General features: G+C 70.6%; 52 protein-coding genes and 4 pseudogenes (2 of these 56 only partly in view). 26 read left to right on the top strand and 30 right to left on the bottom strand.

Annotated features, from left to right (window positions below; all coding sequences use genetic code 11):
• The 5 genes and pseudogenes from AAG689_RS21195 to AAG689_RS21175 all read left to right on the top strand — a co-directional run.
• A pseudogene (locus tag AAG689_RS21195) lies at window positions 1-48 on the top strand (ABC transporter substrate-binding protein) (it extends 1,151 nt beyond the left edge of the window).
• Window positions 48-1,943 (top strand): ABC transporter permease, encoded by a 1,896-nt coding sequence (locus tag AAG689_RS21190; protein WP_406623639.1) that lies wholly within the window; start codon window positions 48-50, stop codon window positions 1,941-1,943. Before AAG689_RS21195 ends, AAG689_RS21190 begins: the two are co-directional and overlap by 1 nt.
• On the top strand, window positions 1,940-3,448 hold the full coding sequence (locus AAG689_RS21185) for an ATP-binding cassette domain-containing protein (protein WP_406623638.1): 1,509 nt from the start codon (window positions 1,940-1,942) through the stop codon (window positions 3,446-3,448). The genes AAG689_RS21190 and AAG689_RS21185 overlap by 4 nt, the downstream gene beginning before the upstream one ends.
• Before the next feature lie 185 nt (window positions 3,449-3,633).
• Window positions 3,634-4,779, top strand: coding sequence for an alpha/beta fold hydrolase (locus AAG689_RS21180; RefSeq protein ID WP_406623637.1), 1,146 nt, complete (start codon window positions 3,634-3,636; stop codon window positions 4,777-4,779).
• Window positions 4,780-4,867: 88 nt separating this feature from the next.
• Window positions 4,868-5,023: a hypothetical protein gene (locus tag AAG689_RS21175; RefSeq protein ID WP_406623636.1), complete on the top strand. Its 156-nt coding sequence runs from the start codon at window positions 4,868-4,870 to the stop codon at window positions 5,021-5,023.
• Between the two features lie 19 nt (window positions 5,024-5,042).
• On the opposite strand, the gene AAG689_RS21170 is transcribed toward AAG689_RS21175, so the two are convergent.
• The 4 genes and pseudogenes from AAG689_RS21170 to AAG689_RS21155 all read right to left on the bottom strand — a co-directional run bounded on the left by AAG689_RS21170 (window position 5,043) and on the right by AAG689_RS21155 (window position 7,264).
• Window positions 5,043-6,755 carry a methyl-accepting chemotaxis protein gene (locus AAG689_RS21170; RefSeq protein ID WP_406623635.1) on the bottom strand — a complete coding sequence of 571 codons (1,713 nt, stop codon included), beginning with the start codon at window positions 6,753-6,755 and terminating at the stop codon, window positions 5,043-5,045.
• Window positions 6,752-6,964, bottom strand: a complete 213-nt coding sequence (locus AAG689_RS21165; RefSeq protein WP_406623634.1) for an IPTL-CTERM sorting domain-containing protein — start codon at window positions 6,962-6,964, stop codon at window positions 6,752-6,754. Before AAG689_RS21165 ends, AAG689_RS21170 begins: the two co-directional genes overlap by 4 nt.
• A gap of 15 nt (window positions 6,965-6,979) precedes the next feature.
• Window positions 6,980-7,090, bottom strand: a pseudogene (locus AAG689_RS21160) (hypothetical protein); the annotation flags it as partial.
• A gap of 21 nt (window positions 7,091-7,111) precedes the next feature.
• The gene (locus tag AAG689_RS21155) at window positions 7,112-7,264 is read right to left on the bottom strand and encodes a hypothetical protein (protein WP_406626407.1); all 153 of its coding nucleotides are present in this window, start codon (window positions 7,262-7,264) and stop codon (window positions 7,112-7,114) included.
• Between AAG689_RS21155 and AAG689_RS21150 the strand changes: the two genes are divergently transcribed.
• Entirely contained in the window at window positions 7,202-7,462 is a 261-nt protein-coding gene (locus tag AAG689_RS21150) for a helix-turn-helix domain-containing protein (RefSeq protein ID WP_406626384.1), read from the top strand. The genes AAG689_RS21155 and AAG689_RS21150 overlap by 63 nt on opposite strands.
• A gap of 6 nt (window positions 7,463-7,468) precedes the next feature.
• On the opposite strand, the gene AAG689_RS21145 is transcribed toward AAG689_RS21150, so the two are convergent.
• The 4 genes from AAG689_RS21145 to AAG689_RS21130 form a co-directional block, all read right to left on the bottom strand.
• Window positions 7,469-8,569 (bottom strand): glycerophosphodiester phosphodiesterase family protein, encoded by a 1,101-nt coding sequence (locus AAG689_RS21145; RefSeq protein ID WP_406623633.1) that lies wholly within the window; start codon window positions 8,567-8,569, stop codon window positions 7,469-7,471.
• An 81-nt stretch (window positions 8,570-8,650) separates the two neighbouring features.
• Window positions 8,651-9,625, bottom strand: a complete 975-nt coding sequence (locus AAG689_RS21140) for a tripartite tricarboxylate transporter substrate binding protein (RefSeq protein WP_406623632.1) — start codon at window positions 9,623-9,625, stop codon at window positions 8,651-8,653.
• A 50-nt stretch (window positions 9,626-9,675) separates the two neighbouring features.
• A complete protein-coding gene (locus tag AAG689_RS21135) occupies window positions 9,676-10,557 on the bottom strand; it encodes an alpha/beta fold hydrolase (protein WP_406623631.1) in 882 nt (293 codons plus the stop codon).
• An 11-nt stretch (window positions 10,558-10,568) separates the two neighbouring features.
• The gene (locus AAG689_RS21130) at window positions 10,569-11,414 is read right to left on the bottom strand and encodes a TauD/TfdA dioxygenase family protein (RefSeq protein WP_406623630.1); all 846 of its coding nucleotides are present in this window, start codon (window positions 11,412-11,414) and stop codon (window positions 10,569-10,571) included.
• 118 nt (window positions 11,415-11,532) lie between these two features.
• On the opposite strand from AAG689_RS21130, the gene AAG689_RS21125 reads away from it, so the two are divergent.
• Window positions 11,533-12,333, top strand: a complete 801-nt coding sequence (locus tag AAG689_RS21125; protein WP_406623629.1) for an IclR family transcriptional regulator C-terminal domain-containing protein — start codon at window positions 11,533-11,535, stop codon at window positions 12,331-12,333.
• 14 nt (window positions 12,334-12,347) lie between these two features.
• Here AAG689_RS21125 and AAG689_RS21120 read toward each other — a convergent pair whose 3' ends face one another.
• Complete coding sequence (locus tag AAG689_RS21120) at window positions 12,348-13,883, bottom strand: YifB family Mg chelatase-like AAA ATPase (protein WP_406623628.1); 1,536 nt, start codon at window positions 13,881-13,883, stop codon at window positions 12,348-12,350.
• Between the two features lie 137 nt (window positions 13,884-14,020).
• Here AAG689_RS21120 and AAG689_RS21115 point away from each other — a divergent pair, with 137 nt between their 5' ends.
• The 5 genes and pseudogenes from AAG689_RS21115 (at window position 14,021) to AAG689_RS21095 (ending at window position 18,392) form a co-directional block, all read left to right on the top strand.
• Window positions 14,021-14,752: a TorF family putative porin gene (locus AAG689_RS21115; RefSeq protein ID WP_020226722.1), complete on the top strand. Its 732-nt coding sequence runs from the start codon at window positions 14,021-14,023 to the stop codon at window positions 14,750-14,752.
• Between the two features lie 21 nt (window positions 14,753-14,773).
• Window positions 14,774-15,112 (top strand): P-II family nitrogen regulator, encoded by a 339-nt coding sequence (glnK, locus tag AAG689_RS21110; RefSeq protein ID WP_020226721.1) that lies wholly within the window; start codon window positions 14,774-14,776, stop codon window positions 15,110-15,112.
• Between the two features lie 22 nt (window positions 15,113-15,134).
• Window positions 15,135-16,541 (top strand): ammonium transporter, encoded by a 1,407-nt coding sequence (locus tag AAG689_RS21105; RefSeq protein WP_406623627.1) that lies wholly within the window; start codon window positions 15,135-15,137, stop codon window positions 16,539-16,541.
• Window positions 16,542-16,627: 86 nt separating this feature from the next.
• Window positions 16,628-17,380 (top strand): annotated as a pseudogene (locus AAG689_RS21100) (SMP-30/gluconolactonase/LRE family protein); the annotation flags it as partial.
• A 130-nt stretch (window positions 17,381-17,510) separates the two neighbouring features.
• Window positions 17,511-18,392, top strand: a complete 882-nt coding sequence (locus AAG689_RS21095) for a LysR substrate-binding domain-containing protein (protein WP_406623626.1) — start codon at window positions 17,511-17,513, stop codon at window positions 18,390-18,392.
• A 72-nt stretch (window positions 18,393-18,464) separates the two neighbouring features.
• Here the strand turns inward: AAG689_RS21095 and AAG689_RS21090 are convergent, their stop codons facing one another.
• The 10 genes from AAG689_RS21090 to AAG689_RS21045 all read right to left on the bottom strand — a co-directional run bounded on the left by AAG689_RS21090 (window position 18,465) and on the right by AAG689_RS21045 (window position 27,788).
• Window positions 18,465-18,758, bottom strand: a complete 294-nt coding sequence (locus tag AAG689_RS21090; RefSeq protein ID WP_406623625.1) for a HigA family addiction module antitoxin — start codon at window positions 18,756-18,758, stop codon at window positions 18,465-18,467.
• Between the two features lie 88 nt (window positions 18,759-18,846).
• Window positions 18,847-19,722, bottom strand: coding sequence for an NAD(P)-dependent oxidoreductase (locus tag AAG689_RS21085; RefSeq protein ID WP_406623624.1), 876 nt, complete (start codon window positions 19,720-19,722; stop codon window positions 18,847-18,849).
• The gene (locus AAG689_RS21080) at window positions 19,719-21,149 is read right to left on the bottom strand and encodes an NAD-dependent succinate-semialdehyde dehydrogenase (protein WP_406623623.1); all 1,431 of its coding nucleotides are present in this window, start codon (window positions 21,147-21,149) and stop codon (window positions 19,719-19,721) included. The genes AAG689_RS21085 and AAG689_RS21080 overlap by 4 nt, the downstream gene beginning before the upstream one ends.
• The gene (locus AAG689_RS21075; RefSeq protein ID WP_406623622.1) at window positions 21,149-22,126 is read right to left on the bottom strand and encodes a Bug family tripartite tricarboxylate transporter substrate binding protein; all 978 of its coding nucleotides are present in this window, start codon (window positions 22,124-22,126) and stop codon (window positions 21,149-21,151) included. The genes AAG689_RS21080 and AAG689_RS21075 overlap by 1 nt, the downstream gene beginning before the upstream one ends.
• 18 nt (window positions 22,127-22,144) lie before the next feature.
• The gene (locus AAG689_RS21070; protein ID WP_406626383.1) at window positions 22,145-22,924 is read right to left on the bottom strand and encodes an N-acyl homoserine lactonase family protein; all 780 of its coding nucleotides are present in this window, start codon (window positions 22,922-22,924) and stop codon (window positions 22,145-22,147) included.
• The gene (locus tag AAG689_RS21065; RefSeq protein ID WP_406623621.1) at window positions 22,921-24,147 is read right to left on the bottom strand and encodes an ABC transporter substrate-binding protein; all 1,227 of its coding nucleotides are present in this window, start codon (window positions 24,145-24,147) and stop codon (window positions 22,921-22,923) included. The genes AAG689_RS21070 and AAG689_RS21065 overlap by 4 nt, the downstream gene beginning before the upstream one ends.
• A 24-nt stretch (window positions 24,148-24,171) precedes the next feature.
• On the bottom strand, window positions 24,172-25,062 hold the full coding sequence (locus AAG689_RS21060) for an NAD(P)-dependent oxidoreductase (protein ID WP_406623620.1): 891 nt from the start codon (window positions 25,060-25,062) through the stop codon (window positions 24,172-24,174).
• Window positions 25,059-25,910 (bottom strand): alpha/beta fold hydrolase, encoded by an 852-nt coding sequence (locus AAG689_RS21055; protein ID WP_406623619.1) that lies wholly within the window; start codon window positions 25,908-25,910, stop codon window positions 25,059-25,061. The genes AAG689_RS21060 and AAG689_RS21055 overlap by 4 nt, the downstream gene beginning before the upstream one ends.
• A complete protein-coding gene (locus AAG689_RS21050; RefSeq protein WP_406623618.1) occupies window positions 25,900-26,247 on the bottom strand; it encodes a hypothetical protein in 348 nt (115 codons plus the stop codon). The genes AAG689_RS21055 and AAG689_RS21050 overlap by 11 nt, the downstream gene beginning before the upstream one ends.
• Before the next feature lie 188 nt (window positions 26,248-26,435).
• Entirely contained in the window at window positions 26,436-27,788 is a 1,353-nt protein-coding gene (locus AAG689_RS21045) for an MmgE/PrpD family protein (RefSeq protein WP_406623617.1), read from the bottom strand.
• A 152-nt stretch (window positions 27,789-27,940) separates the two neighbouring features.
• On the opposite strand from AAG689_RS21045, the gene AAG689_RS21040 reads away from it, so the two are divergent.
• Genes AAG689_RS21040 through AAG689_RS21030 form a run of 3 tightly spaced genes read left to right on the top strand, consistent with a single transcriptional unit; the run spans window position 27,941 to window position 32,132 of the window.
• Window positions 27,941-29,101 (top strand): acyl-CoA dehydrogenase family protein, encoded by a 1,161-nt coding sequence (locus tag AAG689_RS21040; protein WP_406623616.1) that lies wholly within the window; start codon window positions 27,941-27,943, stop codon window positions 29,099-29,101.
• Entirely contained in the window at window positions 29,098-30,063 is a 966-nt protein-coding gene (locus AAG689_RS21035; RefSeq protein ID WP_406623615.1) for a Bug family tripartite tricarboxylate transporter substrate binding protein, read from the top strand. Before AAG689_RS21040 ends, AAG689_RS21035 begins: the two co-directional genes overlap by 4 nt.
• The gene (locus AAG689_RS21030) at window positions 30,060-32,132 is read left to right on the top strand and encodes an acetate--CoA ligase family protein (protein WP_406623614.1); all 2,073 of its coding nucleotides are present in this window, start codon (window positions 30,060-30,062) and stop codon (window positions 32,130-32,132) included. The genes AAG689_RS21035 and AAG689_RS21030 overlap by 4 nt, the downstream gene beginning before the upstream one ends.
• On the opposite strand, the gene AAG689_RS21025 is transcribed toward AAG689_RS21030, so the two are convergent.
• The 3 genes from AAG689_RS21025 to AAG689_RS21015 form a co-directional block, all read right to left on the bottom strand.
• Window positions 32,129-32,851, bottom strand: a complete 723-nt coding sequence (locus AAG689_RS21025; RefSeq protein WP_406623613.1) for an IclR family transcriptional regulator — start codon at window positions 32,849-32,851, stop codon at window positions 32,129-32,131. The genes AAG689_RS21030 and AAG689_RS21025 overlap by 4 nt on opposite strands.
• Window positions 32,852-32,933: 82 nt before the next feature.
• Complete coding sequence (locus AAG689_RS21020) at window positions 32,934-33,914, bottom strand: aldo/keto reductase (protein ID WP_406623612.1); 981 nt, start codon at window positions 33,912-33,914, stop codon at window positions 32,934-32,936.
• Between the two features lie 14 nt (window positions 33,915-33,928).
• Window positions 33,929-34,921 (bottom strand): tripartite tricarboxylate transporter substrate binding protein, encoded by a 993-nt coding sequence (locus AAG689_RS21015; RefSeq protein WP_406623611.1) that lies wholly within the window; start codon window positions 34,919-34,921, stop codon window positions 33,929-33,931.
• 92 nt (window positions 34,922-35,013) lie between these two features.
• Here AAG689_RS21015 and AAG689_RS21010 point away from each other — a divergent pair, with 92 nt between their 5' ends.
• The 5 genes from AAG689_RS21010 (at window position 35,014) to AAG689_RS20990 (ending at window position 40,516) form a co-directional block, all read left to right on the top strand.
• A complete protein-coding gene (locus tag AAG689_RS21010; protein WP_406623610.1) occupies window positions 35,014-36,501 on the top strand; it encodes an aldehyde dehydrogenase in 1,488 nt (495 codons plus the stop codon).
• Between the two features lie 80 nt (window positions 36,502-36,581).
• The gene (gene glcE, locus AAG689_RS21005) at window positions 36,582-37,685 is read left to right on the top strand and encodes a glycolate oxidase subunit GlcE (RefSeq protein WP_406623609.1); all 1,104 of its coding nucleotides are present in this window, start codon (window positions 36,582-36,584) and stop codon (window positions 37,683-37,685) included.
• A gap of 2 nt (window positions 37,686-37,687) precedes the next feature.
• On the top strand, window positions 37,688-38,464 hold the full coding sequence (locus AAG689_RS21000) for a YoaK family protein (RefSeq protein ID WP_406623608.1): 777 nt from the start codon (window positions 37,688-37,690) through the stop codon (window positions 38,462-38,464).
• Window positions 38,465-38,476: 12 nt separating this feature from the next.
• Window positions 38,477-39,712, top strand: a complete 1,236-nt coding sequence (gene glcF / locus AAG689_RS20995; protein WP_406623607.1) for a glycolate oxidase subunit GlcF — start codon at window positions 38,477-38,479, stop codon at window positions 39,710-39,712.
• 48 nt (window positions 39,713-39,760) lie between these two features.
• The gene (locus AAG689_RS20990; RefSeq protein ID WP_406623605.1) at window positions 39,761-40,516 is read left to right on the top strand and encodes a ProQ/FINO family protein; all 756 of its coding nucleotides are present in this window, start codon (window positions 39,761-39,763) and stop codon (window positions 40,514-40,516) included.
• Here AAG689_RS20990 and AAG689_RS20985 read toward each other — a convergent pair whose 3' ends face one another.
• From AAG689_RS20985 to lplT, 3 genes and pseudogenes are all read right to left on the bottom strand, one after another.
• Window positions 40,517-41,005 (bottom strand): glutathione peroxidase, encoded by a 489-nt coding sequence (locus tag AAG689_RS20985; RefSeq protein ID WP_034689671.1) that lies wholly within the window; start codon window positions 41,003-41,005, stop codon window positions 40,517-40,519. It lies immediately after the preceding gene.
• A gap of 434 nt (window positions 41,006-41,439) precedes the next feature.
• Window positions 41,440-42,312 carry a DMT family transporter gene (locus AAG689_RS20980; RefSeq protein WP_406623604.1) on the bottom strand — a complete coding sequence of 291 codons (873 nt, stop codon included), beginning with the start codon at window positions 42,310-42,312 and terminating at the stop codon, window positions 41,440-41,442.
• 58 nt (window positions 42,313-42,370) lie between these two features.
• A pseudogene (gene lplT / locus AAG689_RS20975) lies at window positions 42,371-43,647 on the bottom strand (lysophospholipid transporter LplT).
• A 139-nt stretch (window positions 43,648-43,786) separates the two neighbouring features.
• Between lplT and alr the strand changes: the two are divergent.
• The 3 genes from alr (at window position 43,787) to AAG689_RS20960 (ending at window position 46,865) form a co-directional block, all read left to right on the top strand.
• Complete coding sequence (gene alr, locus AAG689_RS20970; protein ID WP_406623603.1) at window positions 43,787-44,884, top strand: alanine racemase; 1,098 nt, start codon at window positions 43,787-43,789, stop codon at window positions 44,882-44,884.
• A gap of 1 nt (window position 44,885) precedes the next feature.
• Window positions 44,886-45,686, top strand: a complete 801-nt coding sequence (locus AAG689_RS20965; RefSeq protein WP_406623602.1) for a hypothetical protein — start codon at window positions 44,886-44,888, stop codon at window positions 45,684-45,686.
• 159 nt (window positions 45,687-45,845) lie between these two features.
• On the top strand, window positions 45,846-46,865 hold the full coding sequence (locus AAG689_RS20960; protein WP_406623601.1) for a cytochrome-c peroxidase: 1,020 nt from the start codon (window positions 45,846-45,848) through the stop codon (window positions 46,863-46,865).
• Between the two features lie 84 nt (window positions 46,866-46,949).
• On the opposite strand, the gene fahA is transcribed toward AAG689_RS20960, so the two are convergent.
• Both fahA and AAG689_RS20950 read right to left on the bottom strand, forming a co-directional pair.
• Window positions 46,950-48,215 (bottom strand): fumarylacetoacetase, encoded by a 1,266-nt coding sequence (fahA, locus tag AAG689_RS20955; protein ID WP_406623600.1) that lies wholly within the window; start codon window positions 48,213-48,215, stop codon window positions 46,950-46,952.
• 10 nt (window positions 48,216-48,225) lie between these two features.
• The gene (locus AAG689_RS20950; protein WP_406623599.1) at window positions 48,226-49,221 is read right to left on the bottom strand and encodes a Bug family tripartite tricarboxylate transporter substrate binding protein; all 996 of its coding nucleotides are present in this window, start codon (window positions 49,219-49,221) and stop codon (window positions 48,226-48,228) included.
• Between the two features lie 115 nt (window positions 49,222-49,336).
• On the opposite strand from AAG689_RS20950, the gene AAG689_RS20945 reads away from it, so the two are divergent.
• Window positions 49,337-50,116, top strand: a complete 780-nt coding sequence (locus AAG689_RS20945) for an IclR family transcriptional regulator (protein WP_406623598.1) — start codon at window positions 49,337-49,339, stop codon at window positions 50,114-50,116.
• 9 nt (window positions 50,117-50,125) lie between these two features.
• Here AAG689_RS20945 and AAG689_RS20940 read toward each other — a convergent pair whose 3' ends face one another.
• The 3 genes from AAG689_RS20940 to AAG689_RS20930 all read right to left on the bottom strand — a co-directional run bounded on the left by AAG689_RS20940 (window position 50,126) and on the right by AAG689_RS20930 (window position 52,675).
• Window positions 50,126-51,016 (bottom strand): NAD(P)-dependent oxidoreductase, encoded by an 891-nt coding sequence (locus AAG689_RS20940; protein ID WP_406623597.1) that lies wholly within the window; start codon window positions 51,014-51,016, stop codon window positions 50,126-50,128.
• The gene (locus AAG689_RS20935; RefSeq protein ID WP_406623596.1) at window positions 51,013-51,636 is read right to left on the bottom strand and encodes a glutathione S-transferase family protein; all 624 of its coding nucleotides are present in this window, start codon (window positions 51,634-51,636) and stop codon (window positions 51,013-51,015) included. Before AAG689_RS20935 ends, AAG689_RS20940 begins: the two co-directional genes overlap by 4 nt.
• Window positions 51,637-51,697: 61 nt before the next feature.
• Entirely contained in the window at window positions 51,698-52,675 is a 978-nt protein-coding gene (locus tag AAG689_RS20930) for a 2-dehydropantoate 2-reductase (protein WP_406623595.1), read from the bottom strand.
• Between the two features lie 33 nt (window positions 52,676-52,708).
• Between AAG689_RS20930 and radA the strand changes: the two genes are divergently transcribed.
• Both radA and ccoG read left to right on the top strand, forming a co-directional pair.
• Entirely contained in the window at window positions 52,709-54,085 is a 1,377-nt protein-coding gene (radA, locus tag AAG689_RS20925; protein ID WP_406623594.1) for a DNA repair protein RadA, read from the top strand.
• A gap of 93 nt (window positions 54,086-54,178) precedes the next feature.
• Window positions 54,179-54,567, top strand: the 5' end (the start) of a protein-coding gene (ccoG, locus tag AAG689_RS20920; protein WP_406623593.1) for a cytochrome c oxidase accessory protein CcoG. Its footprint extends 1,039 nt past the window's final position; 389 of the gene's 1,428 nt are visible here — the first part of the coding sequence; the start codon lies at window positions 54,179-54,181; its stop codon lies beyond the right edge, outside the window.

Genomic DNA, 54,567 nt, shown 5'->3' with positions numbered 1-54,567 from the left:
CAGCCCAGCGATGAGGAAGTGAAAAAGCTCCGTCCCGCAGCTCCTTGATGGACTTCTCCGGCCTTCTCGCCCAGCTCCTGAACGGGCTGGCGGGCGCGTCCACGCTGTTCCTCGTGGCGGCGGGGCTGTCGCTGATCTTCGGCGTCACGCGCATCGTCAACTTCGCGCACGGTTCGTTCTACATGCTGGGGCTCTACGTGGCCTATTCGTGCGTGGAGCGGCTGGGCGGCGCGATCGGCTTCTGGCCCGCGCTGCTGCTCGCGCCCCTGGCCGTGGGGCTGCTGGGTGCGGCGGTGGAAGTGCTGCTGCTGCGCCGCCTGTACCGCGCGCCGGAGCTTTTGCAACTGCTGGCCACGTTCGCGCTGGCGCTCGTCATCAAGGACGCGGCGCTGTGGACGTGGGGGCCCGAGGAACTCTTCGGCCCGCGCGCGCCGGGGCTCGAAGGCGCGGTCGACCTGCTGGGCCGGCGCTTTCCCGCCTACGACCTGTTCCTGATCGCCGTCGGCCCTGTCGTGCTGCTGCTGCTCTGGCTGCTGCTCACGCGCACGCGCTGGGGCACGCTGGTGCGCGCGGCCACGCAGGACCGCGAGATGCTGGGCTCCCTCGGCGTGAACCAGGCGTGGCTGTTCACCGGCGTGTTCGCGCTGGGCGCGCTGCTGGCGGGCCTGGGCGGCGCGCTGCAACTGCCGCGCGAGCCCGCGAGCCTGGAGCTGGACATGCTCACCATCGGCGCGGCCTTTGTCGTGGTGGTGGTGGGCGGCATGGGCTCGCTGCCCGGCGCGTTCGTCGCCGCGCTGGTCATCGCGGAGCTGAAGGCCGTGTGCATCTGGCTCGGCCTCGTGCAGATCGGCGGCGTGGACATCTCGTTCTCCAAGCTCACGCTGGTCGTCGAATTCCTCGTGATGGCGTTTGTCCTCATCTGGCGCCCCTGGGGCCTGATGGGCCGCGCGCAGGCCGCCGCGCGCACGCCGGGCGAGCCCGAACGGCCCCTGCACCCGGCGGGCCGCGCCGCCACCTGGGCATGGTGCGCGCTGCTGGCCGCGCTGGCGCTGCTGCCGTTCGTAGCCGGGCAGGAGAGCTATGCCGCCGTGCTGCTCACCGATGTCTGCATCGCCGCGCTATTCGCCGCCAGCCTGCACTTCATCCTGGGGCCGGGCGGCATGCACTCCTTCGGCCACGCGGCGTACTTCGGCCTGGGGGCCTATGGCGCGGCGCTGCTGGTGCGCTGGGCGGATGCGCCGTTCGGCGTCGCGCTCCTGCTCGCGCCGCTGCTGGCGGCGGCGGGCGCGCTGCTCTACGGCTGGTTCTGCGTGCGCCTTTCGGGCGTGTACCTCACCATGCTCACGCTCGCCTTCGCGCAGATCACCTGGGCCGTCGCGTTCCAGTGGGACGGCCTCACGGGCGGCAGCAACGGCCTCACCGGCGTCTGGCCGCCCGAGGCCCTCGCACAGGGCGCGGGCTTCTACTGGCTGGCGCTGGCCGTGTGCGCCGCCGGCCTCTACGTGCTGCGGCGCATGCTGTTCGCGCCCTTCGGCTGGTCGCTGCGCGCCGCGCGCGACTCCGGCGCACGCGCGCAGGCCATCGGCGTCGACGTGCGCGGCACGCAGTGGGCGGCCTTCGTGGTGGCGGGCCTGTTCGCCGGGCTGGCGGGCGCGCTGGCCGCGTATTCCAAGGGCAGCATCGCGCCCGATGCGCTCTGGGTCACCAAGTCGGTCGATGCGCTGGTCATGGTGCTGCTGGGCGGCATGCAGACGCTCGCGGGCCCCATCGTGGGCGCGGGCGCGTTCACGTGGCTGCACGACAGCGTGGCGCGCGGCACGGAATACTGGCGCGCGCTGCTGGGCGGCGTGATGCTGCTGCTGGTGCTGCTGTTTCCACAGGGGATTTCGGGTTTCGCGCAATACTGGCAAGCGCGGACAGCTCTCAAAAAAGGAGCACCATGACCTTGCTGCGCGTGGAGGGCCTCTCCAAATCCTTCGGCGGCGTGCAGGCCGTGCAGGGCATCTCGTTCGAACTGGCCGAGGGCGAACTGCTCGCCCTCATCGGCCCCAACGGCGCGGGCAAGACCACCACCTTCAACATGGCTGGCGGCCAGCTCGCCCCGGATGGCGGGCGCGTGGTGCTGGATGGCCGCGACATCACAGGCCTGCCGCCGCGCGCCATCTGGCGCCTAGGCGTGGGCCGCACCTTCCAGATCGCGCAGACGCTGATGAGCTTCACCGTGCTGGAGAACGTGCAGATGGCGCTGCTCTCGCACGACGGCCACGCCTGGCGCTGGTGGCGCCGCGCCAGCGCGCACCGTCCGCAGGATGCGCTGGCGCTGCTCGCGCAGGTAGGCATGCAGGAGCAGGCCGGGCGCCCGTGCAGCGAACTGGCCTACGGCGACGTGAAGCGCGTGGAGCTGGCGATCGCCCTCGCGCACGCGCCGCGCCTGCTGCTCATGGACGAGCCCACGGCGGGCATGGCGCCCGCCGAGCGCGTGGCCCTCATGCAGCTCGTGCGCCGCATCGCGCGCGAGCGGCGCATGGGCGTGCTGTTCACCGAGCACAGCATGGACGTGGTCTTCGGCCAGGCCGACCGCGTGGCCGTGCTGGTGCGCGGCCAGCTGCTGGCCGAAGGCACGCCCGAGGCCATCCGCCAGGACGCGCGCGTGCAGGCCGCGTACCTGGGCAGCTCTCAAAATGAGAGCTGCCCGCGCTTGCCGGATAAGGCTGAAGCGCCAAAAACACCCTTACTCAGCGTGGAAGGGCTGCATGCCTGGTACGGCGCGGCGCACATCCTGCACGGCGTCTCGCTCACCGTGGGGCGCGGCGAGGTCGTGGCCCTCATGGGCCGCAACGGCGCGGGCAAGTCCACCACGCTGAAAAGCATCGCCGGGCTGCTGGCGCGCACCGAAGGCCGCGTGGACTTCATGGGCCAGCCCCTGCGCGGCAAGGCCCCGCACCAGATCGCGCGCGCGGGGCTGGGCTACGTGCCGGAAGACCGGCGCATCTTCACCGACCTCACCGTGCTGGAAAACCTCGAAGCCGGCCGCCAGCCGCCGCGCGCGTGGCCCGATGGCGAACCAGCACCGCACTGGACGCCGGAGCGCCTGTTCACGCTCTTCCCCAACCTCGGCGAAATGCCCGGGCGCCTGGGCGGGCGCATGAGCGGCGGCGAGCAGCAGATGCTCACGGTGGCGCGCACGCTCATGGGCCAGCCCTACATGGTGCTGCTCGACGAGCCCAGCGAAGGCGTGGCCCCCGTCATCGTGGAGCAGATGGCCCACGCCATCCGCGCGCTGAAGGAACAGGGCGTGGGCATCCTGCTCAGCGAGCAGAACCTGGCCCTGGCCGAAGCCGTGGCCGACCGCGTCTGCGTGCTGGAAAAGGGCCGCATCGTGCATGCCGCGCCCATGGCCGATTTCGCGGGCGACGCCCAGGTGCGGCAGGCGTACCTGGGGGTTTAAGAGCGTATTCATGATCTTTTCATGGTGCCCGTTGCCTCGCAAAGGCAGCAGCTGTTAGGCGCAAACCGCAGCCGGGCTGGTGGCCCGGCGAGGATTTGCAACGCGGCAGATGCTGCCTTGCGGGCACCATGAAAAGATCATGAACACGCTCTCAGGCGCAGGCTGCGGGGTGTATCTTCCTTCGGATGGCACCTCCGCTTTCCCAGGAAATCCGCTTCTGCGGCACCCGCGACGGCCTGCGGCTGGCCTACGCCGTGACAGGCCGGGCCGCGTCAGGCCGGGCCGCGTCAGGCCGTGCCGCGCCAGGCCGGGGCCCGGTGCTGGTCCGCGCGGCCCATTTCCTGACCCACGTCGAGTTCGATCTGCAGAGCCCGGTATGGCGGCCCTGGCTGGAAACACTGGGCCGCGACCGCACGCTGGTGCGCTACGACGGGCGTGGGTGCGGGCTGTCGGACCACCCCGCGACGCCGCTGTGCCTGGACAGCTGGGTGGCCGATCTGGAAGCGGTGGTCGATGCCGCCGGGCTGGAGCGCTTTGCGCTGCTTGGCTGCTCGCAGGGCGGCGCGGTGTCGGTGGCCTATGCGGCGCGGCATCCCGAGCGGGTCAGTGCCCTGGTGCTGCTGGGCAGCTACGCGCGCGGCCTCATGCGCAGGCACCCGACGCCCGAGCAGGTGCGCGAGGCGCAATTGCTCCTGGAGATGATCGAGATCGGCTGGGGCCGCGAGAACCCGGCCTTCCGCCAGGCCTTCACGTCGCTGTACCTGCCCGGCGGGCGGCCCGACGAGGTGCAGTGGTTCAACGAGATGGAACGGCTGTCCACCACGCCGGCGCATGCGGCCCGCACGGTGGCGGCCTTCGGCCAGATCGACGTGAGCGACGAGGCGGCGCGGGTGCGTTGCCCGACCCTGGTGCTGCACGCGCGGGGCGATGCGCGTGTGCCCTTCGACGAGGGGCGGCGCATGGCGGGGCTGATTCCGGGGGCGCGCTTCGTTCCGCTGGACAGCGCCAACCACATGCTGCTGAGCCATGAAGCCGCCTTCGCCCATTGCTTCAGCGAGATGCACGCCTTCCTGTCCGCGCACGACCCGGTGCCTGCCGGTGCTTGCGCCGCCTTTCAGGCGCTCACGCCGCGCGAGCGTGAACTGCTGGAGTTGCTCGCACGCGGGCTGGACAACCTGCAGATTGCTGCACACCTCGCGGTGAGCGAGAAGACCGTGCGCAACAAGGTCTCCGCAGTCTTCGAAAAGCTCGGCGTGGGCAGCCGGGGCCGGGCCATCGTCCTGGCGCGCGAGGCCGGCTTCGGGCGGGGCAGCGGTCCCGGTCCCGGATAGGCGTTTCGCCATCGGGCGGGACATCCGCCTCCTGCGCATGGGCCGGGCAAAGGCTGCAATGGCGCCATGCCACCGACAGGAGCACGCCATGCCTGCACTCTTCGCTTCCAACGCTATGTCCCGCCGGCGCTGGCTGGCCACCGGCCGGCGCCTGCAGCATTGGCTGCGCTCCGCTCTGGCGCGCGAGTGGCGCCATCTGTGCCGTCAGGCGGAGCGCAAGGACCGCTTCGTTCCGTACTGCTAACCCGCAGGGCCGCGGCGCGTCAGAAGCTCTCCCAATCCTCGTCCGTCCCGCGCGCTGTGGCAGGCGCCTTGGCCGGGGCCAGCGCCTTGAGAGCCGAAGGCCGCGCGACCGGGGCCGATGCGGCTGCAAAGCGCGCGGCGCCAGGTGCCGGGGCCGGCCGGGGTGCGGGCGCTGCGGCGCGCGCGCTCTGGCCGCCCTCGATGCGGAACACGCTCACCGCCGAGGCCAGGTCGCCTGCCTGGGCCTTGAGCGCGCCGGTGGCGGCCGTGGCTTCCTCCACCAGCGCGGCGTTCTGCTGGGTCACCTGGTCCATCATCGTGATCGCCTGGTGCACTTGGTCGATGCCCGCGCTCTGCTCCTGGCTGGCGGCAGTGATTTCGGCCACCAGGTCGCTCACGCGCTGCACACTCTGCACGATGGCGTCCATGGTGCGGCCGGCCTCGGCCACCTGCTGCGAGCCCTCGTCCACCTTGGTGACCGAGTCGCCGATCAGGCTCTTGATGTCCTTGGCGGCGGCCGCGCTGCGCTGCGCCAGGGCGCGCACCTCGCTGGCCACCACGGCGAAGCCGCGTCCCTGCTCGCCCGCGCGTGCCGCCTCCACCGCCGCATTGAGCGCCAGGATGTTGGTCTGGAAGGCGATGCCGTCGATCACGCCGATGATGTCGGCGATCTTGCGGCTGGAGTCGTTGATCTCGCCCATGGTCTGCACCACGCCCGCCACCACCTGCCCGCCCTGCGCCGCCGTCTGCGCCGCGGACGACGCGAGCTGGTTGGCCTGGCGCGCGTTCTCCGCGTTCTGGCGCACGGTGCTGGTCAGCTCCTCCATCGACGCGGCGGTCTGCTGCAGCGAGCTGGCCTGCTCCTCGGTGCGCGAGGACAGGTCCTGGTTGCCCGCATCGATCTGGCTGGACGCGGTGGCGATGCTGTCCGTCCCCTGGCGCACGCGCGCCACCACTTGCGAGAGGCTGGCGTTCATGTCGTCCAGCGCCTGCAGCAGCTGGCCCGTCTCGTCGCTGGCGCGCGGCGCGGGGCGGCTGGTCAGGTCGCTGGAGGCCACGGCGCGCGCCACCTGCACGGCCTGTGCCAGCGGCCGGGTGATGCCGCGCGTGAGCCACCAGGCGCACGCCGCGCCCAGCGCCACGCCGAGCGCGCCCAGCGCGATCAGCCATGCCCGGCTCTGCGCGTAGGTGGCGCCGATCTGCTGCGCCGTGGCGTCGATGCTGGCGCGCTGCATGTCCAGCAGGCGCTGGATCAGCGCCGAATACTGCTCGGTGGCCGGCAGGTAGGCCTGCGTGAGCAGGCGCTCGGCCTCCTCGGAGCGGCCATCCGTCTTGGCCTTGACGGCCTGGTCGCGCGACGACAGGTAGCCGGTGCGCGCCTTCTGGATCTCGGCCCACAGCGCCTTCTCTTCGTCGCGCTGCAGCAGCCCTTCGATGCGCTTTTGCAGCTCGGCCGATTCGCGCGTGCTGGTGGCCGTCTCGGCGGCGAAGAATTCGCCCAGCGACGGGTCGGTGCTCTTGACGATGGCGGTGGTGCGGCGCGCGGCGCTGTACACGTAGCGGTACCAGTCGCTGATCATGCGCTCCACGGCCAGGGGCTGGTGCGTCATGTCGCTCGTGGCCTGCGCGACGGCGCTCAGCCGCCAGACGCCGAACGCGGTCATCAGCGCCATCAGCAGCAGGACCAGGGCGAAGCCGCCTCCCAGGCGGGTGCCGATATTGAGGTTCTTCATGGTTGCAGGGGGAAAGGAAAAGGGCGCGATGGTACGCGCAGCGTCGCAACCAGCGTGCGCGCAGTGGCATCGGAATGCTTTTGTTTTGATAGCTGCCAGTGCCTGTTGGACATGCGCTGGAAGCCAAAAATGCCCAAGGCCATCGCCAGCAGCAGCACACCCCATTCGCCCAGCGTGGGGATGGCCGCCGCGCCCGCTGGCAGCGCCATCAGCCCGGCGCCGGAGGGGTCTTTGATGCGGCCATCGCCCGCAGGGCCGTCGTCGCCTGGCCCGCCGTCGGTGAGGGTGAAGGTGGCCGTGCCGGCGGGCAGGTCGAGGATGGCGGGGTACTCGCTCCAGGTGCCACCGCGCTGCTTTCAGTACCGGGTGTTTGCAGCCAGCGGCGTGGGGTAGGCCACGGGCATGGTCACCGCGCTGGTGCAGCCCGCCAGTTCGAAGTCGCAGCCATCGCGCGCGGCGCGGGCTGTTCGCGCACGTGGCTCCACGCGGCGTTCGCGGCGCAGGGCCATAGGGTGATGGGCGCACTGCGCGAGCTGCGCCTGCAGCGCGCCCAGGCGCTCATCGCGCGAAGCCCGCGGCTGCATGTGGGGGCGCTGGCGTGGCGCTGCGGCTTCGCCAGCCCGTCGGACTTCGCCAAGCTGTTCAGGGCGCGCTTCGGACTGTCGCCCACCGAGTGGCACCAGCGCGCACGGCCCGCAGGCGCGTGAGCGCGCTCAGCGCCGGAACGCGTCGTGGATGGCGGCGGGATCGTCCGCGATGAGCCCGTCCACGCCGCCGCTGCCCAGGATGGCCCGCGCCTCGGCCAGCGCGTCGCCCCGGTCCGCAGGGTTCGTGCCCTTGCGGTAGGCGGGGGGCAGGAACTGGTTTTCCGGCCGCAGCGTCCAGACGTGCACGGCCAGGCCGGCCGCCTTGGCCTCCCGCGTGGCCGCCGAGGGGGCGATCCAGCGGCCCTTGTCCATCGCCATCGCCAGCTGGCGCGGCAGGGCCACGCCCTGGGCATAGGCGGCGATGGCAGCCATGCCTTGCGCGGAGGCCATCTGCGCATAGGTCGCGCCCTGCGCGGCGCGGTCCGGCGGGCCGCCCTTGCCGCCCAGCAGCTGCAGGATGCGCACGGGGCTGCGCGCGCGCAGCTCCTTGAGCACCTGCACCTCGAACGACTGAACGATCACGGGCGCCTGGGCGCTGCTCCATTGGTTGCGCTCCAGGAACTCCAGCAGCGCACGGCCCAGGTCGAGCCCCTGGGCCTGCAGGTAGGCCGCGTGCTTGAGCTCGATCAGCAGGCCCGCCGGGCGGCCCGTCCGGGCGGTGTGCGCCTTGGCCAGGTCGGCCACCTCCTGTAGCGTCAGCAGCGGGTGCTGGCCGTCGTGCGCCGCGCTGCCGGGGCGCAGCTGGGCGAAGCGCTCCACGGTGCGCAGGGTCTTGAGCTCCTGCAGCGTGAAGTCCTCCGCGAACCAGCCGGTCTGGCGGACGCCGTCCACCGTCTTGGTGGTCTTGCGCTGCGCGAATTCGGGCCGCGTGGCGACGTCGGTCGTCGCGAACGGCATGCCTTCGCCCACTTCGGGCGCCGCCAGGGCGGCATCGTGCCGCACCACGGGCACGCCGTCCCTGCTCAGGACCACGTCCAGCTCCAGCAGGTCGGCGCCGTCCTGCAGGGCCTGCGCGAAGGCGGGCTGGGTCATCTCCGGGTAGAGCGCCGAGGCGCCCCGGTGGGCGCTGAGCGCGGGCACCGGCGGCCAGGGCGTCTGCGCCTGGGCGGTGGTCGCGGCGGGCAGGACGACAGCCCAGGCCAGGGCGTGGCGCAGCAGGAGGGACATGGAGAGGCTCCTTGGGAGGCACGCCTTTGGCGCGAGCGTGGGCCGCTACTGTACCGCTCGCTCCCGTGCTGCAGAGCGTGGCTACTCCACGCGGATGTTGCGCTCGCGTACCAGCTGGCCCCAGCGGGTGGTTTCCTGTGCCAGGAAGCGGCGGAATTCCTCGGGGGTGCCGCCGCCGGCGGTGGCGCCGATGCCCTCCAGCTTGGGCTCCATGTCGGGAGCCCGGATCGCGGTGGTGATGTCGGCCGCCAGCTGCCGCACCACGTCGGCCGGCGTGCCGCCGGTAGCGAAGATGCCGTACCAGGCCGACGCCTCATAGCCCGGCAGACCCTGCTCCGCGATGGTGGGCACGTTGGGCAGCCAGGGCAGGCGCTTGGCCGAGGTCACGCCCAGCGCAATCACCCGGCCCGACTTGATGTGCTGCAGCACGCCGTTGTCGAACATGATCTTCACGCGGCCGCTCAGCAGATCCTGGTGCGCCGGCGCGCTGCCTTTGTAGGGCACATGCGTGAGCTGGACGCCTGCCATGCTGGAGAACAGCTCGCCCGACAGATGGGTGGACGTGGCCAGCCCGGTCGAGGCGAACGAGATGGAGCCCGGCTCCGCCTTGCCGCGCGCGATCAGGTCCTGCACGCTGCGGATACCCGTTTCAGGAGCGGTCACCAGCACGTTGGAAATGGTGGTGAGCACGGTGACGGGCGCCAGGTCGCGGGCCGAGTCGTAGGGCAGCTTGTCCATCAGGATGGGGTTGAGCGCGAACGGCATGGCGGTGAGCAGCAGCGTGTGCCCGTCGGGGGCGGCCTTGGCCACCGCGTCGGTGGCGATCACGGTGTTGCCGCCGGGCTTGTTTTCCACGATGACGGGCTGCTTCCATTTCTCGGACAGGCGCTGGCCGACCAGACGGGCCTGCATGTCGGTGGCGCCGCCCGGTGGATAGGCCACGATGATGCGCACCGGCTTGGTGGGCCAGGCCGGGGCCTGGGCGCCAGCACCCGAGGGCGCCAGCAGCGTGGACAGGGGCAGGAGGGCGAGCAGGGTTCTGCGGAGGAGCTTCATGGTTTGTCTCGTCTTTTTGTGAAGTGGGGCTTGCGGGGAAAAGGGGAGGGTCAGCGGTGCTGCACCCAGGCGCGTATCGGTTCCACCCACGGGCCGGGGTCGAGCAGCAGCGCCTGGTGGCCGTAGCGGGTGTTCACCACGGCTGCATGGGCGGGCAGGGGGACAGGAGGAGGGAACAGGGCATCGGAAGAGGCGTAGAGCAGGGTGGTGCAGTCCGGGCTGCGCTCCAGCGCGAAGCCGAGCGCCGCGGCGCGCAGGCGCCACAGCGCGGCCGCATCGAATTGCAGTGCCCATCGGTCGACGGCTTGCCATTCCCGCGCGAGCGCGGCGTCTCCATGGTCTTGTGCCCATTCGCGCACGCCGGCGCGCAGCAGGACGGACCGGCGGAAGTCCACGCGTGCGGCGGCATCGGTGAGCCCGCGCAGGAACGCGAGCTCGTCCGGGTTGCCGCGCCCGCGGGGCGCGGTGCACAGCCCCAGCACCCGGCGCACTCGCCCGGGGTGGCTGGCTTTGAGCTGTTGCGCGACGTAGCCGCCGAAGGAGTAGCCGATGGCGCCCGCCAATTGCGCTATGCCCAGGTGGTCGAGCAGCCGGGCGATGGCCTGCGCCATGCCCTCCACGCTTGCGTGGGTGTGCGGTGCGCCCTCCCAGCAGGAGCCGTAGGCGGAGCCTGGCAGGTTCACGGTCAGCGATTGCACGCTGTCCGTGTCCAGGGCCCGGCCCGGACCGGCCCAGGCCGCGGCCCAGCCGCCATCAATCGCGTCAGGATGCGGGGCCAGGGCATGGTGGCTGCCCGCATAGCCGTGCAGGATCAGGTAGGCAGGAGCATCCTCGGGGCCGCAGCGCGTGTAGGCCAGCCGCAGGTCCACGGCCGTGCCATCGGCAAGGCGGAAGCCGTCGATGTGCAGGTGCTGCGTTGCCACGGAGTGCATGCGGCTGGTGCTCAGATGGGGCGCTCGCCGCGCACCGTGGTGCGGTACAGGCTGCGGTACTGGCCGGGCGGCAGGTCGCGCGTGGTGGCGCTGTGCATGGTGGAGCGGTTGTCCCACATCACCACGTCGCCGGGGCTCCAGCGGAAGTCGTAGCGAAACTGCGGCTGGACCGTGTGCTCGAACAGGAAGTCCAGGATGCGGTCGCTTTCCTCACGGGGCAGGCCCACGATCTCGGCCGTCATGCCCTTGTGCGCGAAGATGGATTGGCGGCCCGTGTCGGGGTTGGTGCGAATCAGCGGGTGCACCACGTCGGGGGTCTGGTTCTTCTGCGCGTCGTTCAGCTCGACCTGGGTGCTTTGCCCGTCGGTGGTTTGCCTGCGGCGGTAGCGGTGGACGGCTTGCAGCCCCTGCAGCCGTTGCTTCCATTCGTCGGAGAGGGCTTCATAGGCAGCCTCCATGTTCACGAACAGCGTGTCGCCGCCCTCGGGCGGGATTTCCAGCGCGTTCAGGATGGTGGCCTTGGCCGGCTGTTCCTGGAACGCCAGGTCGGAGTGCCAGTAGGAGCCGCCATCCGAAATACCCATGGGCTTGCCATCCACGACGCGGTTGGACAGACGGAAGATTTCGGGATGCTCCGGGTGGTTGTACTGCGACAGGATGTGGACTTCCAGGGGGCCGAAGCGGCGGCTGAAAGCGATCTGCGCCTCGGCTGACAGCGACTGGTTCTTGAAGCACACCAGCTTGTGGTCCACGAACAGCCGGTGCAGGCGGTCGAACGCCTCCGGGTCCAGCGCGCTGCCCAGGTCGATGCCGTCGATGGCAACGCCGAATCGCTCGGAAAGCGGGGAAATCTGCATGGGGTTTGTCTCCGATCAATGAATGGCGAACAAATGTTCGCTAATAACTCTATCGGCATTGGGTTAGGCTGTCAAACGCGCTGCGCGCCGTGCACGCGGCGGTGAACCGGGAGAACGTATGGAACGCAAGGGGGTGGCCGCGGCTGCCGGGAACGAAGGGAAGCGCGAATTTCTCGATGCTCTGGCCAACGGCCTGCAGTTGCTGGAAATGTTCGATGAGCAGACGCACAGCGTCACCATCCAGTCCGCCGCGGAGCGGCTGGGCATCACGCGGCCGGCCTCGCGGCGCATCCTGCTGACGCTGGCCGAATTGGGCTACCTGCAGGTGCGCGACCGCTTCTTCTCGCTTGCGCCCAAGTCGATCGAGCTGGGCTACCGCTATTTCCGCTCCCTGGGCCTGGCGGCCTCGGCGCGGCCTCACCTGTTCGCGCTGTCCCGCGAGATGGGGGTGGGCGTGGCGCTGGGCGTGCTGTCTGGCCCGGATGTGCTGTTCATCGAGCGGATCGAGGCGGACCGGCCCATCAAGCTGGATCTGCGTGCCGGCGACCGGCTGCCTGCTTTCGCGCATTCATTGGGCAGGGTGCTGCTGGCGCAATTGCCGCCCGCGCAGCTCGCGGACCATCTGCCTGGGGGCGCGCTCAACCGGCTCGCGCCGCATACCGTCACGACGCGCGCGAGCCTCCATCAGGAGCTGTCGCGTATCCGCGAACGCGGTTGGAGCTTCGTCAATTCCGAACTGGTGCACGGATTGTTCGGTGCTGCCATCGCCTTGCCCAGTGCCACGGGGTGGAGCACGGTCGGACTCAACGTGACCTCCATCGGCGAGCCCTGGACGACGGAAGAAGTGGAGCGGCGCATCGTGCCCGCCCTGCACGCCTGCGCGGAGAACATGAAGCCGATCACCGACGCATTGGCGTAGCCGCAAGGCTGCGTCTATGGCGACGTGCCCCGCAGCACGCGCCGGTACTGCACGGCCTCGGCCACGTGGGCCGTGCCCACCATGTCGCTGCCCGCCAGATCGGCGATGGTGCGGGCCACCTTCAGCGCCCGGTGCGTGCTGCGCGCCGACCAGCCCAGGCGCGTGGCGGCGGTCTGCAGGAACTGCGCGGCGGCGTCCTGCAGTGCCAGGTGTGTGTCGATCTCCTGCCCCTGCAGCGCGTGGTTGGGCTTGCCCTGGCGCGCCAGGGCCCGTTCGCGCGCGGCAGCCACGCGTGCGCGCACGGCATGGCTGGCCTCGCCCGGCGGGGCGTGCAGCAGCTCCTGCGGGGGCAGGGCGGGCACTTCCACGTGCAGGTCGATGCGGTCGAGCAGCGGGCCGCTCAGCTTGCCCTGGTAGCGTGCGACCTGGTCAGGCGTGCAGCGGCAGGCGCGCTGGGTGGAGCCCGCGAAGCCGCACGGGCAGGGGTTCATGGCGGCGATGAGCTGGAAGCGCGCGGGGAACTCGGCGCGCTGCGCCGCGCGGGCGATGGTGATGCGGCCGGTCTCCAGCGGCTCGCGCAGCGCCTCCAGCGCGCTGCGGGCGAACTCGGGGAATTCGTCCAGATACAGAACGCCTTCGTGGGCCAGGGAGATCTCGCCGGGCCTCGGCGGCGAGCCGCCGCCCACCAGGGCCACGGCGCTGCTCGTGTGGTGCGGGCTGGCGGTGGCGCGCTGCATCCATTGCGCGGGCGTGAAGCGCCCGGCCAGGCTGGCGATGGCGGCGCTTTCCAGCGCCTGCTCCACGTCCATGGGCGGCAGCAGACCGGCGAAGCGCTGGGCCAGCATGGACTTGCCCGAGCCCGGCGGGCCCACCAGCAGCAGGCCGTGGCCGCCGGCGGCGGCGATCTCCAGCGCGCGCTTGGGAGCGGTCTGGCCTTTCACGTCGGCGAGGTCGGGGCCGCTGGCGGGCATGGGCGGCGGCGTGGACTGCAGGCGCTGCCAGCCATCGGCTTGGGTATCGGGGCCGGGGTCCACGGGCAGGAACTGGCGCACCACGTCCAGCAGGTGGCGTGCGCCGTAGATCTCGGTGCCGGGCACCAGCGCGGCCTCCTCGGCGCTGCCGAGCGGCAGCACCATGCGCGCAGGCTGTTCCTGGGCGCGCAGCGCCAGCGCCGTGGCCAGCGCGCCGCGCACCGGCCGCAGCTGGCCGGACAGCGACAACTCGCCCGCGAACTCCCAGCCCGCCAGCCGCGCGGCATCGATCTGGCCGCTGGCCGCGAGCAGCCCCAGGGCGATGGGCAGGTCGAACCGGCCCGAGTCCTTGGGCAGGTCGGCGGGGGCGAGGTTGACGGTGATTTTCTTGTTCGAGGGGAACTCCAGCCCCGCGTTCTGCAGCGCGGAGCGCACGCGCTCGCGCGCCTCCTTCACCTCGATCTCGGCCAGACCCACCAGCGTGAAGCTGGGCAGGCCATTGGCCAGATGCACCTCGACGGTGACTGCGGGCGCCTGCAGGCCCATCAGGGCGCGGCTTTGCACCAAAGCAAGACTCATTGCGCGGACTCTCCCCAATCTGGTGCGCGATGGACCTGCTCCCGTGCACGCATGTCGCCAAATGTAGCGGCAACGGCGCCTGGCACGCTCCATGCATTGCAGGGATGCATCCGCTTTCAACACATCCCGGAGGAACCATGTCCCCTGCATCCCTGAAGTCCCTGAGCCTGGCGCTGGCCGCTGCGGTCGTGCCCACCCTGGCGAGCGCCGAACTGACGGCCAACGTGTCGCTGACCAGCAACTACAAGTTTCGCGGCCAGGACCAGGACGTGAACCGCATCAAGGGCGTGAACCCGGCCATCCAGGGCGGCTTCGACTACACCTTCGGCGAGAGCGGCTTCTACGTGGGCAACTGGAACTCCAGCGTCGACTGGCTGGACGGCAACTCGGTCGAGGTCGATTTCTACGGCGGCTACAAGTTCAAGGCCGGCGACGTGGACCTGGACGTGGGCGCGCTCACCTACGTCTACCCCGGCAACACCAACGGCAACACCACCGAGCTGTACGGCGCGGCCACCTTCGGGCCGCTCACGGCCAAGTATTCGCACACCGTCTCCAAGGACTACTTCGGCTGGGCCGGCGCCAAGACCTCCAGCCTGAAGGGGCGCAATACGGGCTACCTGAACCTGGCCTTCGCGCAGGAGGTGGCGCCCTCGGTCACGCTCAAGGCCGCCGTGGGCTTCACGCGCTTCGCCAGCGACATCAAGGACCTCGGCGTGCCCAACTACGTCGACTACAGCGTGGGCGGCGCCTACGACTTCGGCGACGGCCTGTCGCTGTCGGCCATGGTGGCGGGCGCCAACAAGAAGGGCTTCTTCGGCGACGCGAACAAGGCGCGCCTGATCCTCACGCTCACCAAGACCCTCTAACCGATTTCCAAGGAGCCGATCATGAAAATGGTCACCGCCATCATCAAACCCTTCAAGCTCGACGAGGTGCGCGAGGCGCTCTCCGACATCGGCGTGCAGGGCATCACCGTGACCGAGGTGAAGGGCTTCGGGCGCCAGAAGGGCCACACCGAGCTGTACCGCGGCGCTGAATACGTCGTGGACTTCTTGCCCAAGGTGAAGATCGAGGCCGCCGTGTCCGATGACCTCGTCGAGCGTGCCATCGAAGCCATCGAGGGCTCGGCCCGCACCGGCAAGATCGGCGACGGGAAGATCTTCGTGGCCGACCTCGAACAGGTCGTGCGCATCCGCACTGGCGAAACGGGCAAGGAAGCCCTCTGACCTACCGCAACGGAGAAATGCCATGAAAAAACTGCTTGCTTCCCTGTTGCTCGGCATGAGCCTGCTGGCCGGCGGCACCGCCGCGCTGGCGCAGGCGCCCGCGGCGCCCGAAGCCGCCGCCGCCGCTGCACCCGCTGCCGCGCCCGCCGCCGAAACGGCCGCACCGGCTGTGGCACCCGCCGCCGAAGCGCCCGCGGCTGAGGCGCCCCCGCCCAAGATCGACTCGGGCGACACCGCCTGGATGCTCACCTCCACACTGCTCGTGATCCTCATGACCATCCCAGGCCTGGCACTGTTCTACGGCGGCCTGGGCCGCAGCAAGAACATGCTGTCGGTGCTCATGCAGGTGTTCGTGATCTTCTCGCTGATCTCCGTCCTGTGGTCGCTCTACGGCTACAGCCTGGCGTTCTCGGGCGAAGGCAAGTTCTACGGCGATTTCGCCAAGGTCTTCCTCAAGGGCGTGAACATGGAGACCTTCGGCGCGCTGGCGACCATTCCCGAGTACGTGTTCGTCTCGTTCCAGGGCACCTTCGCGGCCATCACCGTGGCGCTGATCGTGGGCTCGTTCGCCGAGCGCATCAAGTTCTCCGCCGTGCTGATCTTCGCGCTGCTGTGGTTCACCTTCAGCTATGTGCCCATGGCCCACATCGTCTGGGGCGGCGGCCTGCTGGGCGCCGACGGCGCGCTGGACTTCGCGGGCGGCACCGTGGTGCACATCAACGCCGGTATCGCGGGCCTGGTGGGTGCGTACCTGGTGGGCAAGCGCATCGGCTTCGGCCGCGAAGCGTTCACGCCCCACTCGCTGACGCTGACCATGGTGGGCGCATCGCTGCTGTGGGTGGGCTGGTTCGGCTTCAACGCCGGCTCCGCCGGTGCCGCCAACGCCGCTGCCGGCCTGGCCTTCGTGAACACGGTGCTTGCCACCGCCGCCGCCACGCTGTCGTGGATCGCCGGCGAGGCGCTGCACAAGGGCAAGGCCTCGATGCTGGGCGCTGCCTCCGGCGCCGTGGCGGGCCTGGTGGCCGTCACGCCCGCCGCGGGCTTCGTCGGCCCCATGGGCTCCATCGTGATCGGCCTCATCGCCGGCCTGGTGTGCCTGTGGGGTGTGGGCGGCCTCAAGCGCATGCTGGGCGCCGACGACGCGTTCGACGTGTTCGGCGTGCACGGCGTGGGCGGCATCGTGGGCGCCATCCTGACCGGCGTGTTCGCTGCGCCCAGCCTGGGCGGCGTGCAGGGCGCAGACTTCGCTATTGGTGCGCAAGTGTGGATCCAGGTCAAGAGCGTGCTGTTCACCATCGTGTGGTCGGGCGTCGTGTCCTTCATCGCCTACAAGATCGCCGACCTGCTCATGGGCCTGCGCGTCTCCGAAGACGCCGAGCGCGAGGGCCTGGACATCAGCTCCCACGGCGAAACGGCCTACCATCGCTGAACCGGCAACCTGTTACTTCCAAGGAACTTCGGCCCGCCTCGCGCGGGCCTTTTTTATGGGGCGGGCCGTGCGGGACAATCACGCGCATGCACACACCTTGGAAGTCGCTTGCCGCAGGGCCCGCGCAGCTGGGCGAATCGCCGTTCTGGCACCCCGCCGAGGAGCGCCTGTACTGGGTGGACATCGCGGGCCGTGCGCTCTGGCGCAGCGATGCCGGAGGCGGCGGCGCGCAGTGCTGGCCCATGCCGGCCGAGCCCGGCTGCATCGCGCCCGCGCGCCAGAGCGGTGCCGATGCGGGCCTCGTGGTCGCGCTGCGCGACCGCATCTGCCACGCGCCCGCGTGGGGCGGGCCGCTGGCCGAGATCGCCCGCCTGCCTATCGACCCGGCCACCGAGCGCGCGAACGACGGCAAGTGCGACGCGCAGGGACGCTTCTGGGTGGGCACGATGCACGAACCGGCGAGCGGCCCGCGCCAGCCCGTCGCCGCGCTGTACTGCATCGACGCGCGCGAGGGCTCGGTGCGCCGTGTTCTGGACGGCGCGCGCACGGCCAACGGGCTCGGCTGGTCGCCCGATGGCCGCACGATGTACTGGGCCGACACCCCTGCGCACGCGATCCGCGCGTGGAACTGCGACGAGCGCGGCGACCCGGTAGGCGCGCCGTGCGTGCTGCGCACTTTCGACCCGCGCCAAGAGGGCGTGCCCTACGGCGGCCGCCCCGACGGCGCCTGCGTGGACGCCGAAGGCGCCTACTGGTGCGCGCTCTACGAAGGCGCGCGCGTGCTGCGCCTGTCGCCGCGCGGCGAGGTGCTGGCCGAGCTGCCCGTGCCCGTGGAGCGTCCCACCATGCCCTGTCTGGGCGGCCCCGACGGTCGCACGCTGTTCGTCACCTCGGCCAAGGGCCGGTGCTGCGCACGCGTGTCGACGTGCCCGGCCTGCCCGTGGCGTGGTGCGAGGTCGGAGGCGCGCGATGAAGGTGCCGCCGCTCAACCCGCTCAAGGTCTTCGAGGTCGTCGCGCGCACCAGCAACCTCACGCTGGCGGCCAGCGAACTGAACGTGAGCCAGTCGGCCGTGAGCCGCCAGATCGCCGTGCTGGAGGAATACCTGGGCGTGCAGCTTTTCACGCGCGAGCGCGTGGGCGTGCGCCTGACCGAGGTGGGCGAGGGCTACGCGCGCCGCATCGGCCCGGCGTTCGAGGAGATCGCCGCCGCCACCGAGGCCATTACGCGCAAGTATTCGAACAACGTCATCCGCCTGCGCACCTACACTACGCTCACCGCGCGCTGGCTCATCCCGCGCCTGCCGCGCTTCAAGGCGCAGCACCCCGAGGTGGAGGTGGCCATCACCAACAGCAGCGCGCCGCTGGACTTCGGCGCCGAGCAGTGCGACCTGGCCATCGTGCTCGGCGACGGCCACTGGCCCGGCGCCGAGGCGGTACTGCTGCTCGAGGACATCGTGGAGCCGGTCTGCGCGCCCGGCTCCCTGGCGGCCGGCGCTGCGCCCGCCGAGGCGCTGCGCGGCAAGCGCCTGCTGGTCTCCAAGTACCGCAAGGACGACTGGCCGCGCTGGCTCGCGCACGCGGGCCTGCCAGAGCTGTTCGACACGGCCGAGAAGATGATCTTCAGCAGTTCCATCCTCACCTGGCAGGCGGCGGTGGACGGGCTGGGCATCGCCATCGGCCAGCCGCACATGCTGGAGGCGGACTTCCAGGCCCGCCGCCTCGTGCGCCCGTTCGGCAGCCCGCTGCGCACGGGCAAGGGCCACTACCTCGTCACGCCCGCGCTGCAGCGCTACTCGGGCAAGATCGCCGCGTTCAAGGACTGGCTGCTGGCAGAAGCTATGGAAAAGTGAGCTGCCAGCGCTTGCTGCATAAGCGCTAGAGCTCGATTGGGTTCATAACCCGCCCGGCATCTGATGCCGGGGCTACGCGGCTGCCGCGAAGGGTTCGATGGACTCCAGTTCTTCCGCGAGTTCCATCCTCGCGGTATCCGCGTCGTACTGCCCCTGGAGGTTCATCCAGAACTCCACGGACGTTCCGAAGAACCGGGCAAGCCTGAGCGCCGTGTCGGCCGTGATCGAGCGGCCATCCTTGACGATGGCCGCGATGCGGGTTTGAGGCACGTGAATGGCTTGGGCCAGCCGGTATTGGGTCAGGCCCATGGGTTCCAGAAATTCGGTGGCAAGGATTTCGCCGGGGGTGGGGAGGGGCCAGGTCATGTTCGCGCTCCTTTGCTATGCGTCAATGGAAACACCAACGAGTTGTCTTCGTCAAGAAAGCGGATTAAAGCGGCCATACCCGGAAGCACTATGTTTTCCGTACCAGCCGGTAGATCACCGGGTAGTAGTTCATCGCATAGCCGCGCGCGCAGGCCGCCTCCAGCAGCGCGGCCGTGGCCTGCGCCACGGCGGGCTGGATGCCCGAGGCCTGCGCGAGGCCCAGCGCCAGCTTCAGATCCTTGAGCGCGTAGGCGGTGGGGAACAGCTTCTCGGGGAACACGTCCGTCGCCAGCCGTTCGCCTGTGAGCTTGAGCGCGAACGAGTCGGCCGATCCCAGCCGCAGCACGCCCGCGAGCAGGCCCTTGTCCACGCCCGCCGCCTCGGCGATCGCCATGGCCTCGGCCAGCGCGTTGACGGTGGAGAGCAGCACCATGTTGTTCATGATCTTGACCACCTGCCCCGCGCCCACGCCGCCGCAGTGCACCACGTCGGAGCCCATGCAGCGCAGCCACGGCGCCACGGACTCGAACAGGTCGGCCGGGCCGCCCACGGTGATGAGCAGCGTGCCGTTGTTCGCGGCCTCGCGGCTGCGGGCCACGGGCGCGTCGAGGAAGCGCACGCCCAGCGCGGCCAGCCGCTTGGCCAGCGCGCGGGTGCGCGGCACGTCGCTGGTGCTCATGTCCACCACGGTCTTCACGCTGCCGCCGGGGGCGACGAGCGGGTCGGCGCCGAGGCAGACTTCTTCCACCTGGTCGATGGAGGGCAGCGAGAGGAACACCGTGTGCGCCGTCTCGCGCAGCGCGCGTACGCTGGAGGCCACGGCGCCCAGCGTGGCGAGGCGCGCCACGTTCTCGGCCTGCATGTCGGCCACGTGCACCGGCTGGCCGCTCTTGGCGAGCAGGTTGCGGCACATGCCCTCGCCCATCACGCCCACGCCGACGAAGCCCAGGATCGGGCCGCTCATGCCGACGCTCCCTGGCGCACGCACTTCACGCGCAGGAATTCCTGCAGGCCCTCGATGCCGCCTTCCGAGCCCAGGCCGCTGTCCTTGTGGCCGCCGAAGGGCGTCTCGGGCAGCGAGGCCTGCCACTCGTTGATGCAGACCACGCCGCTGTCGATCTCGCCCGCGAGTCGGTGGGCGCGCTGCACGTTGTTCGTGAACGCATAGGCCGCCAGGCCGAAGGGCAGGCGGTTGGCTTCGGCGATGGCCTCATCCAGTTCGCCGAACGGGCTGATGAGCGCCACCGGGCCGAAGGGCTCGATGTTCGCCGCGTCGCAGTCGCGCGAAGGCCGCACGAGCACCGTGGGCCGGTAGAAGAAGCCCTCGGTGCCGATGCGCTCGCCGCCCGTGGCGACGGTGAGGCCGTGGTCGCGCGCGTCCTGCACCAGGCGATCGATGGACTGCAGGCGGCGCTGGTTCTTCAGCGGCCCCATCTGCGTGGCCGCGTCGAACGGGTCGCCCACCTTCAGTGCCTGCGCGGCCTGCACGAAGCGTTCGCAGAACGCATCGAACACGCCCGCCTGCACCAGGACGCGCGTGGGCGAGGTGCAGACCTGCCCCGTGTTGCGGTACTTGGTGGCCACGGCGGCGCGCGCCACGCGATCCACGTCCACATCGTCGCAAACGACCACCGGCGCATGCCCGCCCAGCTCCAGCGTGGCGCGCTTCATGGTCAGCGCGGCCTTGGCCCCTATCTGCTTGCCGACCGCGGTGGCGCCGGTGAAGGTGACCATGTGCACCTGCGGCGATGCGCAGAGCTGGTCGGCGATGGCGCCGGGCTCGCCGAACACCAGGTTGACCACGCCGTCGGGCACGCCCGCGTCCTGCACCGCGTGGGCGATGTGCAGCGCCACGCCGGCTGTTTCCTCAGAGGGCTTGATGACGATGGTGCAGCCCGCAGCCAGCGCGCCGCTGATCTTGCGCGAGGGCGTGATGGCCGGCGCGTTCCAGCCCGCGAACGCGGCCACCATGCCGATGGGCTCCAGCGCCACGGTCTGCGTGATGCCGCCGGCGCGCGCGGGAATGGTGCGGCCGTAGATGCGGCGCGCCTCCTCGGCCGCCCACTCGAACATCTCGGCGGCGGTCACCACTTCCTTTTGCGCCTCGCCGAAGGGCTTGCCCAGCTCGCGCGCGATCTGCGTGGCGATGGCGTCGCCGCGCTCGCGCATCAGCGCAGCCACGCGGCGCAGCAATACCGAGCGCTCCAGCGCCGAGGTGCTGCGCCACGCGCGCAGGGCGCCCTCGGCCGCGTCGATGGCGGCCTGCACGTCGGCCGGCGCGGCATGGGCGTAGTCGCCCAGCGGCTGGCCCGTGCTCGGGTCGATGACGGTGAAGCGTTCGTCGGACGTGCCCTGGCGGAACTCGCCCGCGATGAATTGGGTGTACTGCATCAGTCGGCCTTGATGTTCGAAGTCTTGATGACCGAGGCCCAGCGCTCGGTCTGCGTCTTGATGTGGTCGGTGAACTGCTGCGGCGTGCCGGTGAAGGCGTACTGCTCCATGGGCCCGAGGCGTGCCAGCACGTCCGGGCGGGCCATGATCTCGTTCACGGCGGCATTCAGCTTGGCGACGATGGGCTCGGGCACGCCCTTGGGGCCCATCAGGCCGTTCCACGGCTCGGCCGCGAAGCCGGGGTAGCGGTCGCCCAGCGTGGGCACGCCCTCGCCGCCGCGCCCCGCCACGGCGCTGGCCGAGGCCAGCACGCGCATCTTGCCCGCCTTGACCTGCGGCAGCGCCACCGAGCCCGCGAGGAAGGCGAAGTCCAGCCGCCCCGCCACGAGATCGGTCACCGCCGCCGAGTCGCCCTTGTAGGGCACGTGCACCGCGTTGATCTTCGCCTCGTGCTTGAACCATTCACCCGCGAGGTGGTTCACCGCGCCATTGCCGGCCGAGCCGTAGCTCAATTGCGAGCCGCTGGCGCGCCCTTGCTTGAGCAGTTCGTCGAGCGACGTGATGCTGGACGACGCGGGCGCGACGAGGAAGTACGGGTAGCTCGCCACCAGCGCGATGGCCGTGAAGTCACGCAGCGGGTCGTAGCCGGTCTTTTGCAGCGTGGGGATGATGGACAGCGTGCTGCTGCTGCCGAACATCAGCGTGTAGCCGTCGGGCGCGGCCTGCTTGACGAGGTTGGCCGCCACGCCGCCGGAGGCGCCGGCCTTGTTGTCCACCACGAAGCTCTGCTTGAACTTCGTGGAAAGCTGCTCGGCCACGATGCGCGCCACCACGTCGGTCGGGCCGCCCGCGGAAAAGCCGACCACGATGGTCACGGGCTTGGCTGCGGGCCAGTCGCTTGCGGGCTGGGCGAAGGCGGTGCTGGCGGCGAGGGCGATGCTGCCCAGCAAGAAGGCGCGTTTGTTGAAAGCGGTCATCAGGGGTGTCTCCAAAAATCAGGCAATGCGGTAGGCATGTACGCCGTCCACGCCCGCGCTCTCGAAGCGCGTGCAGACGGCAGGGTCGTGGCCGGGCACGATGCGGTCTTCGCCATCGGCCAACTCGCGGATGCGCGCGTAGCCGGCCAGCATGTCGGGCAGGCTGTAGATGGCGGGGAAAGGGTTTTGCAGCGCGAGGTTCTCGTAGTAGTGCGCCGCGTCGGACGCCAGCACCACCCAGCCGCGCGCGGTGCGCACGCGCACCACCTGCAGGCCGTCGGTGTGGCCGCCCACGCGGTGCAGCTCGATGCCGTCGCGCAATGCGTGGAAGCCGTCGATGAGCCGCACGTCGCCCCGGTACAGGCGCTTGATGAGCACGGCCACGTCGTCGGTCGAGAAGAAATGGTTCTGCTTCGGATCGCACATGCAGTCGCCCGTGGCGTAGCGCACCTCGCGCTCCTGCACCCAGACGGTGGCGGCGGGGAACTCGCCCACGTTGCCCGCGTGGTCGTAGTGCAGGTGCGTGACCACCACGTCGGGGATGCCCTCGGGCGCATGGCCCAGACGGTGCAGCGATTCGAGCGGCGAGACCAGGTAGCGCCGCTGCCGCGCGGTGGCCGATGCGGGGCTGAAGCCCGTGTCCACCAGCACCGCGCCGCCGGGGCCGTCGATCAGCCAGACGAAGAAGTCCAGCGCCATCGGCGCCTCGGGGTCGCCCGGCGCGGGGTGCAGGAAGTTGCTGCCCCGCGCGCGCTCCACCGTGGCGTACTTCACGGCGAGGATGCGGTAGGTGTTCACGGCTTGAGCAATGGGCACTTGCTCTCAGCGGGGGAATGGAACGCCTGCTCGCCCGGCACCGTCTCCAGCACCGTGTAGTAGTCCCACGCGGCCTGCGATTCCTTGGGCGTCTTCACGCGCACCAGGTACATGTCGTGGATCATCTTGCCGTCGGCGCGCACCTTGCCGTTCTTGGCGAAGGCGTCCTGGATGGGCATGCTCTTGATGGCCTTCATCACGTCGGCCACGTCGTCGGACTTGGCCTTTTCGATGGCCTTCAGGTAGTTCAGCGTGGCCGAATACTGCCCGGCCTGCAGCGCGGTGGGCATGCGCTTGGTGCGCTCGAAGAACTTGCGCGAGAAGGCGCGCGAGGTATCGTCCAGATCCCAGTAGAACGACTCGGCGAACAGCATGCCGCCGGCGTCCTTCAGGCCCACGCCGTGCACGTCCATGATGCTCATGAGCATGGCCACGGTCTTCTGCCCGCCGCTGGCCAGGCCGAACTCCTTGCCCTGCTTGATGGCGTTCTGCAAGTCGAGCCCCGCCGTGGCGATGGCCACCGCGTTGGCCTTGCTGCCCTGAGCCTTGATGATGTAGGACGCGAAGTCGTTGCCCGGGAACGGGTAGCGCGAGGAGCCCAGCACCTGGCCGCCCGCCGCCTCGATGAAGCGCTTGCCGTCGTTTTCCAGCGAATGGCCGAAGGCGTAGTCGGCCGTCAGGTAGTACCAGGTCTTGGCGCCGTTCTTCACCACCGACTGCGTGCCCACCTTGGCGAGCGAATAGGTGTCGTACACCCAGTGCAGGTTGTTGGGCGTGCAGTCCTCGCTGGAGATGCGCACCGCGCCCGCGCCGGTCACGATGGAGATGCGGCCCTTGTCCTGCGCGAGCTTCATCGCGGCCAGGGCGACGGCGCTGTTGCCCAGCTCGGTCACCGCGTCCACCTGGTCGCGGTCGAACCATTCGCGCACGCGGGTGGAGGCCACGTCGGCCTTGTTCTGATGGTCGGCCGTGACCATCTGGATGGGGTAGCCGAGTACCTTGCCCTTGAATTCTTCGATGGCGATCTCGGTCGCCACGATGGAGCCCTTGCCCACGTTGTCCATGAAGGGGCCGTTGATGTCGGTCAGCACGCCGATCTTGACGATGCCGTCCGAGATGCGCGCGCTCTTGTCCTGCGCGGGCGCGAGCATGGATGCGGCGAGCAGCGTGGCGCCGAGCGCCGCCTGGGTGAAGGTGAGTTTCATGGCTTGTCTCCTTGTGTGGAATGTCTAGAGGCGGATCAGTGGCTGGCCGTTGGACTCGGCCCAGAAGTCGGTCATGCACGAGGTGTCCTGCCCGTCCTTGCCGGCATGGCGTGCGAGCTGGAACAGGCTGCGGGCGAGGTTGCCCATCGGCAGCGAGATGCCCGCGGACTGCGCGGCCTGGCAGGCCAACGTCAGATCCTTGAAGCCCAGCGCGATGTCGAAGCCCGGCGCCAGGTCGCCCGCGAGCACCTTCACGGGCCACTTGTCCTTGAGCTGCCCGTTCGATGCCGTGGTGCCCGTGAGCACGTCGAAGGTCTTGCGCGCGTCCAGCCCCAGCGCACCCGCGAGCACCAGCGCCTCGGAGTTGAGCTGGCAGTAGCACAGCACCATGAGGTTGTTGATGAGCTTCATGCGCGTGCCGCTGCCCGGCGCGCCGCAGTGCAGCACCGTGGTGCCCATCTTCAGCAGCAGCGGCTCCAGCGCGGCGCGGTCTTGCTCGGATGCACCGAGCATGAACAGCGACTCACCCCGGTCGGCGTGCGCGGCCAGGCGACCCACGGGCGCGTCGGCGAAGCGCACGCCCTGCTTTGCAGCGGCGGCGGCGAGCGCGTCCACGGTGTCGGTGTCGATGGTGCTCAGCTCCACGAGGAACGCGCCCTCGCGCAGCCCGGCGAGCACGCCGCCTTCGCCCAGGATCACCTCGCGCGCCTGCTTCGGGCCGGGCAGCATGGTGAACACCACGTCCACGCCGGCCGCCAGCGCCTGCACGCTGGCGGCGCGCTTCGCGCCCTGGGCCGCGAGCTTGTCCACGGGCGCGCTCTGGATGTCGTGCACCGTCAAATCCACGCCGTTGCGCAGCAGGTGCGAGGCCAGGGCCAGGCCCATGCGGCCCAGGCCGATGAATCCGGCTTTCATGTGTTTCCTTGAATGCGCTGCAGCACGGGCAGCAGGTGTTGCAGAAAGGCTTGCGGCGCCTCGCTCATCGGGAAGTGGCCCAGGCCCGGCATGATTTGCAGTTGTGCGCCGGGGATCAGGCGCGCGAGGTCTTCGCTGTCCTCGGGCGTGCACGAATAGTCGTATTCGCCCGTGAGCAGATAGAGCGGGCAGCGCGCGGTGTCGATGCGCTGCACGCGCCCGCGCAGGTCGCCCTCGCCCGTGTAGAAGTGCAGGTCGCCCTTGAACACGCCGGGCCCCCCTTGCATGTAGTGCCACAGCGTTTCCCAGCGGTCGCGCTCGGGGCTGCCTGGGCCAACGAGGCCGGAGACGATGCCCGCGCAGACCTCGCCGCCGTGCACGTCGGGGCGGTGCAGCCAGTCCAGGTCGTAGTAGGGGTTGACGTGCGCACCTGATTGCAGGCCGATCAGCGCCTTGAAGCGCTCAGGTTGTTGCAGCGCCAGGTGCAGCACCACGCGCCCGCCGATGGAGCAGCCCATGGCGATGGGGCGCTCGACCTGCATCGCGTCCATGAAGGCCAGGATGGTCTGCACGTAGAGCGTGCTGGTCAGGCGGTATTCCTCGGTGTGCCAGCCCTCGGGCGGCGAGGACTTGCCATGCCAGGGCATGTCGAAGCAGATCACCTGGTGGTTCGCGGTGAGCTCGGGCGCGTTGAGCAGGCCCCGGTACTGGCGCGTGTCGCTGCCCGCCGTATGCAGGCACAGCAGGGGCTGGCCGCTGCCGGCGGTTTCGTAATAGACGCGGCACATGCGGCCCGCGATCTCGAAATTCACATAGCCGCCGGTGATGTTTTCTTTTTCAACGCGCATGGATTTGATCTCCGAGTTGCTTCACGAGCGCCTTGAAATACAGCAGGTTGCGCATGAAGACCGTCATGTCGCCCTCGATGCGCAGCGTCTTGAAGCGCACCATGGCCATCAGGTCGTGGAAGCGCGGCTGCGGCTCGGCCGCCCAGAAGCGCTCCCACGCGTCGCCTTCCGCCACGAGCGCGAACGTCCAGCAGGGCATCACGTGCGGGCCGGGCGCGATGCGCTCCACGCGGCCCTCGCGCAGGGTGATGAGGTAGTCATCCGCGCCCTTCCGTAGCAGGAAGGTCACGTTGACCCAGCGGCCCCGGCGGGCCAGATCGTCGTTGGTGGTGTGCATGGCGGGCGTGTCTCCGGCGTTCACTGTTCCATAGCGTCAGCCCCGGGGGAACCGACTATTTGTCGGGCAGGGATGCGCTTTTGTCATGGCTGGGGTTGCATCAAAAACAGGAGCTGCTGGCGCTTGTTGTCATTGGGTTTGAGGATGAAAAACATATGAAATCAAGCAATAGTAAGCGCGAGCAGCTATTAAATTGATAGTTCATCCACCCGCTCGCACGCATCCAGCGCCCACAGGCGCGCCAGCAGCGCGCCCGCGCGCGCCTCGCCCAGCACGGGCGCGGCCAGCTCCATGAACTTGTCCGACAGCTCCGCGTCGGTGAGCGGCTGCTCCGGGTCGCCCTTGCGCGTGGGTTGCAGGAATTCGCCCTGGCGGCCGTCCGTGGCGGTGAAGCGCACGCGCGCGGCGCGCTGGCCCGGAAAGCGCGCGTCCAGCTCGGGATCGACGGCGAGGCGGATGCGTGCCATGAGTGCGCGGATGTCCGCATCCGCGAGCCGCCCGGGCGTGAAGGCCGACAGGCGCACGCTGCCGTGGATCAGCGCCGTGGCCACCACGAAGGGGATGGAAAAGCGCGCCTCGGCGGCCGTGCGCGGGTCGGCGTTGCCCGCCACGGCGAGCGCGGGGGCGTAGGTGGCGATCTCCACCGTGTCCACGTCCTGCCAGCGCAGGCCCATGCGCTGCTGCAGCACCAGCGCGCCGTCGATGGGCGCGAAGGTGTGGCCGCAGCAGGCGTGGTTCTTGAACGTCATGCGCGTGATGTGGAAGTCCTGGCCAAGCGTGGCCGTGGCGGCGTGCCAGTCAGGCCCGTCGCTCATGGCGCGGCCCAGGCCCGCGTCGCCGTCCAGCACGTCGAGCGAGCCGGTCACGCCGCGCTCGGCCGCCAGCGCGGCCAGCACGCCGGCCTCGGCCGCGTGGCCCGCGTGCAGCGGTTTGGACATGGAATCCATGCGGAACGCCTGCTGCAAGCCTGCCGCGAAGGTGGCGCCGGTGGCGAGCGCGTGCGCGTGCCGATCGGCATCCAGCCCCAGCAGCGCGGCGGCGGCCGACACGGCGCCGAAGGTGCCCACGGTGCCCGTGTTGTGCCAGTGGCGGTAGTGCGCGCGCCCCAGCGCCGCGCCGATGCGCGTGGAGACTTCGTAGCCCGCCACCACGGCGCGGATCATGTCCATGCCCGTGGCCTGGCGTGCCTGCGCCAAGGCCAGCGCGGCGGCGATGGTGGGCGCGCCGGGGTGGTAGATGGCCTCTCGGTAGATGTCGTCCACCTCCACCGTGTGCGCGGCCGTGCCGTTGATGAGCGCGGCCGTGCGCACCGTGGCCGCGCGGCCCAGGGCCAGGCGCGCGCCGCCACGGTCCAGGTCTTCGGCCAGGGCCTGCTCCAGCAGCGTGGGCGGCGGCTCCACCGCGCCGGGCAGCAGGGCGGCGTACCAGTCGACGATGGCGCGCTTGGCGTGGTGGATGACCTCGGGGGCGAGCGGCGCGCCGTTCAGCGAGGCGGCGAACGCGGCGAAGCGCTGGACGGCGGTGGTGTCGTGTGTAGGCATGGCACCGATGGTCGCGCCGCCGCGCGCCGCTGTGAACTTCACAGAAGTGGTGCTGGCATGAGTATTTGTCAGGGCAGGCGACGCAACGCGAAGTTCTCAAGCAGCGGGGCGCTGGGCACGATGCACGCCGATCGAACCCACCAGGAACACGCATGGATTTCACACTCAGCGAAGAACACCAGGCATTCGCCGACTCGGTGGCGCGCTTTGCCCAGGACAAGCTCAAGGACGGCGCGCTGGCGCGCGCCCATTCGCCCCACTACCCCTGGGAGACGGCCGCGCTGCTGGCCGAGCAGGGCCTGCTGGGCATCGCCTTCCCCGAGGCGGACGGCGGCCAGGGCGGCACGCTGATGCACGCGGTGCTGGCCATCGAGCAGGTGGCGCTGGTCTGCCCCAAGAGCGCCGACATCGTGCAGGCGGGCAACTTCGGGCCCATCCGCACCTTCGTCGAATACGCCACGCCTGAGCAGAAGCGCCGCTTCCTGCCCGACCTGCTGGCGGGCCGCAAGCTCGTCTCGCTGGGCATGACCGAGCCCGATGCGGGCTCGGCCGTGACCGAGCTCAAGACCTCGGCCACGCCCGATGGCGACGGCTTTCTCATCAACGGCAGCAAGGTGTTCTCCACGCACAGCCCGGAGGCGGAGCTGTTCCTGGTCTACGTGCGCTTCGGCCCCGGCGTGGGCGGCATCGGCTCGGTGCTGGTCGAGAAGGGCACGCCGGGCTTCGAGGTGGGCCAGCCCTCGTCGTTCATGAACGGCGAGCAGTGGTCGCAGCTCTATTTCGAGAACTGCCGCATCCCCAAGGAAAACGTGCTGCTGGGCGCGGGCGGGTTCAAGAAGCAGATCTCGGGCTTCAACGTGGAGCGCCTGGGCAACTCCGCGCGCGCGCTGGCCGTGGGGCGCCATGCGTTCAACACCGCGCGCGAGCATGCGCTGACGCGCCGGCAGTTCGGCCGCGAGCTGTGCGAGTTCCAGGGCATCCAGTGGAAGTTCGCCGAGATGGCGCTGAAGCTGGAGCAGGCCCAGCTCATGCTCTACCGCGCCGCGATGGAGGGCGAGCACGGCCTGCCCAGCGCGCAGAGCACGGCCATGGCCAAGCTGGCCTGCAACCTCGCGGGCTGGGAGGTTTCCAACGACGCGCTGCAGGTCATGGGCGGCATGGGCTTCAGCCAGGAGTCGCTGGTGGAGTACTGCGTGCGCCGCACGCGCGGCTGGATGATCGCCGGCGGCTCCATCGAGATATTGAAGAACCGCATTGCCGAGGGTGTGTTCGGCAAGACCTTCCCGCAACGTATGGCCAAGGAGCCGAAATGAAGCGCCGCATCTTTCCCCTGGCCGCCCTCGCGGCCTGCGCATGGAACATGGCCGCGGCCGACCCGGCCTACCCCTCGAAGCCCGTGCGCATCATCGTCGGCTATTCCGCCGGCGGCCCCACGGACGCGGTCGCGCGCATGGTCGCCGCGCACCTGCAGACCAGGCTGGGCCAGCCCTTCGTGGTGGACAACCGCGCGGGCGCGGGCTCCAACATCGCCTCCGAGGCCGTGGCGGCGGCCGCGCCCGATGGCTACACGCTGCTGGTGGCCGCCGCGCCGCTCACCATGAACAGCCACGTCTACAAGAACCTGAAGTTCGAAGCCGCCAGGAGCTTCGAGCCCATCTCCAAGCTCTCGTCCGCGCCTGGCGTGCTGGCCGTGCGGACCACCCTGGGCGTGGGCAGCGTCCAGGAGGTGGTGGCGCTGGCGAAGAAGGAGCCGGGCAAGCTCACCTACGGCACCACGGGCCTGGGCGGCTCGCAGCACATGGCGACGGAAATGTTCCAGAAGCTCGCGGGCGTCAAGCTCACGCACATCCCCTACAAGGGCGCGAGCAACGTCATGACCGACCTGATCGCGGGCCACGTGGACATGGCCTTCATGACCGCCACCGGCGCCATGCCGCACCTGCAGGCGGGCAAGGTCAAGCCCCTGGCCGTCGCCGGGCCGCAGCGCCTCTCGGGCCTGCCCGATGTGCCCACGTTCGCCGAGGCGGGCTACCCCGCGATGATCTCCGACTCGTGGAACGGCCTGCTGGCCCCGGCGGGCACGCCCGCCGCCATCGTGCAGAAGCTGCACGCCGCCGCGGTCGAGGCGCTGCAGGTGCCCGAGATCCGCAGCAAGCTCGAATCGCAGGGCGCCATCGTGATCGGCAGCAGCCCCGCGGAATTCCGCGCCGACATCCAGCGCGAAGTGGCGCACTGGGCCGAGCAGTTCAAGGCCATCAAGATCGACATGCAATGACTTCAGACAACGACAGCCGATTGGCCCAGGCGCTGCTGCACCCGGCCAGCGTGGCGCTCTACGGCGCCTCCGACGACGTGGGCAAGATGGGCGGGCGCCCGGTGCAGTTCCTCCAGCGCTCGGGCTTCGCGGGCCGCATCTATCCCATCAACCCCCGGCGCGACGAGATCCAGGGCCTCAAGGCCTGGCCCAGTCTGCAAAGCCTGCCCGAGGTGCCCGACCAGGTGTTCGTGCTCACGCCCACCGAGACGGTGATCCCGGCCGTGCGCGAATGCGCGGCGCTGGGCGTGCGCGTGGTCACCATCCTGGCGAGCGGCTTCTCTGAATCGGGCCACGAAGGCGCGCAGCGCGAGGAAGAGCTGCGCGCCATCGCGCGAGAGACGGGCATCCGCATCCTCGGCCCCAGCAGCCTGGGCGTGGTCAACCCGCGCACGGGCCTGGTGCTCACGGCCAACGCGGCCTTCGCCGAGCCGGACATCCCGCCCGGCAAGGTGTTCGTCGCCTCGCACAGCGGCAGCATGATCGGCGCGCTGGTCTCGCGCGGCAAGGCGCGCGGCGTGGGCTTCGCGGGGCTGGTGTCGGTGGGCAGCGAGGTGGATTTGAACATGGGCGAGATCTGCGCCGCCACACTCGATGACCCCGGCATCGAAGGCTACCTGCTGTTCCTGGAGAGCCTGCGCCACGGCCCCGAGTTGCGCGCCTTCGCGCGCGCGGCGCAGCGCGCGGGCAAGCCCGTCATCGCCTACAAGCTCGGCCGCTCGGCGGCAGCGGCCGAGATGGCCACCACGCACACCGGCGCCATCGCGGGCGAGGACGACATCGCCGACGCGTTCCTGAAAGACATGGGCGTCGCCCGCGTGGGCGTGCTGGAGGCGCTGCTCGAAACCTTCCCGCTCGCGCGGCGCATTCCGCTGGCGAGCGCACCGAAGCGCGTCGGCGTGGTCACCACCACGGGCGGCGGCGCGGCGATGGCGGTGGAGCAGCTCGGCATCCGCGGCGTGGTCGTGGAGCCGCCATCAAACGAAACATTGAGGCGGCTGGAGCAGGCCGGCCTGCCTTGCACGCCGGGCCGCGTGCTCGACATGACGCTCGCGGGCACCAAATACGAGACCATGAAGGGCACGCTGGACATCCTGCTCACCGCGCCGGAGTTCGACCTGGTGCTGGCCATCGTCGGCTCGTCCGCGCGCTTCCAGCCGCAACTGGCCGTCAAGCCCATCGTCGAATGCGCGGACGGCAGCCCCAAGCCCCTCGCCGCCATGCTCGTTCCCGACGCGCCCGAAGCCCTGGCCGCGCTCACCGCCGCCGGCGTGCCGTGCTTCCGCACGCCCGAGGCCTGCGGCGACGCCATCGCCGCCGTGCTCGCGCGCCGCCCGCCGGGCCAGGAACCCGTGCTGCCCGCGCCCGGCCCCGCGCAGACCTTGAGCGAGGCCGATGCCTACGGCGTGCTCGATGAACTCGGCGTGCCGCACGCGCCCGTGGCCCTGCGCCGCTTCGGCGAGGCGCCGCCGCCGCTGCCCTTCGCCTACCCCGTGGTCGCCAAGGTCTGCTCGGCCGAGATCCCGCACAAAACCGAGGTTGGCGGCGTGCTGCTGAACATCGGCAGCAGCGAGGAGCTGGCCGAGGCCATGACGACGCTGCGCCGCAATCTCGACGAGCGTGCACCCCAGGCCGCGTGCGACACGGTGCTGGTGCAGCCCATGCAAAAGGGGCTGGCCGAAGTGCTCGTCGGCTACCGCGTCGATGCCGACGCCGGCCCTATCGTCATGCTGGCCGCAGGCGGCATCTGGGCCGAGGTCGCCAAGGATCGCAGCATCCGCCTCGCTCCAGTGACGGTCGAAACGGCGCGCGAGATGGTCGCCGAGGTCAAAGCCCTGAAGCCCCTGACGGGCCTGCGTGGCAAGGCGCGCGGCGACCTGGAGGCCCTGGCGCACACGGTGAGCGCGCTCTCGCAACTGGCGCTCAAACCCGCAATGCGCATCGCCGAGGCCGAGGTCAACCCGCTGCTGATCCTGCCCGAGGGGCAAGGCGTGATGGCGGTGGACGCGCTGGTGTTCCAGCGCTCCTAACGGGCGTCTTCCTGCGCGGGATAGACGCTGGTATCGGCCCCGAAGTTCGCCGACAGCCGCCGGGCGGCGGCGAGCAGCGCGGGGACGAAGCTGCGGGTGCCGTTCTCTTCCAGGCGGTAGCGGGGGCCCGAGATGCTCAGGGCGCCGGCGATTTGTCCATCGGCGGCGAACACGGGCACGGAGACGGCGGCCAGTTCGGGATCGACCTCGTTGCCGAGCGACGCGGCCCAGAACTCGCGGCGCACGCGGTCGAGTCGGTCGCCCGGGGTGCCGCGGAAGGCCAGGATGATGGTGCCGGCCGCGCCGTTCTCCAGCGGCCGCCAGTCTCCTTCGCGCACGGCGTCGCGGATCATGCGCGGCGCGTCCACGCGGTGCAGGCAGATGCGGCCGTTCTGGGCCGGCACGTAGTAGGAAGCGCTTTCACCGAGCTGGGCGACGAGTTCGCGCAGCACGGGGGGAACGTATTCCGACGTGTGGAACTGTCGCTGGAAGATGGCGCCGAGCTGCAGCGGCTTGGGGCCGATCTGGTAGCTGCCGTCGGTGATGCGCACGAGGTAGTGGGCGCGCGCGAGGGATTCGATCAGGCGCAGCACGGTGCTCTTGTACAGGCCGGTGCGCTCGGCGATCTGGGTCAGCGTGAGGCTGCGGTCGTTGGGGCTGAAGGCTGCCAGGATGCTCAGCGCCCGATCCACGGCCGCAACGCCAGTTTCTTCACTCATGACTTGTACGGGCTTCTCGCATCGGTTGGGCGCCGCGATCGCGGGGGAGCGCGGCGCGCCATTGTGCCATCGCCCCGTACGTTCAGCGGCCCGTCTCCAGGCGCTTCATGGCCGATGCGTTGTAGCGCTCGCCCGTGGCCGCGCCCAGGGGGAAGACCGCGTCGATGCGGGCCCAGACTTCGGCGGGCACCTGCAGCGCGATGGCGCGCTGCGCGTCGTCGATGTGCTCCGGCAGCGTGGCCCCGGCGATGGGGCTGGCCAGGCCCTGGCGGCGACACCAGGCGAGCGCGAGCTGCGCGGCCGTGACGCCCATCTCGCGCGCCAGCTGCTGCAGCGCGTCCACCAGCTCGATGTTGCGCCGGAAGTTCTCGCCCTGGAAGCGCGGCATGTCGCGGCGCTGGTCGCCGGGTTCGAAGTCCTCGGGGCGGCGCACCTGGCCGCTCAGGAAGCCCCGCCCCAGCGAGGCGTAGCCGAAGAACCACGAGCCCGCATCGCGCAGGAATTCGAGCATCTCTTCCTCGGGCTCGCGGCTCCAGAGCGAGTATTCGGACTGCACCACGGCCACCGGGTGGATGGCGGCCGCGCGCCGGTAGGTGTGCGGCCCCACCTCGCACAGGCCCAGGGCGCGCACCTTGCCCTGCTCGACCAGGCGGGCCATGGCGCCCCAGGTGTCCTCGATGGGCACGTTGGGATCCACGCGGTGCAGGTAGTACAGGTCGATGTGCTCCACGCCCAGGCGGCGCAGGCTGGCTTCGCACGCGGGCTGCACGCGCTCGGGCCGCGCGTCCAGGCCGCGCTGGTCGGCACGCTCGCCGAAGGTGTAGCCGAACTTGGTGGCCAGCAGCACGCCCTGCCGCCGGCCCTGCAGGCAGCGGCCGACCAGGGTTTCGTTGCCGCCGTTGGCGTAGAGGTCGGCAGTGTCGATGCAGCGGCCGCCCACGTCGAGATAGCGCGCGATGGTGGCGGCGGCCTGGCTTTCGGCCACGGCGCCGTAGTAGCCCGTGAGGGCCATGGTGCCGAGCACGTAGGGCGGCGGCGCGTCGGAGAGCGGATGGGAGGGCATGGCGGGCGCTGTCATCAGTCGATGGAGACGTGGTTCGCGCGCACCAGCGCGCCGTAGGTGGCGATCTCCTGGCGCAGCTGTTCGCCGAACGCCGTGGGGTTGCTGTCGGTCACGGGCTCCAGGCCAGCGGCGTTGAGCCTGCTCTGGTAGTCGCTGGAGGAGACGGCCTTGAGGGTCTCGGCGTACAGGCGGTCGATCACGGGCTTGGGCGTACCGGCCGGGGCCAGCAGGCCGTACCAGGAGTCGAGGCGGAAGTTCTTCAGGCCCGATTCCTCGAACGTGGGCACGTCGGGCAGCAGGCGGCTGCGCTGGGGCGCGGCCACGGCGATCGCGCGCAGCTGGCCGGCGCGCAACTGCGGCAGCACCGAGCCCAGCGTGGCGAAGGACATGTCCACCTGGCCGCCGATGAGGTCGGTCACGGCCGGCGCCGCGCCGCGATAGGGAATGTGGACGATGGACGTGCCCGTGAGGCTCTTGAACATCTCGGCCGACAGGTGGGGCGTGCCGCCGCTGCCGGCGCTGGCGTAGCTGTATTTGCCGGGGTTGGCTTTCATCAGCGCGATGAATTCGGCATACGTCCTGGCGGGGAACTTGGGGTTGACCACCAGCACCGTGGGCGCGACGGCCACTGCCGTGATGGCCGAGAAGCTCTTGTCGCTGTCGAACTTGAGGTTCTTGTACAGCGAGGCGTTGATCGGGTGGTTGGTGGCGGCCATGAGGATGGTGTAGCCGTCGGGTTTGGCGCGCGCCACCAGCTCGGCCGCCAGCGTGGCGTTGGCGCCGGGCTTGTTGTCCACCACCACGGGCTGGCCCAGCGAGCGCGAGAGCGAGTCGGCGATCAGGCGCGCGGACACGTCGGTCGGCCCCCCGGCCGGGAAGCCCACCACCATGCGGATGGGCTGGGTGGGGAAGGCGGCGCCGTCGCCGGCCTGCGCGAAGGCACCGCCGCACAGGGCGAGGCCGGCGGCCAGAGCCGCGACGTCGCGGCGGGAAGGGAAGCGGTGCATGGGAACGGTCTCCTGTGGATGAAAAGTGCTTGAATAATAGAACTTAGTTCTGCACAATGCAACAAAACCACGCAACTCTCCCTCTTCCAGCCATGAACACTCCGGCCCTTCCCCAGTTCCAGCACTACATCGGCGGCCAGGACGCCGCCCCCGCCAGCGGCGCCTATTTCGAGACGCAGAACCCCTTCTCGGGCCAGACCTGGGCCACCGTGGCGCGCGGCAACGCGGCCGACGTGGACAGGGCGGTGCGTGCCGCCCACCAGGCTTTCGAGTCGGGGCCGTGGCCGCAGATGAGCGCCACGCAGCGTGGCGAAATCATGTTTCGTCTGTCAGAACTTTTGCGGCGCGACGCGGCCAAACTGGCCGAGGTGGAGATGCGCGACAACGGCAAGCTCGCGGCCGAGGTGACGTCGCAGGTGCGCTACGTGGCCGACTACTTCCGCTACTACGCGGGTCTGGCCGACAAGGTGGAAAGCCACGTGATCCCCACCGACAAGAAGGGCGTGACCTGCTTCACGCGCTACGAGGCCAAGGGCGTGGTGGCCATCATCACGCCGTGGAACTCGCCGCTCACGCTGACGAGCTGGAAGCTCGCGCCCGCGCTGGCGGCGGGCTGCACGGCGGTGATCAAGCCCTCGGAATTCACCTCGCCGTCGGCCGTGCTGTTCGCGCAGCTCTTCAAGGAAGCGGGCTTTCCCGACGGCGTGGTCAACGTGGTGACGGGCTTCGGCGCCGAGGTGGGCGAGCCCCTGGTGGCCCACCCGTTGGTGGCGCACGTGGGCTTCACGGGGGGCGAGATGGCGGGCCAGAAGATCTACGAGGCGGCGGCGCGGGGCCTGAAGACGGTCACGCTGGAACTGGGCGGCAAGTCGCCCAACATCGTGTTCGACGATGCGGATCTGGATCAGGCTGCCAAGGGCGTGGTGTCGGGCATCTTCGCGGCGGCCGGGCAGACCTGCATCGCGGGCTCGCGCCTGCTGGTGCAGGAATCGATCCACGACGCGCTGGTGGAGCGCCTGGTCGATTTCGTCAAGGACGCGCGGCTGGGCGACCCCACCGACCCCCAGACGCGCATCGGCCCCATCGCCACGCGCCCGCAGTTCGAGAAGATCCTGGGCTACCTGGACATCGCGCGCGCCGAGGGCGCGCGCTGCGTGCTGGGCGGCAAGGCGCGCGGCGACCTGGGCGCGGGCTGGTTCGTCGAGCCGACCATCTTCACGGGGGTGAGGAACGACATGCGCATCGCGCAGGAAGAGGTGTTCGGCCCCGTGCTGGCGGTGATCCCGTTCAAGGACGAGGCGGACGCCATCCGCATTGGCAACGACGTGCAGTACGGCCTGGCGGCGGGCGTGTGGACGCGCTCGCTGCACCGCGCGATGCTGATGTCGTCCCGGCTGCGCGCGGGCACCGTGTGGGTCAACAACTACCGCGCCACCAGCTTCACCACGCCCTTCGGCGGCTACAAGCGCTCCGGCATCGGCCGCGAGTCGGGCGTGGAGGCGATCAAGGAATACCTGGAGACCAAGGCGGTCTGGATCTCCACCGACCTCGAAGTGCCCAACCCGTTCGTGCGCCGCTGACCGCATTCACGCTTCCCGTTCAAAAAAATCAAATCCGCCGCACGGGGCTGGCGAGGGGTGCGGCAGTACCATCGCCCTTTATGGACGTAGCCCTTCGCCAGACCATCGACCGCGTGCGCGACGCCGCCGCGCGCCACGCCCCGCTGCGCATCCGCGGCGGCGGCACCAAGGATTTCCACCGCAGCGCGCCGCGCGCGGGCGAGCCGCTGGACATGCGGCCGCTTGCGGGCATCGTGAGCTACGAGCCGAGCGAGCTCGTGGTGACCGTGCGTGCGGGCACGCCGCTGGCCGAGCTGGAGGAACTGCTGGCTGCCCAGGGCCAGTGCCTGCCGTTCGAGCCGCCGCGCTTCGCGGCGGGAGGAACCGTCGGCGGCATGGTGGCCGCGGGCCTGTCGGGCCCGGCGCGCGCCAGCGTGGGGGCGGTGCGCGACTACGTGCTGGGCATCGAGATCGTCAACGGCCAGGGCGAACTGCTGCGCTTCGGCGGGCAGGTGATGAAGAACGTGGCGGGTTACGACGTCTCGCGCCTCATGGCGGGGGCATGGGGGCAACTCGGCGTGATCACCGAGGTGAGCCTCAAGGTGCTGCCCTTCGCGCCGGCGGAAACCACGCTGCGCTTCGTCTGCAGCCAGGCCGATGCGCTCGCGCGGCTGAACGCCTGGGGCGGCCAGCCGCTGCCGCTCAACGCGAGCTGCTGGGTGGAGGACGCTGGCGTGGGCACGCTCTACGTGCGCCTGCGCGGTGCGAACGCCGCCGTGGAGGCGGCCTGCCGCACCATGGGCGGCGAGCGCCAGGATACGCCCGGCGTGGCGGACGACTGGCAGGCCTGCCGCGACCAGCGCCTGCCGTGGTTCGCCGAGCGCGCGCGGGGCCATGCGCTGTGGCGCCTGTCCGTGCCACAGACGGCGCCGGTGCTCCACCTGCCCACCGGCGTCGCGCCGCCGCTGGTCGAGTGGCATGGCGGGCTGCGCTGGGTGCAGGCGGCGCCGGAGCATGGCGACGCGCTGCATGCACTGGCCGCGCAGGCGGGCGGAAATGCTTCTGTTTTCATAGCTGCTGGCGCTTTCGGGGAGGACGCTGAGGTCGGATTCGATGCGGATCCTGCGCTCGCCGCGATCCACCAGCGCCTGCGGCAGGCGTTCGACCCGGCGGGCAGTCTCAACCCCGGCCGCGTCATGGCGTAGCCATGCGCCTGCTGCGCCACCTGACCGGGCGGCACCGCACCTCGGTCACCAACCGCACGCTGGGCCTGCTGCTGGCCTTCAACGCGGGCGCGGTGAACGCTGGGGGCTTCCTGGTCGTGCACTCCTATACCTCGCACATGACGGGCTTTCTCTCCACCGTGGGCGACAACCTCGTGCTGGGCAACATGGCGCTGGTGCTGGGCGCCGTGGGCACGCTGTGGGCGTTCATGTCGGGCGCGGGAACCACGGCCATCATGGTCAACTGGGCGCGCCACCAGCGCCTGCGCAGCGGCTTCGCGCTGCCGCTGCTGCTCGAAGCCGTGCTGATGCTGCTGTTCGGCCTCATGGGCGCGATCACGCTGGGCTGGAACACGCCGTTCGCCGTGCCGCTCACCGTGCTGCTGCTGGCCTTCATCATGGGACTGCAGAACGCGGTGGTGACCAAGATGTCGTCCGCGCAGATCCGCACCACGCACATGACCGGCGTGGTGACCGATCTGGGCATCGAGATGGGCAAGGCCTTGTACTGGAACCGCAGCGGCACGCCGCCCGAAGCCCAGGTGCGCGCCAACCATGCGCGCCTGCGCCTCTACGCGAGCCTGCTGTCCATGTTCACCGCGGGCGGCGTGGTGGGCGCGGCGGGCTTCAAGCACGTAGGTTTCATCTGGGTGGTGCCGCTGGCGTCCATCCTGCTCGCGCTCTCGCTGCCGCCGCTGGCAGCCGATTCCGGCCGCCTGGCCCACTGGTGGCGCGCACGCCGCGCCGCGCCACAACGATAAAGAGAACCCACCATGCAAACCCAACTCGCACCCCAGTACCAGGGCACGCCCGAAGGGCAGGAGGCCGAGGCCATCCTGCGCAAATGCGTGCACTGCGGCTTCTGCACCGCCACCTGCCCCACCTACCAGATCCTGGGCGACGAGCTGGACGGCCCGCGCGGGCGCATCTACCTCATCAAGCAGGTGCTCGAAGGCGCCGCGCCCACGCGCGCCACGCAGGAGCACCTGGATCGGTGCCTGACCTGCCGCAACTGCGAGAGCACCTGCCCGAGCGGCGTGCAGTACGGCCATCTGGTGGACATCGGCCGCAAGATCGTCGAGGAGCAGGTGCCGCGCCCCCTGGGCGAGCGCGCCACGCGCTGGGCGCTCAAGGAAGGGCTGCCTTCGCCGCTGTTCGGCCCTGCGATGGCCGTGGGCCGGGCCGTGCGCGGCCTGCTGCCCGAGCGCCTGCGCGAGAAAGTGCCGCCCCAACAGGACGCGGGCGCCTGGCCCACGCGCACGCATGCGCGCAAGGTGCTGATGCTCGCGGGCTGCGTGCAGCCGGCCATGGCGCCCAACATCAACGCCGCCACGGCGCGCGTACTCGACGCGGCGGGTATCCAGACCGTGGTGGCGGCCAAGGCCGGCTGCTGCGGTGCGGTGAAGTTCCACCTGAACGACCAGGACGGCGGCAAGGCCGAGATGCGCGCCAACATCGATGCGTGGTGGCCCCACGTGGAAAGCGGCGAGGTGGAGGCCATCGTCATGAACGCCTCGGGTTGCGGCGTCACCGTGAAGGAATACGGCCACATCCTGCGCGGCGACCCGCAGTACGCGGAAAAGGCCGCGCGCATCAGCGCCCTCACGCGCGACCTGTCGGAGCTACTGCCCGACCTCGTGGAGCCGCTGCGCGCGCGCGTCAAGCCCGCCGCCGCGCCCTTCGCCTACCACCCGCCCTGCACGCTGCAGCACGGCCAGAAGCTGCGCGGCGGCGTGGAGCGGCACATGCAGGCCCTGGGCTTCACGTTGCGCACAGCGCGCACCGAATCGCACCTGTGCTGCGGCTCGGCGGGCACGTACTCGGTGCTCAACCCCGTGTTGTCGCACCAGTTGCGCGACCGCAAGCTGGGCGCTTTGGGCGAGGCGTTCGCCGACGCGCCCCCCGCGGCCATCCTATCGGCCAACATGGGCTGCATCACCCATCTGCAAAGCGGCACGGGCCTGCCCGTGAAGCACTGGGTGGAAGTGCTGGACGAAGCGCTGGCATGATGGCGGGTTTTCGAGACCAGCGCCGCGTGAGCCATGGCGCGCTTTTTCATGACCGACTCCGTGACCGTCCCTCCCGCACCTGAAGCATCTCCCGCCCCCGTGCCGCAGGGCGCGCAGCCCGCTGCCCGTGGCCGCCGCCGCGGCGGCAGGCGCCAAGCCGCCGGCGCCGCCGCCGCGCCAGAGCAGGCCAAGCCCGCGGCGCCGCGGCGCACGCACCCGCTGCTGGAGCAACTCGCCCAGTGGCATCCGCACCTGTTCGGCGCCACGCTGCTGCCGCTCAAGCGAGGCATCTTCCAGGACCTGCTGGCCGCGCACGGCGAGGCCATCGACAAGGATGCGCTCAAGCTGGCGCTGTCCATCCACACGCGCTCGACGCGCTACCTGACGGCCGTGGCGGCCGGGCAGCAGCGCCACGACCTGCAGGGCCAGCCGGTGGAGGCCATGGCGCCGGAGCACGTGCACCACGCGCTGCTCGAAGTCTTCCGCCGCCGCCAGCAGCGCGGCGGGGAGGACCTGACGGCCAAGCTGCGGGGCCGCATCGTGCAGGCCTTCGAAGCCTCGGGCCTCACGCGTGAGGACTATGACAAGCGCGTGCGCGGCCGTGACGAGCAGGCCAACGCCCTGCTCGACGAAGCGCTGCAGGAGGCCGCGGCACGGGCTGCGAAGGACGAGGCGCTGCTGCGCGCATTCGAGGCCAGCGGCCAGAGTCCCGAAGCCTTCGCCGACATGTACGGCCTGCCGGCGCGCCAGGCGGGCCAGACGCTGGAGCGCGCGCGCCAGCGCCGCGCGGCGGCGGGTTCCTGATCAGGCGGCCAGCGCCGCCTCGATGTCCTGGGCGAGCGCCTCCGGCTTGTCCTGCGGCGCGTAGCGGCGGATCACCTCGCCGTCGCGCCCCACCAGGAACTTGGTGAAGTTCCACTTGATGGCCTTGGTGCCCAGCAGCCCGGGCGCTTCGGCCGTGAGCCAGCGGTACAGCGGCGCGGCATCGGGGCCGTTCACGTCGATCTTGGCCATCATGGGAAAGTCCACGCCGTAGTTGCGCTGGCAGAAGCCCGCGATCTCCGCGTTGCTGCCCGGATCCTGGCGGCCGAACTGGTTGCACGGAAACCCGAGCACTACGAGCCCGCGCGCGGCATAGCGTTCATGCAGCGCCTGCAGGCCGGCGAACTGCGGCGTGAAGCCGCAGGCGCTCGCGGTGTTGACGATGAGCAGCACTTGGCCGGCATAGTCGCGCAGAGGCACCGTGCGGCCATCGATGGTCTGGGCTTCGAAATCGTGGGCGGTGGTGGGGATGGAAGTCTCCTGTTTGTGGCGGGCACCATGGTACGCCGCAGCGGCCCGCCGCTGGACCGGCTACTTCGAGTCCTTGGACAGGTCGATGTTCGCGGGGGCTCCCTCCCCTCGCCGGGTGCCGGCGCCGAGGTGGAGGCGGGGGCGGCGGACGGCTGACTGGGCTCGGAGGGATGGCTGTCAGACGTGGGAGCGGACGTGGACGGGCTGGTCATCTCCGGCGCGGGCACGGGTGCCGGGCTGGGCGTGGGGGTGTCCTTGGTACGGTCGCACGCGCTCAGCAAGGCTGCGGCGGTCAAGGCCAGGGCGGCGGGGAGGCAACGGGAAAAAGACGGCATGGGAAGGCTCCTGCAAGGGAATGCCCCAATTTAGGCGGCCGGGTGCAGCCCGTCCATCCCCGGGCCGGTCATTCGCGGCGTTGGCTTACAGCGCGAGGCTCACCGGCGCAACGCCGCCAGCAGCGCGGCGCCCATCACCAGCACGCCGCCGAGCAGGGTGCGCAGCGTGGGCTGCGCGGCACCCGCCAGCATGGAGGAGCCGCTGGCGAACACCACTTCCGACAGCATGACCACCGCCGTCGTGCCCGCCGCCAGGCGGGCGGCGCCGAACTGCAGTGCCCAGTTGCCCGCCATGAGCAGCAGCGCCAGCAGCGCTGCCACGCCGGCCCAGGTGGCATCGAATGGCGGAAACCCCGGCACCTGTCCCAGCGCGTGGCCCGCAGCGGCGGCCGCCAGCGCCATCAGCATGCAGCCGCCGAACATGGTGAACATGCGCGCCTGGCCCGGCACCGCGTGCATGCGGCGCAGCAGGACGTTGGTGAGGGCGAACATGAAGCCGCCCAGCAGCGCCAGCGCGTCGGCCAGGCTCAGGGCGGCGCCCAGGCGCTGCACGCCGCCCTCGGCGGGCCACAGCACCAGCAACACCCCGGCGAAGGCCAGCAGCAGCCGTGCCAGCGCCTGCGGCGTGGGCCGCTCGCCCAGGATGCGCCAGGCCAGCAGCACGGCCCAGGCGGGCATGAGGTAGAACAGCAGGATCACGCGCACCACGTCGCCGATGGTGATGGCCCAGTTGAACGCCACGTTGTTCAGCCCCGAGCTCAGTGCCAGCATCCACAGGGCCGGGTGCGCGCAAACCTGCCGCCAGATGCCCGGGCGCAGCGCCAGCAGCAGGGCGAGCACGCCGCAGTACATCACTGCCGTGGCCCACAGCGGGTGCAGCCCTGCGCCGTGCATGACGCGGAACGGCCACCAGGCCAGCCCCCAGATGAAGGCATTGGACAGCAGGGCGAGGACGGGCAGCTGCGATTGCATGAAAAATATGCCCCCAGCGCTTGCTGGTCAAGCGCTGTCAGCTATCAAAACAGGAGTTTCAGTGGTGGTCGTGGCGGGCGATGGCGATCTGGTGCGCCACCTCCTCGCTGTGGCGGACCAGGTTGTGGGCGTGCCAGCGCTGGATGACCCACATCACGCCGGCCACGACCAGGCCGAACGCGGTGATGGCGCCGAAGGCCGACAGCCCGAACTTGGTGGACAGGCTGTAGAACGCGCCCATGCCCAAAATGGCGGCCTGCTCGTTGAAGTTCTGCACGGCGATGGAGCGGCCCGCGCCCATCAGGTTGTGGCCCCGGTGCTGCAGCAGCGCGTTCATGGGCACCACGAGAAACCCCCCAGTCCGCCCAGCAGGATCAGGAAGGGGATCGCCAGCCAGATGCTGCCGATGAAGTTCATCAGCATCACCAGCAGCCCCATGGCGATGCCCAGCGGGATGACGCGCGTGGCCACGTCCAGCCGCATGCGCATGGAGGCCAGCACCGCGCCGACCGCCGTGCCGATGGCCACCACGCCCACCAGGGCCGAGGCCTGCGTGGTGCTGTAGCCCAGCGCCGCGGCGCTCCAGGCCAGCACGATGTAGCGCAGGTTGCCCGAGGCGCCCCAGAACAGCGTGGTGGTGGACAGCGAGATCTGCCCCAGCTTGTCGCGCCACAGGCGCCCGTTGCAGGCCCAGAAGTCGGGCAGCAGCAGGGCGGGGTTGCTCGGCATGGGGCGCATTTCCACGCCCGTGAGCGGGATGCGCAGGTTGAACCAGGCCGCCAGCGCGTAGATCGGCACCAGGGCCATGATGGCCGCCTCGGCCGGCAGGTCGATCCCCAGGTCGACGCCCGGCACGTCCAGGCCCAGCAGCACGCTGGAGATGTGCGGCGCCACGAGCTGGCCGCCCAGCAGCACGCCGAGGATGATGGAGGTGATGGTCAGCCCCTCGATCCAGCCGTTGGCCTTGACGAGCTGGGACGCAGGCAGCAGCTCGGTGAGGATGCCGTACTTGGCCGGCGAGTAGGCCGCCGCGCCCAGGCCCACCACCGCGTAGGCCAGCAGAGGGTGCGAGCCGAACAGCATCATCAGGCAGCCCACCACCTTGACGGCATTGCTGATGAACATCACCCGCCCCTTGGGCACGGAGTCGGCGAACGCACCCACCCAGGGGGCCAGCACCACGTAGAACAGGGCGAACATCGGCACCAGGGCGGCGCGCTGCCATTCGGCTGCGCCGCTGGTGCGCAGCAACTCCACCGCGGTCACGAACAAGGCGTTGTCGGCCAGCGAGCTAAAGAACTGCGCCGACATGATGGTGTAGAAACCGCGCTTCATCGGATGGCTGTGGGTCCATCAGTGGGGCTGATGGACTGTGAAAAATCGAAACACTCCGAGGAGCGACGGGCGGTTATATCACGCGTATCCGCAGCGCCGATGCCAGAATGGCCCCCCTCGCCCCCGTAGAAACACCCCCATGCCGCGCCCCATCCACGCCACCATCCACACCGCTGCGCTGCGCCACAACCTGGAGCGTGCGCGCCGTGCTGCGCCCGATGCGCGCGTGTGGGCCGTGGTCAAGGCCAACGCCTACGGCCACGGCATCGAGCGCGCGTTCGAGGGCCTGCGCGCGGCCGACGGCTTCGCGCTGCTGGACCTGGCCGAAGCCGAGCGCGTACGGGCCCTGGGCTGGCGCGGTCCCATCCTGCTGCTGGAGGGTGTGTTCGAACCGCGCGACCTGGAGCTGTGCTCGCGCCTGGGCCTGTGGCATGCGGTGCACTGCGACGCGCAGATCGACTGGCTGGCCGCGCACAAGACGCAGGTGCCGCACCGTGTGTTCCTCAAGATGAACTCCGGCATGAACCGCCTGGGCTTCAAGCCCGAGCGCTACCGCGCCGCATGGGCGCGCCTGAACGCGCTGCCGCAGGTGGACGAGATCTCGTTCATGACCCACTTCAGCGACGCCGACGGCGCCCGCGGCATCGCCCACCAGGTGCAGGCCTTCCACCGCGCCACGCAGGACCTGCCGGGCGAGCGCAGCATCTCCAACAGTGCCGCCATCCTGCGCCATGGCGGCGAGGCCGATGTGCGCCTGGACTGGGTGCGCGCCGGCATCGTGCTCTACGGCGGCGCGCCCGACCACCCCGAGCGCACCGCCGCCGACTGGGAGCTGCAGCCCACGATGACGCTGGCCTCGCGCCTCATCGGCGTGCAGCAACTGCAGGCGGGCGACACGGTGGGCTACGGATCGCGCTTCACGGCCGAAGGGCCCCTCACCCTCGGCGTCGTCGCCTGCGGCTACGCCGATGGGTACCCGCGCCATTGCCCCACCGGCACGCCCGTGCTGGTGGAGGGCGTGCGCACGCGCACCGTGGGCCGCGTGAGCATGGACATGCTCGCCGTGGACCTGACGCCCGTGCCCCAGGCCGGCATCGGCGCAGAGGTCACGCTCTGGGGCCGTGCGGGCAGCGGCGCCGTGCTGCCCATCGACGAAGTGGCGCAGGCGGGCGGCACCATCGGCTACGAGCTGATGTGCGCGCTCGCGCCGCGCGTGCCAGTCGCTGCCCTGGACTGATATGGCGCGCCCGCGCGGCCAAGGCTCCACCTGGCGCCGCATGCGTGCGCCCCGGCGTGTGCTGCAGGACAGCCTGCAGCAGCGCCACCGCCTGCGCCTGCATGGCTGGTGCATCGGCAGCCTGACGCTGGCCGTGATGTGGGCCGTGTCGCACGCGCAGATGCTGCTGGGCGTGCAGTCCCTGGCGCTGCGCTACCTGGCCACGCTGGGCGTGGGCTACCTCGCCTACCTGCTGGTGCTGCGCCTGTGGGCCGCGTGGCTGCTGCGGCCCGCCCGCAAGGACAGCGGCACGCTCGACGGCGCCGACCTGCTGCCCGACGTGGGCTGGCCCTCGGGCCGCGGCGGCGGCCCGGCCGCGCCCCGCAGCGGTGGGGGCGGCGACTACGCGGGCGGCGGTGCCAGCGGCGATTGGGGCATGGCCGATGGCGGCCTGGGCGATGCCGCCTCGGGCGCGCTGGAGGCCGCGGGCAGCGCCGACGAAGGCGCGGTGGTGGTCGTGCCCGTGGTGGCCATCTTCCTGCTGGGCGCGGCGGTGCTGTTCGGCGCCGGCGCGCTGGCCTGGGCCTATTTTGGCTCCGAGGTGCTGATGGCCGTCGCGGTGGAGCTGGCCTTCTCTGTCGCGGCGGCGCGCGCGGTGATGGGCGCCGAGCGCGCGGGCTGGCTCGCCGCCGCCGTGCGCCTGACCTGGAAGCCCCTGCTGGGTGCGCTGCTCTGCGCCGTGGTTCTGGGCGCGGGGCTGGACCACTTCGTACCCGAGGCCCGCTCCCTGCCGCACGCCGTGCACCTGCTGCGCGACCGCTGAGCGCGCCGGCCGGCTTTTCGCCTGGCGGAATCAATAACCATTTTGCCGAAAATGTCTTTGGGGTTGCTCTGCATCAAGAAGCAGGGCAGCGCCTTCCCGAAGAATGGGATCCACAGCGCATAGACACGGTTTGCGACAAAGAAAGAAGTGGAGTCCCCTATGAAACACAAGTCCCCCTCCCTCCGCCACGCCGCACGGTTCGTGCTGGGCGCGGTGTCCATGGCCGCGCTACTGGCAGCGGCTCCCGCGCGTGCGCAGGAGCCCGTGCAGCCCATCGCGGTGCCCAAGGTGACCGAGCCCGCCAAGGTCGAGCTGGGCAAGAAGCTGTGGTTCGACCCGCGCCTGTCGCGCTCGGGCTTCATCTCGTGCAACTCCTGCCACAACCTTAGCATGGGCGGCTCCGACAACCTCAAGACCTCCATCGGTGACAAGTGGCAGAAGGGCCCGATCAACTCGCCCACGGTGCTCAACTCCAGCCTGAACGTGGCCCAGTTCTGGGACGGCCGCGCCAAGGACCTGAAGGAACAGGCCGGCGGCCCCATCGCCAATCCGGGCGAGATGGCTTTCTCGCACGACCTCGCGGTGGACATGCTGCGCTCCATCCCGCAGTACGTGCATGAGTTCAAGAAGGTCTTCGGCCACGACAAGCTCACCATCGACGAGGTGACCTCCGCCATCGCCGCGTTCGAGGAGACACTGGTCACGCCCAACTCGCGCTTCGACAAGTGGCTCAAGGGCGACAAGAAGGCCATCACGGCGCAGGAGCTGCGCGGCTACGAGCTGTTCAAGGGCTCCGGCTGCGTCGCCTGCCACAACGGCCCCAACCTGGGCGGCACCTCGTTCCAGAAGATGGGCCTGGTCGAGGCCTACAAGACCGACAACCCGGCCGAAGGCCGCTCCGCCGTCACCGGCAACGACGCCGAGCGCTTCAACTTCAAGGTGCCGACGCTGCGCAACGTGGAGCTGACCTATCCCTACTTCCACGACGGCGCCGCCGACACCCTGGCCCAGGCCGTGGACACCATGGGCCGCATCCAGCTCGGCAAGAAGTTCACCGACCAGGAGAACGCCGACATCGTCGCGTTCCTGAAGACGCTGACGGGCGACCAGCCCCAGATCGCGATGCCGATCCTGCCGCCCTCCAGCGACAAGACCAAGCGGCCCCAGCCGTTCGACTGACGCCACAACAACTAAAGACGGCCCGTTCGCGGGCCCTTCAGGCCGGAGCTTTTGCGGGGGGCTCCGGCCTTTTTTCGTCTGGCGTCAGCCGACCACCGTGCCGCTCGCCTCGCCCAGTCCGATGCGCACCGCGCCCGCGCGCGCGCACCAGCCGCGCAGCGTGAGCGTGTCGCCGTCTTCGAGGAAGCTGCGCCGCTCGCCCGTGGGCAGCGGCACGGGCCGCTGGCCCGCTGCGGCCAGCTCCAGCAGCGAGCCGGCTTCCGTCGCGCCGGGCCCGGAGAGCGTGCCCGAGCCGAACAGGTCGCCGCTCTGCAGGTTGCAGCCGTTCACCGTGTGGTGCGCCACGAGCTGCGCGGGCGTCCAGTACGCGGCGCGCGTGGTGTCGGTGCGCGACAGCACGACGGGCGCGATGCCTTCGGCGCGCATGCGTGCGGTCTGCAGCAGCACCTCCAGCGTGATCGAGAACGCGCCGTGCGCGCGGTTTTCCGCCGAGTCCAGGTAGGGCAGCGGCTGCGGGTCGCCCTCGGGCCGCGCGAACGGCGCGCGGAACGGCGCGAGCGCCTCCATGGTCACCACCCAGGGCGAAAGCGTGCTGGCGAAGTTCTTCGACAGGAACGGGCCCAGCGGCTGGTATTCCCAGCCCTGGATGTCGCGTGCGCTCCAGTCGTTGAACAGCGCCACGCCGAACAGGTGCTGCTCGGCCTCGCCCATGGCGATGGGCGCGCCCTGCGCGTTGCCCTGGCCGATGAACCAGCCCAGCTCCAGCTCGTAGTCCAGCCGCTCGCAGGGTGCGAGCACGGGAGCGGCCGCATCGGCCGCCTTGCGCTGGCCCATGGGGCGCTTCACCCGGGCGCCGCTCACGCCGATGGACGAGGCGCGGCCGTGGTAGCCGATGGGCACCCACTTGTAGTTGGGCAGCAGCGGGTTGTCCGGGCGGAACTGCCGGCCCACGTTGGTGGCGTGGTGCACGCTGGTGTAGAAGTCGGTGTAGTCGCCGATGCGGCAGGGCAGCAGCATCTCGGCCTGCGCCTGGGGTATCAGTGCGGAGGCCCAGGCGCTTTGCTGTGCGCTGCCCGCGGCCAGGCCCTGCGAGATGCGTTCGCGCAGCGCCCGGCGCTGCGCGGGCGGCATGGCCATGAGCGCGTTCATGTCGTCGCTGCCGGCGAGTCCGGCGGCGCGCAGGTCGAGGATCTGGTCGCCGATCGCCACGCCGATCCGCGCGCCGCCGTCCGCGGCGCGAAAGCGCCCAAACGGCAGGTTCTGGATCGGGAAGTCGCAGCCAGCCACGTTGGCGGAATCGACCCAGCTGCGCAGGGCGGGATCGTGGGTGGCGTCGGTATGCAAGGTCATGGCTGCGGCGTCAGTCGGCGGTCATGCGGGCGCCCTGGGCCACCTGGCCCAGGCGCTGGTACTCGCGTTGGGTCAGCGCCTCGAACTCGGCCGCCGTGGAACTGCGCGGCGTGAAGCCCGCGGCCAGCAGCTTGTCCTTCACGGCCGGCTCGGCCAGCGCCTCCTGCAGCGCCTTCTCCAGCCGCTGCGCCACGGCCGGCGGCATGCCGGCGGGGCCGTACACGCCGAACCACGGCTCCACCGCATAGCCGGCCAGGCCGGCCTCGGCCAGCGTGGGCACGTCCGGCAGCGCGGGCGAGCGCTGCGAGCCCGCCACGGCCAGCGCCTTGAGCTTGCCCGCCTGGATGTGCGGCAGCGACGCGGGCAGGTTGTCGAACGCCACGGGCACCTGGCCCGCGATCAGGTCGGTGATCAGCGGCGCGCTGCCCTTGTAGGGCACGTGCGTCAGCTCGGTGCCGCTCATCTGCCCGAACAGCACGCCGGCCAGGTGCATGGACGTGCCCGCACCCGCCGTGGAATAGGGCAGGCCGGGGTGCTTGCGCGCATGGGCGATCAGCTCGGCCACGTTCTTCACGGGCAGGGCGGGGCCCACTTCCAGCACGATGGTGGACATGCCCAGCATGCCGATGGCCGTGAAGTCCTTGCGCGGGTCGAACGGCACCTTCTTGTAGATGTGCGGATTCAGCGCGTTGGTGGAGATGGCGCCCATGCCGACGGTGTAGCCGTCGGGCGCGGCCTTGGCCACCGCGTCCATGCCGATGTTGCCGCCCGCGCCGCCGCGGTTGTCGATGAGCACGGGCTGGCCCAGCGTCTGCGCCATGCGCGCGCCCACGGTGCGCGCCACCAGGTCGGTGGTGCCGCCGGCCGCGTAGGGCACGATGAAGCGGATCGGCTTGGAGGGAAAGGCGTCCTGCGCGGCCAGCGGGCCGGCGGCGCCCAGCAGCGCGGCGGTGGCGGCGCACAGCAAGGCGCGGCGGGGCAGGGCGGGGATGAGGGGGCGGTGCATGGAGTCTCCTGTTCGGTGGGGGAGCCGCGTGCGAAACGGGCGGCAGCCGGGGCGATTGTTGCGATCCACGCGCTTCCTACAATCGCTTTTTCCACTGGATGGACAACGGCAACGCATGACGACCCTGGTGCTCGACCGCGCCCTGCGCATCCTCGACCAGCTCTCGCGCTACGACGCGCGGGGCCTGGCGCTGTCGGACATCGCGCGGCAGTCCGGCATTCCGCACCCCACGGTGCACCGCCTGCTGCGCGACATGGTGGCCGCGCGCATGGTCGCGCAGTTGCCCGATGGTAAGGGCTACGTGCTGGGCCGCCTCACCTTCGAGCATGGCCTGGCCGCACGCGCGCGGCACGACGTGGCGCCGCTCTTCGCCACCCACCTGCGCCGCCTGGCCGACGCCACGGGCTACGCGGCCTACCTGTTCGTGCTGAGCGGCCACGAGGCCGTGTGCTACGACCACACCAACATGCAGCGGCTGGACCCGCCGCTCACCGTCACCGTGGGCGGGCGCCGCCCGCTGGGCGTGGGCGCGGCGGGCCTGGCGCTGATGGCGGCGCAGGACGACGCGCTGGTCGAGGCCGCGCTGCAGGCCCATGCCGAGGTGCTAGGCCGCTACGGCGGCCTGGACGTGCCGGCGCTGCGCACGCTGGTCGCGCAGACGCGCGCGCTGGGCTATGCGCGCAGCGGGGGCTGCCTGAACACCAACACCGCCGCCGTGGGGCATGCGGTGCGCGACGCGGGCGGGCGCGCGTTCGCGGCGGTGAGCGTGTCCACCACGCAGGCGCGGCTCACGCAGCGCGAAGCGGCGCGGCTGGCGGCGCTGCTGCGCGCCGAGATCGTGGAGATCGAGCCGCGCGTGCGCTTCCGCTGGAGCGACGGCGAGGCGCTGCGCTGAACCGCGCGTTCAGCGGGCGCCGCCTTGCGCGAGCAGGCTGACCAGTTCAGGCACCAGCGCCTGCGCGCCCCCTTGCTGCACGGCCCGCTCGTACGTTGCCAGCACCCCGTCGGCGATCGCGTGCGCGGCGCCGCCGTCCTCGGCCATGGTGGCGTAGTAGCCCAGGTCCTTCTGCGCGTTGGACATGAAGAAGCGCAGGCCCGAGGGGTCGCGCGCCAGCAGGTAGGGCTTGAGCCGCTCCAGCGCCGCGCCGCCGCCGCCGCCCTGGGCCAGCACCTGCACCAGGACCTGCGGGTCGATGCCGGCGCGCTCGGAGCACGCGGCGGCCTCGGCCAGCAGCGCCACGAAGCCCAGCGACACGTAGTTGTGCAGCAGCTTCATGCGGTGGCCCGCGCCCACGGGGCCGGCGTGGGTGATGTTCTCGGCGAAGCTGGCCAGGATGGGGCGGCATTCGGCGAACAGCGCGGCGTCGCCGCCCACGAGCAGGTTCAGGCGGCCCTCGGCCGCCTCCTTGGGCGTGCGCGTCATGGGCGCGTCCAGGAAGCGCCCGCCCGCGGCGGCCACGGCCTGGGCCATGCGCTCGGTGGAGGTGGGGATGGCCGTGGAGCAGTCGATCACCACGGCGCCGGGGCGCAGGCCCTGGAGCACGCCGCCGTCGCCCAGCAGCACGGCCTCGACCTGGGGCGAGCCCGTCACGCACAGGATGACCACGTCGGCACCGGCGGCGAGCTGCGCGCCGCTGGCGCGCGTGGTGGCGCCCGCGGCCAGCAGTTCATCGAGCGGCTGGTTGCCCGCATGCTCCAGCACCGCCAGGGGGTAGCCGTGGCGCAGCAGGTTGCGCGCGATGCCGTGGCCCATGAGGCCGATGCCGGCCATGCCGATGGAGGGTTTTGCCGTCATGCCAGGGCCTCCTGGGTTGCGGGCCGTGCGGCCACGCGCTGGAAGTGGGCATGCACCTGGGGGAAGCGGGCAATGTCCACGCCGTCGCTCTTGAGCCAGCCCGCCACGGTGAACAGGTAGCCGTCGGCCACGGTGTACTGGCCGCCCATCACCCAGGGGCCTTGTTCCGGGTTCCCGAGGTAGTGCCGCTCGATCACCTCGAAGCACTCGGCCATGTTGGCCGGCACCTTGCGCTGCATGGCGGCCTGGGCCTCGGGCTCGTCGGCCCAGCGGGCCGAGCGCGGGCGGTGGGCGTGGGCCACGTGCACGGTGGAGGCCAGGTAGCTGTGGAACTCCTGCATGCGCGCGAAGCCGAAGGCGTCCGCGGGCGCCAGCCGCGCCTCGGGGAAGCGCTGCGCCACGTAGGCCAGCAGGGCCGGCGTTTCGGTGAGCACGCCGTGCTCCGTGACCAGCGCGGGCACGCGGCCCTTGGGGTTAATGGCGAGGTAGGCGGGGCTGCGCTGCTCGGCCGCGGCGAAGTCGATGCGCACGGCCTCGTGCGGGGCGCCGGCTTCGTGCAGGGCGATGCGCACGGCCTGGGCGCAGGTGCCGGGGGCGTAGTAGAGCGTGAGGGTGGTCATAGGATGGATGCTATCAAAAAGAAGCTTTTTGCGCTTGATGGATAAGCTCTGGAGGCCGATTTCAATACAAACCGCGCGTGCGCGCCATGAGCCGCGTGAGGCCCAGCAGCGCGTCGGTGTGCGGCGTGGGCACGCCGGTGCGCTGGCCCAGCTCGCACACCGCGCCCACCAGGGCGTCGACCTCCAGGGGCTTGTGGGCCTCCACGTCCTGCAGCATCGAGGTCTTGAACGCGCCGATCTGGCGCGTGACCGCGAACCGGTCCTCCGGCTGCTGGTCGATGGGCAGGCCCAGGCGCTCGCCGATGGCCTTGGCCTCCAGCATCACGGCGCAGGCGAAGCCGCGCACCAGGTCGTCGTCCAGGATGCGGTCGGTGGTGGCGCCGGTGAGCGCGCTGATGGGGTTCATGGTCAGGTTGCCCCAGAGTTTGAACCAGATGTCGCGCTGGATCCGGGTGGAGCGCTCGGCCTCGATGCCGCCGCGCGCGAGCAGCGCGGCGAGCCGCTCCAGGCGTTCGCTGCCTTGCCCGCCGGGTTCGCCCACGATGAGCCGGTTGCCCTGGTGCTGTCGCACGTGGCCCGGCGTGATGAGCGAGCAGCTCGCGTGCACCACGCCGCCGATCACCTGGCCCGCGGGAATGGCGCGCGCGATGGCGCCGTCCCCATCCACGCTGGCCAGCGCCTGCCCGCGCGCGGGGCCTTCGCAGCCATCGGTGAACCACCAGGGCACACCGTTCATGGCGGTGAGCACCACCGTGTGCGGGCCGATCAGCGGGGCGATGCGCCGGGCCACGTCGGGCAAGGCGGGGGCCTTCACGGCGATGACCACGAGGTCCTGCGCGCCCAGCGCGGCAGGGTCGTCGCTGGCATGCACGGCCGCCTGGGCTGTGGTGCCGTCGGGACGGGTGAGGCGCAGGCCCTCGGCCTGCAGCGCGGCCAGGGTGGTGCCGCGCGCGACCACGTTCAATTCGCAACCCGCCTGGGCAAAGGCCGCGCCGAGCCAGCCGCCGATGGCGCCGGCGCCGTAGATGCATGCTTTCATGGGGGCATTGTGCCCCGCTATAGTCGTCGCCCCATGGCCAAGGACAAAACCCTCTACACCTGCAGCGAATGCGGCGGCACCAGCCCGCGCTGGCTCGGCAAGTGCCCCTCGTGCGGCGCGTGGAACACCCTGGTCGAGACCGTGGCCGAGAGCGCCGGCAAGAACCGCCTGAGCGCCCCGAAGCACGCGGGCCTGGCGCAGGCCCAGACGGTGATGCCCCTGGCCGCCATCGAGGCCACCGAGGTGGCGCGCACCGCCAGCGGCATCGAGGAGCTGGACCGCGTGCTGGGCGGCGGCGTGGTCGAGGGCGGCGTGGTGCTGATCGGAGGCGACCCCGGCATCGGCAAGTCCACGCTGCTGCTGCAGGCCATGGACGCGCTGCACCGCGTGGGCCTGCCCACGCTCTACGTGACGGGCGAGGAAAGCGGCGCGCAGGTGGCGCTGCGCTCGCGCCGCCTGGGGCTGGAGGGCAGCCAGGTCAACGTGCTGGCCGAGATCCAGCTCGAAAAAATCCTCGCCACCGTCGAGGCCACGCAGCCCGCCGTCTGCGTGATCGACTCCATCCAGACCATCTATTCCGACCAGCTCACCAGCGCGCCCGGCAGCGTGGCCCAGGTGCGCGAGTGCGCGGCGCACCTCACGCGCATGGCCAAGGCCACGGGCATCGCCGTCATCCTCGTGGGCCACGTGACCAAGGAGGGGGCGCTCGCCGGCCCGCGCGTGCTGGAGCACATGGTCGATACGGTGCTCTATTTCGAGGGCGACACGCACAGCCAGTTCCGCCTGGTGCGCGCCATCAAGAACCGCTTCGGCGCCGTCAACGAGATCGGCGTGTTCGCCATGACCGAGCGCGGCCTGCGCGGCGTGTCCAACCCCAGCGCCATTTTCCTGAGCCAGCACAGCGAGCCCGTGCCCGGCAGCTGCGTGCTGGTCACGCTGGAGGGCACGCGGCCCATGCTGGTGGAGATCCAGGCGCTGGTCGACGGCGGCGGCCCCAGCCCGCGGCGCCTGTCGGTGGGCCTGGAGCGGGACCGCCTGGCCATGCTGCTCGCGGTGCTGCACCGCCACGCGGGCGTGGCCTGCGCGGACCAGGACGTGTTCGTCAACGCCGTGGGCGGCGTGCGCATCAGCGAGCCCGCCGCCGACCTGGCGGTGATGCTCGCCATCACGAGCAGCCTGCGCGGCAAGGCGCTGCCCAAGGGCTTCATCGCGTTCGGCGAGGTGGGCCTGGCCGGCGAGGTGCGCCCCGCGCCGCGCGGGCAGGAGCGGCTCAAGGAGGCCGCGAAGCTGGGTTTCACTGTCGCGGTGGTGCCCAAAGCCAATGCGCCCAAGAAGCCCATCGAGGGCCTGGAGATCCACGCCGTGGAGCGCGTGGAAGAGGCGATGGACGTGGTGCGCGGACTGGCCTGACGCGCTGCATCTGATACGCCCGAATCGCCCGCATCTGCTGCTGGCGGACGGGCGGGGCGCACGCGATAGTCGGGGCAAAAGCAAGGCCCCACCATGTCCCATCCAGAGCGCGCAGCCAGGTCGCGCAAAGTCATTCCCATCGCGCCCGCGCCCGAGACGGTGTCGCTCTACGAGGCGCGGCGCAAGATCCACCCCCGCTCCATCCGCGGCGTTTTCGCGCGGTGGCGCTGGCTCATGGTGTGGGCCACGCAGGTCCTGTTCTACGGCCTGCCCTGGCTCGAATGGGGCCAGCGCCAGATGGTGCTGTTCGACCTGGGCGCGCGGCGCTTCTACCTGTTCGGGCTGGTGCTGTACCCGCAGGACTTCATCTACCTCACGGGCCTGCTCGTCATCTCGGCGCTGGTGCTGTTCCTGTTCACCGCCGTGGCGGGGCGCCTGTGGTGCGGCTTCGCCTGCCCGCAGACGGTCTACACCGAGATCTT

It is taken from the genome of Acidovorax sp. SDU_ACID1 (assembly GCF_045291395.1).
Lineage (GTDB): Bacteria > Pseudomonadota > Gammaproteobacteria > Burkholderiales > Burkholderiaceae_C > MR-S7.
This window is presented reverse-complemented; position numbering and strand designations above follow the sequence as displayed.

Coding starts and splice junctions, on each gene's coding strand:
- AAG689_RS21185 (WP_406623638.1), top strand. CDS start 1,940: ATGACCTTGCTGCGCGTGGAGGGCCTCTCCAAATCCTTCGGCGGCGTG.
- AAG689_RS21125 (WP_406623629.1), top strand. CDS start 11,533: ATGGAACGCAAGGGGGTGGCCGCGGCTGCCGGGAACGAAGGGAAGCGC.
- AAG689_RS21130 (WP_406623630.1), bottom strand. CDS start 11,414: ATGCAGATTTCCCCGCTTTCCGAGCGATTCGGCGTTGCCATCGACGGC.
- AAG689_RS21060 (WP_406623620.1), bottom strand. CDS start 25,062: ATGAAAGCCGGATTCATCGGCCTGGGCCGCATGGGCCTGGCCCTGGCC.
- AAG689_RS20930 (WP_406623595.1), bottom strand. CDS start 52,675: ATGAAAGCATGCATCTACGGCGCCGGCGCCATCGGCGGCTGGCTCGGC.
- AAG689_RS20940 (WP_406623597.1), bottom strand. CDS start 51,016: ATGACGGCAAAACCCTCCATCGGCATGGCCGGCATCGGCCTCATGGGC.
- AAG689_RS21115 (WP_020226722.1), top strand. CDS start 14,021: ATGTCCCCTGCATCCCTGAAGTCCCTGAGCCTGGCGCTGGCCGCTGCG.
- AAG689_RS21025 (WP_406623613.1), bottom strand. CDS start 32,851: ATGAGTGAAGAAACTGGCGTTGCGGCCGTGGATCGGGCGCTGAGCATC.
- AAG689_RS21000 (WP_406623608.1), top strand. CDS start 37,688: ATGCGCCTGCTGCGCCACCTGACCGGGCGGCACCGCACCTCGGTCACC.
- AAG689_RS21155 (WP_406626407.1), bottom strand. CDS start 7,264: ATGGCCCTGCGCCGCGAACGCCGCGTGGAGCCACGTGCGCGAACAGCC.
- AAG689_RS20950 (WP_406623599.1), bottom strand. CDS start 49,221: ATGCACCGCCCCCTCATCCCCGCCCTGCCCCGCCGCGCCTTGCTGTGC.
- AAG689_RS21085 (WP_406623624.1), bottom strand. CDS start 19,722: ATGAGCGGCCCGATCCTGGGCTTCGTCGGCGTGGGCGTGATGGGCGAG.
- AAG689_RS21135 (WP_406623631.1), bottom strand. CDS start 10,557: ATGCACTCCGTGGCAACGCAGCACCTGCACATCGACGGCTTCCGCCTT.
- AAG689_RS21030 (WP_406623614.1), top strand. CDS start 30,060: ATGACTTCAGACAACGACAGCCGATTGGCCCAGGCGCTGCTGCACCCG.
- AAG689_RS21075 (WP_406623622.1), bottom strand. CDS start 22,126: ATGACCGCTTTCAACAAACGCGCCTTCTTGCTGGGCAGCATCGCCCTC.
- AAG689_RS21170 (WP_406623635.1), bottom strand. CDS start 6,755: ATGAAGAACCTCAATATCGGCACCCGCCTGGGAGGCGGCTTCGCCCTG.
- AAG689_RS21095 (WP_406623626.1), top strand. CDS start 17,511: ATGAAGGTGCCGCCGCTCAACCCGCTCAAGGTCTTCGAGGTCGTCGCG.
- AAG689_RS21020 (WP_406623612.1), bottom strand. CDS start 33,914: ATGCCCTCCCATCCGCTCTCCGACGCGCCGCCGCCCTACGTGCTCGGC.
- AAG689_RS21055 (WP_406623619.1), bottom strand. CDS start 25,910: ATGCGCGTTGAAAAAGAAAACATCACCGGCGGCTATGTGAATTTCGAG.
- AAG689_RS21105 (WP_406623627.1), top strand. CDS start 15,135: ATGAAAAAACTGCTTGCTTCCCTGTTGCTCGGCATGAGCCTGCTGGCC.
- alr (WP_406623603.1), top strand. CDS start 43,787: ATGCCGCGCCCCATCCACGCCACCATCCACACCGCTGCGCTGCGCCAC.
- glnK (WP_020226721.1), top strand. CDS start 14,774: ATGAAAATGGTCACCGCCATCATCAAACCCTTCAAGCTCGACGAGGTG.
- AAG689_RS21015 (WP_406623611.1), bottom strand. CDS start 34,921: ATGCACCGCTTCCCTTCCCGCCGCGACGTCGCGGCTCTGGCCGCCGGC.
- radA (WP_406623594.1), top strand. CDS start 52,709: ATGGCCAAGGACAAAACCCTCTACACCTGCAGCGAATGCGGCGGCACC.
- AAG689_RS21175 (WP_406623636.1), top strand. CDS start 4,868: ATGCCTGCACTCTTCGCTTCCAACGCTATGTCCCGCCGGCGCTGGCTG.
- AAG689_RS20990 (WP_406623605.1), top strand. CDS start 39,761: ATGACCGACTCCGTGACCGTCCCTCCCGCACCTGAAGCATCTCCCGCC.
- AAG689_RS21050 (WP_406623618.1), bottom strand. CDS start 26,247: ATGCACACCACCAACGACGATCTGGCCCGCCGGGGCCGCTGGGTCAAC.
- glcE (WP_406623609.1), top strand. CDS start 36,582: ATGGACGTAGCCCTTCGCCAGACCATCGACCGCGTGCGCGACGCCGCC.
- AAG689_RS21165 (WP_406623634.1), bottom strand. CDS start 6,964: ATGGCGCTGCCAGCGGGCGCGGCGGCCATCCCCACGCTGGGCGAATGG.
- AAG689_RS20960 (WP_406623601.1), top strand. CDS start 45,846: ATGAAACACAAGTCCCCCTCCCTCCGCCACGCCGCACGGTTCGTGCTG.
- AAG689_RS21140 (WP_406623632.1), bottom strand. CDS start 9,625: ATGAAGCTCCTCCGCAGAACCCTGCTCGCCCTCCTGCCCCTGTCCACG.
- glcF (WP_406623607.1), top strand. CDS start 38,477: ATGCAAACCCAACTCGCACCCCAGTACCAGGGCACGCCCGAAGGGCAG.
- AAG689_RS21080 (WP_406623623.1), bottom strand. CDS start 21,149: ATGCAGTACACCCAATTCATCGCGGGCGAGTTCCGCCAGGGCACGTCC.
- AAG689_RS20980 (WP_406623604.1), bottom strand. CDS start 42,312: ATGCAATCGCAGCTGCCCGTCCTCGCCCTGCTGTCCAATGCCTTCATC.
- AAG689_RS20965 (WP_406623602.1), top strand. CDS start 44,886: ATGGCGCGCCCGCGCGGCCAAGGCTCCACCTGGCGCCGCATGCGTGCG.
- AAG689_RS21045 (WP_406623617.1), bottom strand. CDS start 27,788: ATGCCTACACACGACACCACCGCCGTCCAGCGCTTCGCCGCGTTCGCC.
- AAG689_RS21190 (WP_406623639.1), top strand. CDS start 48: ATGGACTTCTCCGGCCTTCTCGCCCAGCTCCTGAACGGGCTGGCGGGC.
- AAG689_RS21040 (WP_406623616.1), top strand. CDS start 27,941: ATGGATTTCACACTCAGCGAAGAACACCAGGCATTCGCCGACTCGGTG.
- AAG689_RS21035 (WP_406623615.1), top strand. CDS start 29,098: ATGAAGCGCCGCATCTTTCCCCTGGCCGCCCTCGCGGCCTGCGCATGG.
- AAG689_RS21010 (WP_406623610.1), top strand. CDS start 35,014: ATGAACACTCCGGCCCTTCCCCAGTTCCAGCACTACATCGGCGGCCAG.
- AAG689_RS21145 (WP_406623633.1), bottom strand. CDS start 8,569: ATGTCCCTCCTGCTGCGCCACGCCCTGGCCTGGGCTGTCGTCCTGCCC.
- AAG689_RS20935 (WP_406623596.1), bottom strand. CDS start 51,636: ATGACCACCCTCACGCTCTACTACGCCCCCGGCACCTGCGCCCAGGCC.
- AAG689_RS21120 (WP_406623628.1), bottom strand. CDS start 13,883: ATGAGTCTTGCTTTGGTGCAAAGCCGCGCCCTGATGGGCCTGCAGGCG.
- AAG689_RS20945 (WP_406623598.1), top strand. CDS start 49,337: ATGACGACCCTGGTGCTCGACCGCGCCCTGCGCATCCTCGACCAGCTC.
- AAG689_RS21065 (WP_406623621.1), bottom strand. CDS start 24,147: ATGAAACTCACCTTCACCCAGGCGGCGCTCGGCGCCACGCTGCTCGCC.
- AAG689_RS21180 (WP_406623637.1), top strand. CDS start 3,634: ATGGCACCTCCGCTTTCCCAGGAAATCCGCTTCTGCGGCACCCGCGAC.
- AAG689_RS21090 (WP_406623625.1), bottom strand. CDS start 18,758: ATGACCTGGCCCCTCCCCACCCCCGGCGAAATCCTTGCCACCGAATTT.
- fahA (WP_406623600.1), bottom strand. CDS start 48,215: ATGACCTTGCATACCGACGCCACCCACGATCCCGCCCTGCGCAGCTGG.